This is a genomic window from Micromonospora sp. NPDC049081 (assembly GCF_040648835.1).
Classification (GTDB): Bacteria; Actinomycetota; Actinomycetes; order Mycobacteriales; family Micromonosporaceae; genus Micromonospora; species Micromonospora antibiotica.
In genome coordinates this window covers 1-42,435 of the sequence record NZ_JBEZEK010000039.1, presented here as the reverse complement: position 1 = coordinate 42,435, position 42,435 = coordinate 1, and the positions used below count along the sequence as shown (strand labels likewise).

Here is a 42,435-nt window from a genome sequence, read left to right as displayed (position 1 = left end):
GGGGGTGCGCTGCTGGGGGGTGCGCTGCTGGGGGGTGCGCTGCTGGGGGGTGCGCTGCTGGGGGGTGCGCTGCTGGGGGGTGCGCTGCTGGGGGGGCCGGGGGAGGGTGGTCGCGGTGGGTCGGTGGGCTGCCGGTGGGCGCTGGCCGGTCCGGGTGGGCTCTGCTCCTCCCGGACCGGTCGTTGCCCGGGGTCAGGCGGCGGTGGACCAGATGGCGCGGAAGGCGGCGGCCTCGCCGGCCAACCACTGCTCCACCTGTGCCGACTTGACGTGCTCGGGCGTCCGGTGCGCCACCCCCCGCCGCACGTCGACCAGGACCGGCTCGGCGTGCGGTAGCACCGCGTCCATGTGCCGGGCCATCAGGTGCAGGGTGGCCAACGCCGCCTCCTCGCTCGGCGGGGTCTCGTCGAAGTGCAGCCGGACCGCCTCGGCGTGACCGTCGGCGTACCGGATGCCGAAGTGGGGGTTGATCTTGACGGGTAGGTCGCCGAGTATCGCGAGGGCGTCGCGGGTCTGCGCCAGGTCGATGCCGGCCGGCTCGCCCAGCGACTCCAGCCAGGCCGTCGCGCCGGGCACCAGTGCCTGGTAGAGCGGACGCCAGCGCGGCTTGACCACGTCGGCCACGCCGGCCAGGTGGGTGCCGCCGGTGTGGAAGGCGATGTCGGCCTTGAGCGCCTTGACGAACTGGCCGTGCGGGTTGAAGCCGTGCCGGCTGGCTCGCTGCTTGCGCAGCCCGCCGACGAAGCTTGCCTTGGTGGGCCCGGTGCGGTCGACGTACCGGGTGAAGCCGAGGAGGGTGGCGTACGGCGTGAGGGGGGCGTTGACGGGCGCGGTCACGAGCGTCCTCCCAGGTCAGGAACTCGATTAGTACATACATTCTAATCGACGGGGGTGACATCTCCCAGGGTTCGGAGCGGGTTCCTCTCCCGCGGTGCAGGCTCTTTCTCCCGCCCTCCACGTCACCCCTGGTCGCGCCGCACCGGACTGTCGCGCCCGGGCTTCGACCGTGCCCGGGCTTCGGCCGTGCCCGGGCTTCGGCCGTGCCCGGGCTTCGGCCGTGCCCGGGCTTCGGCCGTGCCCGGGCTTCGGCCGTGCCCGGGCTTCGACCGTGCCCGGGCTTCGGCTGCGCCCAGGCTCCGGCCGTGCCCGGGCTGACGCGGCCGGGAGGGCTGCTCCGTGCCGACCGGAAGCCCCGGAGTGGGGGCGCGTGGCCCAGCCCCGTGTGGTCGACCCCCGGGCGGGGCTGTCACCTGGCACAACGTACGTGCCCGGTTCCGTTGCACCGTTTTCTCGAATGCCTACTCCCGACAGTCGCCCACAATTTCAGTGCTTTCGCTTGACCCGCACTGCCGCCGGTGGCAACCATTGATTGTCGACATACATCCAGGATCGGGGCGTCGAATCGCCGACGTCGCCGCAGCTCAGATCCGGCGAGAATTGCACCCAACGGCATTGTCTCCGCAATGCGCGTCAAATTCTGGCCGTCCATCCGAAATGCGGTACGGGTGTCGAGAAACTGTCTGTCCACCACACCTCGGGGGAGCATCGTGGACCCAATCATGTACTGGAACGAGGTCGCTCTGGAAGCGGACCGGGTCACCCACACGACGGGTGATCCCACCGAGGCGGGGGCGCGGGGCCCGCTCGGCAGTTCGCGGGCGCTGGCCATCACCCACCTCGCCATGCACGACGCGTTCTTCGGCATCGTCGGCGGGCAGGAGCCGTACCTCGGCAACCGGCTGCCGACGCCGCCGACCGGGGGCGACGTGGCCGCCGCCGTCGCGGGCGCGGCCCGGACGACGCTGAGCGCGCTCTACCCGGCGCAGCGGGACCACTTCGCGGCGCGGCACCTCGCGGCCGGGCTGGTCGACGGCAAACACGCCGCCGAGAGCCACGACTACGGGCGGCGGGTGGCCGGGGAACTTCTGGCGCTGCGCCGGGGCGACCCTGGTCACGGCGACGAGGGCTACGTGCCCTCGCTCGCCCCGGAACACCACCGGGAGGACCCGGACAGCCCCGGGCAGGGTTTCTACGCGCCCTTCCACGGTGCCCGCTCAGCCTGCTTCGCGGTCAGCGTCCGCCACGGTCTGGACGGTCCGCCACGCCCCGGCGACCGGGCCTACCGGCGGGCCCTGCGGCAGGTCCGCGGCAAGGGCATCGCCGCGCATCTCACCGGTACGGTGCCCGACCGGTTCCCGCAGCGGACGCCCACCGAAACCGGCATCGGGTTGTTCTGGGCCTACGACGGTGCCAAGGGCCTCGGCACGCCACCACGGCTGTTCAACCAGATCGTCCGCCGGGTCGCCCGGGCGCGGGACAACGACCCGGCTGCCAACGCCAGACTGTTCGCACTGGTCAACACCGCGATGGCGGACGGCGGGATTCTCTGCTGGACCGAGAAGTACCGCCACGACCTGTGGCGTCCGGTGGTCGGGATCCGGGAGCACGACAGTGCGCTGGGGCCGACCGGACAGGGCGGTACGGAACTGGATCCGGACACCGACATCGAGTGGCTGCCGTCGGGTGCGCCGAACACCAACAACGTCGGGCAGAAGAACCGCACCCCGAACTTCCCCGCCTACCCGTCGGGTCACGCGACGTTCGGCGCGGCGGCACTGCAGACGGTGCGCCAGTTCTATGGCCGGGGCGGCCACGGCCCGGACGACCTCGCCGACGGGCTGGAGTTCGTGTCCGACGAACTGAACGGCACCAGCGTGGACAACACCGGCACGGTACGTCCACGCCTGGCACGCCGGTTCCCCGGTGGGCTGTGGCAGATGATCGAGGAGAACGGTCGTAGCCGGGTCTACCTCGGGGTGCACTGGGTGTTCGACGCGTTCGCCGTGGACGACGAGGACCGGATCGATCTCGGCCCCAACGTCGGCGGTGTGCGGCTCGGGCTGGCCGTGGCCGACGATCTCGCGGCGCACGGTCTGCACGCCGCCACGGCGGCGGGACCGGCCGAGGAACCCGTCGGGCCCTGACCGACCGGTCCGCCGGGCGGTGCGGACGCACGTGGGCGAGGTGGCGGTGTCACCACCAGGTGATGCCGCCGCCTCGTCGCCGCGCTAGAGCTGCCCGACGTCCGTCACCCGGACCACGGCGGCCCCCACCTCGTCCGAGGCGGCCAGGTCGACCTCGGCGCTGATCCCCCAGTCGTGGTCGCCCTCCGGGTCGTCCAGGATCTGCCGGACGGCCCACTTCTCCCGCCCCTGCTCGATCATGAGCAGCGCCGGGCCGCGCGCGTCCGGCCCCACCCCGATCCCGTCGTACGCCTCGAAGTACGGCTCCAGCGCCTCCGCCCAGGCGTCGGCGTCCCAGCCCGATGCGCCGTCCAGCTCGCCGAGGTCCCACCAGCGGCGCAGGGCGGCCAGCTCGACCCGGCGGAACAACGCGTTGCGCACCAGCACCCGGAAGGCGCGGGCGTTGCGGGTGACCGCCGGCACCCGCTCCTCCAGCGACGCGTGCGCCAGGGCGGCGTCGGCGACGTCGGAGGGGTTGCGCAGCCGCTCCCACTCGTCGATCAGGCTGGAGTCGACCTGGCGGACCAGCTCGCCCAGCCACTCGATGAGGTCGATCAGCTCCTCGGTCTTGGCGTCCTCGGGGACGGTCTGTCGCAGCGTCTTGTACGCGTCGGCGAGGTAGCGCAGGACGAGGCCCTCGGAGCGGGTCAGCCCGTAGAACTGCACGTACTCGCCGAAGGTCATCGCGCGTTCGTACATGTCCCGCACGACGGACTTGGGGGAGAGCTGATGGTCGGCCACCCAGGGGTGCCCCTGCCGGTACATCTCGTACGCGGCGTGCAGCAGCTCCGCCAGCGGCTTCGGCCAGGTCACCTCGTCGAGCAGCTCCATGCGGGCCTCGTACTCGATGCCGTCGGCCTTCATCGCGGCGACCGCCTCGCCGCGCGCCTTGAACTGCTGCGCGGAGAGCACCTGGCGTGGGTCGTCGAGGATCGACTCGATCACGCTCAACACGTCCAGGGCGTACGACGGGGATTCGACGTCGAGCAGTTCGATGGCGGCCAGCGCCAGCGGCGACAGCGGCTGGTTGAGCGCGAAGTCGAGCTGGAGGTCGACGGTGAGCCGGACCCGCCGGCCGGTCTCGTCGGGCGTGTCGAGCTGCTCGACCACCCCACCGGCACGCAACGCCCGGTAGATGGCGATCGCCCGACGGATGTGCCGGCGCTGGGCGGCGGCGTCCTCGTGGTTGTCGGTGAGCAGATGCCGCATCGAGGCGAACGCGTCACCCGGCCGGCCGATCACGTTGAGCAGCATCGAGTGGCTGACCTGGAAGCTGGAGGTGAGCGGCTCCGGCTCGGCCTCGACCAGGCGCTGGAAGGTCGGCTCGCCCCAGCCGATCGAGCCCTCCGGTGGTTTCTTCTTCACCACCTTGCGGCGTTTCTTGGGGTCGTCGCCGGCCTTGGCCAGCGCTTTCTCGTTGTCGATGACGTGTTCGGGGGCCTGCACCACGACCCGCCCGATGGTGTCGAAGCCGGCCCGGCCGGCCCGACCGGCGATCTGGTGGAACTCGCGGGCCTTGAGCAGCCGGGTGCGTACCCCGTCGTACTTGCTCAGGCCGGTGAACAGCACGGTGCGGATCGGCACGTTGATGCCCACGCCCAACGTGTCGGTGCCGCAGATGACCTTCAGCAGGCCGGCCTGGGCCAGGGTCTCCACGAGCCGGCGGTACTTGGGCAGCATCCCGGCGTGGTGCACGCCGATGCCGTGGCGCACCAGCCTCGACAGCGTCTTGCCGAAGCCGGAGGTGAACCGGAAGTTCCCGATCGCGGTGGCGATCATGTCTTTCTCGGCCCGGGAGCAGACGTTGACGCTCATCAGCGCCTGGGCGCGTTCCAGCGCCGCGGCCTGGGTGAAGTGCACCACGTACACCGGGGCCTGCTTGGTCTCCAGCAGCTCTTCGAGCGTTTCGTGCAGCGGCGTCATCGCGTACGAGAAGATCAGCGGGACCGGCCGCTCGGCCGACCGGACGACGGCGGTGGACCGGCCGGTACGCCGGGTCAGGTCGTCGACGAATCGGGTGGTGTCCCCCAGGGTGGCCGACATCAGCACGAACTGCGCCTGCGGCAGCTCGATGATCGGCACCTGCCAGGCCCAGCCCCGGTCGGGCTCGGCATAGAAGTGGAACTCGTCCATCACCACCTGGCCGACGTCGGCCCGTGCCCCCTCGCGCAGCGCCAGGTTGGCCAGGATCTCGGCGGTGCAGCAGATGATCGGGGCGTCGGCGTTGACGCTGGCGTCGCCGGTGAGCATGCCGACGTTCTCCGCGCCGAACACCTCGCACAGCGCGAAGAACTTCTCCGACACCAGGGCCTTGATCGGGGCGGTGTAGAAGCTCGTCCGGTCGTCGGCCAGGGCGGTGAAGTGCGCCGCGATCGCAACCAGGCTCTTGCCCGAACCGGTCGGCGTATTCATGATCACGTTGGCGCCGGAGACGATCTCGATGACCGCCTCCTCCTGGTGGGGGTAGAGGTTCAGCCCACGCTCGGACGCCCAGCCGGCGAACGCGTCGAAGAGGGTGTCGGGGTCGGCGCTTCGAGGCAGCGCGGCAGTCAGCGTCATAGCGTCCCCATCGTGCCCGCACCACCACCCCGCCCGCCAACCGGGCCACCCCGCCCGCCCCGATCGGTCCCCGCCGCCCGCCCGGTTTTTCGGATGGCCGAGGAGACGGTGTCACCGGCGGTCGGATGCCGCCCGGGACGTGCCGGCCGACCGGCGGCGCGGCGGGGAGCTGCGGGTGCTGCTCGGCCCGCGTACCGCCGGGTGGGCGGTCCGACGGGCTCAGGGGCGGCGGCGGTGGATCAGGTCGAAGACGGGACGCCCGGCGGTCAGCGCGCGGCGTTCGAACTTGGTCACCGGACGGTGGTCGGGGCGGGGCGCGTAGCCGGCGTACCCGTCGACCAGCTCCGGGTCGGCGGTCAGCGTCGAGCGCATCGACTCGGCGTACTCGGCCCAGTCGGTGGCGCAGTGCAGCGTCCCGCCGCCGGCCAGCCGGGACCGCAGCAACGCCACGTGCTCCGGCTGGATGATGCGCCGCTTGTGGTGCCGCGACTTGGGCCACGGGTCGGGAAAGAACACGTGCACCGCGTCCAGACAGCGCTCCGGCATGGCCCGGACCAGGTCCAGCGCGTCACCCTGGGCGACCCGGACGTTGCCCAGGCCGTGCCGCTGCACCAGGTCGAGCAGGTGGGCGATGCCCGGGGTGTGCACCTCGACCGCGAGGTAGTCCCGGTCCGGGTCGGCGGCGGCCATCGCCGCGGTGGCGTCACCCATCCCGGAGCCGATCTCCAGCACCACCGGCGCACCCCGACCGAAGAAACCGGCCGGATCGACCGGCCCGTCGAGGTCGGCGATCTCGATCCCGTACGCCGGCCAGAGCCGGGCCAGCGCGTCGGTCTGCCGACTGCTCATCCGGCCCCGACGGGGATGGAAGGTGCGGATCCGGGTGGCCGACGGGGCCACCGGGACGGCGGGGTTCTGGTCGATGGAGGTCACAGCGACCCGAGCGTACGCGACGGTTCCGCCGTATCGGATGTGCCGTCGGTCGGGGGGTGAGACGATTCATCCCGTACGGCAGGTCGGCGTCCGGGTCGTCCGGCGCTGCCCTGGGCGCCGGGAGGGGGACATGGTGGCGATCGCGCTGTACCGCACCGCGCTGGCGGTCGCCGTCGGTGCCCTCGCCCCCGCGCTCTGGCACGCCGCCCCGGTCTCCGCTGCCCCGCCCATCTCGGCCGTCCCGGTCTCCGCTGTCCCGGTCTCCGCTGTCCCGGTCTCCGCTGTCCCGGTCTCCGCTGTTCCGCCGGTTTCGGCCGTCCCGGTCTCGGCTGTCCCGCCGGCTGTGCCGTTGCTCGCTGGCCCGCCCCTGCTGTTCGCCGGGCCGGTCGTCGGCCCGGCGGTCGCTGCTGCGGCCCCCGGCCCGGGGCAACCCGCGCCGGACCAGGGCGGAGATCCGCAACCACCGCCCGGCGTGGTCTTCGTCGAGGTGACCCCGGGCACCGTCGAGCCTGGCTACCTGGTCGGCATCGAGGCGAGCTGTCACGACAACTCGATCCCGGCGACAGTCGTCTCGGACGCCTTCGGCCGGGTCCAGGTGCAGCCGCAGCACGGACGGCTCACCGCCGCCCCGATGGTCAGGGACCGGGTCCGGCCCGGCAACTACCGGATCAAGCTGGAATGTCCCGACGGGGCGACCGCCTCGACGGCGCTCCAGGTGGTCAAGAAGGTCAAGCCCAGCCCCGGTCCGCACACCGGCTTCGGCGGCGCGGCGGACGGCGGGTTGCCCGGCGGACTGCTGGTGCCCGGCGGGTTGGCGCTGACCATCGCCGGGGCTGTCGTCGGGATCGTGGCGGCCCGCCGGCCGCGTGGCGTCGCCGGGAGCTGACCATGCCCCCACCGCCCGTCCCCTCAGGCCCCCGTAGCGGCCCGTCGCCCGTCCCCTCAGGCCCCCGTAGCGGCCCGTTCCGACCGTCCGCCGGCCCGAACCCGCAGCACCACGACCCGGTCCGGCTACCCGGTGGCCAGGCGTCGCCCGGCGGCCCGGTGCCACCCCGCAGCGGTCCGTTCCCGCCACCCGGTGGGCTGATCCCGCCGGGTGTCTCTGCGTTCCCGCCGAGTGATGGCCCGTTCCCACCGCCCGGTGGGCCGACGGCGCAGCCGGGCGTCCCCGGGCCGGCGGCGTCGCCCGGGGGCCCGGCGTCGACCCGCAGTCCCTGGTCGGTGCCGCTGGCCGTGCTGCTGGTGCTGCTGGGTGTCTTCGCCACCGGGGCCGGGCTGGGTCGTACGGTCGGCCCACTGGACCGGACCGACACGACGGCGCAGCGGCCGGCGGCCGGTGCCCGGCAGAGCCCCACGCCGGGTAGCTTGCCGGCCAGCCGACCGGTCCGGCTCACCGTTCCGACGATCAAGGTGGCCGCCCCGGTGGCCCCGGTCGGTCAGGCCCGGGACGGGTCGATCGACGTCCCGCCGCTGGACCGGCACCAGGAGACCGGCTGGTACGACCGTGGTCCGACCCCCGGCGAGCCGGGCCGGGCGATCATCGTCGGCCACGTCGACTCGAAGGACGGGCCGTCGGTCTTCTATGACCTGCGCAAACTCAAGCCAGGTGATCGGATCGAGGTGACCCGCGACGACCGCCGGGTGGTGGTGTTCCGGGTCGACTCGGTGGAGTTCTTCGACAAGTCGGCCCTGCCTGCCGACCGGGTCTACGGTGACAGCGGAGCGCCGGCCCTGCGGTTGATCACCTGTGGTGGCCAGTGGATCGGCGGGCGTACCGGCTACGCCGACAACGTCATCGCCTTCGCCTCGCTGGCCGAGACCCGCTCACCCTGACCCCCGCTCACCCTGACCCCCGCTCACCCTGACCCCCGCTCACCCTGACCCCCGCGCCCCGCCGCGCCGGCCGGGTCCGCCGCCTGACCGGGGCACGGCCGGGACCGCCCGCCCTGACCGGTCTCGACCGGGGCCGAGCCCGTCCTGACCGGGTCATGGCCGGGACCGCCCACCCTGACCGGTCGTGGCCGGGGTGTGCGCCCGATATTGCGGGGACGCCGTCGGGCGGCGGTGGCAGGATCGGCGCGGTGACGGCGGACGTGGTGCGGCAGGCGTTCAGGTGGATCGAGTCGGTGGCGGTGCCCGCCGAGGGTGGTCTGGGGTGGCAGGAGGCGGGTGAACGCTTCGACGACCTCTATGCCGGGACCGCCGGGGTGCTGCTCGGCTGCGCCGAGGCCACTGCCACCGGCCGCCACCCGGCCGATGGGCCCGTCGTCACCACGACCGACGGCGGCGTCGCCACCGCAGCGGGGTCGGCGCTCGGCCGGGTCGCGGCCGGGGCCCGGGGTCGGCTGGTGCATCTTGCCCGGCACGAGCCGGACGCCGCGACGATGCCCGACGACGGGCTGTTCGGCGGCTGGGCCGGGGTGGCGGTCGCGTTGCGCGCCTGGGGCCGGGTCTCCGGCGACCGGGTGGCCCTCGACACCGCCGCGTCGGTGACGGTACGGATTGCCGAGCGGCTGCTGCGCCGTCCGGTGGACCCGGGCCGGTGTTCCGATGTCATCTCCGGCGACGCCGGCATCCTGCTGGCCCTCCTCGACGCCCTCGACGATGATGCCGATCCGCTGGTGGCGCAGGCGGCCCACGTCCTCGCCGACGGGCTGGTGGGGCTGGCCGAGGACCGGCCCGACGGGCTGCACTGGCGGATGCGGGCGGGCGACGAGCGCCTCATGCCCGGCTTCTCCCACGGCACGGCCGGCGTCGCCTACGTCCTGGCCACAGCCGGCGACTCCCTGCGTCGCGACGATCTGCGCGACATCGCCGTGCGCGCCGCCGACGGACTGCTGGCCCTGGGGCGCCGCCCCGGCGGGTGGGCGCTGCCGCTGCTGGTTCCGTCCCGCCCGGACCGTCCGGCGGTCACCTTCGGCTGGTGCCACGGCCCGACCGGCACGGTACGACTCTTCGCCCTCCTCGACGCCGTCGACCCGCAGCCCCGCTGGCGGCTGGCCGTCGAGGAATGCCTGGGGGCGCTGCGCGACAGCCGTCTCCCGCAGCGGCTCTACCCGGGGTACTGGGACAATCTCGCCCGCTGCTGCGGCACCGCCGGGGTCGGGCAGATGCTGGTCGACCGCTTCCAGGATGCCGGCGACCCCGCCCTGCTCACCTGGGCCGACACGCTCGCCGAGGACGTCCTCGCCCGCACCGTGTCCACCCCGGCGGGCGTCACCTGGTCGAACACCGAGCACACCAGGACCCCGCCGCAGCTGCCGCCGGAGCCCGGCTTCATGCAGGGTGCCGCCGGGATCGCCGGCTGGCTCGCCCGGCTGGCCGCCCCCGCCACCGCCCCCGTCCTGCCCTGGATCTGAGCCGCCCGCCGGCGACCGCCGTGGGCGGTATCGCCGGTCAGCCCTTGCCGGTCACCTGCTGGACCACCTCGAACTCCAGCAGCGTCGCACCGGAGGCGACCGGCCGCCGCTGCTCGCCGCCCTCGCCGGCATGTGCGGCCCGGGACGATCCGGCGACCCATGCCTGGTACGCCTCCTCCGTCTCCCACCGGGTGTAGACGAAGTAGCGGCTCTCCCCGGCGACCGGGCGCAGCAGCTCGAAGCCGAGGAAACCCGGGGAGTTCTCCACCGCGCCGGCCCGAGCGGCGAACCGCTTCTCCAACTCCTCGCCGGCACCGGGCGGGACGTCGATCGCGTTGATCTTCACGACTGCCATCCCACCACCCTATCCCTGCCCCTGCGACCGCCCCTGTCCCTGCGCCCGAGCCCCTGACCGGCCGGTGCCCCCGCGCGATGCCGCCGTGCGGTGCGAGGCGCTGTGGCGCGGGGCGGGCAGCAGTGCGGTGCGGTGCGCTGTGGTGCGGAGCGGGCAGCAGTGCGGTGCGCTGTGGTGCGGTGCGGTGCGGTGCGGGGCGGGCAGCGGTGCGGTGCGGGATGCGGTGGGTGGGGATCGAGGCGAGCGCGCCGAGCTGATTGTGGAGAGTTCTTGTCGCCAGGTGCGCAATAAATCTCCACAATCAGCTGCCTGCCCCTTCGGGTCGTGCCCGAACGTCCCCGGCTGCGCCGCCCGCCCTCGCCGACCTGTTCCGATCTTGATCTCCGCAGGCGGTAGCGGGCAGCCGCCGGCAGGGTAGCCGGGGTGCAGTGCGTCCGGTGCGGAGGTTCAGCCGTCGGGCGGGTATGCCCAGCGCAGGAAGCGGTTGGTCAGGTCGGTTCGGCGACCGCTGTCGAGTTGCGTCAGGTGGGTGCTCGCCTCCACCGACAACCGGGAGAGCAGGATCAACAGACCCGGCCGGTCGCCGTCGTACCTCGTGAGGAGCGCGAGTTTCGCCTCGCCGCACGGCCAGGGCCGCGCGTCGACCCGGCACAGCCAGAGCGGGCGTACCGGCGTGTGTGGACCAGGCAGCGGTGCGGTCACCGCGCCACCGCCGACCGGCGTGCCGGTGCCGGGCCTGGCCGGGTGCCGCGCGCTGCGGTCGCCGCCCCGCGCGGTGCCCCGGCCGCCCCCGGCCGGCCGGCGGATCGCCCCGGCTGCGGGGTGGGCCGGCGGGCACCCGCCGGCATCAGGAACAGGGTCCGCCGCCGGACCGCTTCGCCGACGGCATCCAGTTGGTACGCGTCGATCCACACCCACCCGTCGTACGTGTGCCAGTCGGTCAGCACCCGGATGACCCGGACCGTGATCGGCCGGCTGAACTGCACGCTCGCCTCCCTGGTCAGGTGCAGCAGGTCACCGGCCCCGACCGCCGTCCCCCTCACTGTGGACCCCGGTTTCGCCCGCCCGTCCAGCGGTGCCCCGGCACGATGCGGGTGATCCGGCCCGGCCCCCGGTAGGGCGGGACGAACGGCCCGATCGGCCCGGGGACGATCGGGCGCGCGGGTGGTGGAGCCGGTGGGAATGGCGGGCCCGGTGCGGGCGTGGGCTGTCTCGGCTGCTCCTCAGGCATGGCGGTCCCTTATGTCCGTTGGTTGTGGAGGAGGGGCCGTCCGGTCCCCTCCTACCGGGCGGCCCCTCGGGCAGACGCGACCGGTGGGATCTCACCCAGACCGGTGGCGTCGCTCTGCTACGAACCTTTGCAGCGAGTGACGGACGAATTAACCGCCCGTATGCGACCATCGAGGGACGTCTAGGAAAGGTCCCCTCCAGTGCCGAGAAACGATTTCCTGCGGGAGGCGCTGACCACTGCCGGGCTGACGGTCAGCCAGCTCGCTGAGAAGTGCGATGTCGATGCGAAGACGGTGGAACGGTGGGTCAGCCGGGGGCGACTGCCGCATCCGCGCTCGCGTGTGCGGGTGGCCAGCGTTCTGGGTAAGGATGTGGACGTGCTGTGGCCTGAAGCTGTGCGTCGCGCGGTCAAGTTGGGTGCCGACCGTGAGTTGGTGGGCGTCTACGCGCGCCGCTCCGAACTGCCCCGAACGCTCTTCCGAGAGTTGATCGAGGGGGCACGGTCCCGCCTCCTGTTCGGTGGCTACACCAGCTATTTCGTCTGGCTGGAAGTGCCGAACGCCGCCGAGACCATCGGAGCGAAAGCCCAGGCCGGCGCGGACGTACGTTTCCTGCTGGGTGATCCGGCGAGCCCGGTCACCACCAGCCGGGACCGGATCGAGGCGACGCCGCTCAACCTCGCTACGCGGATCGCCATGACACGAGCCGAGATCAGCAAGTCGGCCTCACCGTTGGCCGTCCGGCTGTCCGACCGGCATGTCGGGATGTCGGTGTGGGTGTTCGACAACGACGCCATCGTCGCCACCCATATCGGCGGCGCACTGGGCCAGGACTCCGTCACGCTTCATTTTCGCCGACGGGAGAGCGGCGGGCCGTTCAGCAGGTACCTCGAGCACTTTGACGCACTGTGGGCCGACGCGGCGGCAGAGTGAAGCTGACTGTGCGGCTGGCGGGGTCGGTCCGCAGGTGATGGGCTGATGTCGGCAGCAGGACGCGGGTGGCGCATGTGGATGGTCAGGTGCGGGCGCAGATCATCGACCAGCGTCAGGATATCGCTACCTTGGAGCAGCGGTGGGCGCGCATAGTGGGGGAGGCCCTGCCCCGGGCCCAGTCCCTGGATCTCATTCGGAAGGTGGCGGCGACATGGACGTGACCGGTGCGCGGTGGCGCAAGAGCACCAGGAGCGGCAACAACGGCGGCAACTGCGTCGAGGTGGCGGACAACCTGCCCGGCGTCGTCCTGGTGCGGGACACGAAGGACCGCGACGGCGGGACGCTGACGTTCACGCCGGGAGCGTGGCGTGGCTTCGTCGACCGCGCCAAGACATCCCACCCCCGATAGACAGGGGCACCCCTGCGATAAGGCCGGGGACCCCCGCGATACCCGAACTGCAGGGACGGCCACCCCCTCCGCGACAAGTGTGGGGGCGTCCGGCGATAGGGCACCCGCGACAGGCGGCGGCGCATCCCCGATAGGAGGTGACGCCCCCGCAGGGCAGGAGCCGGAACCGTTGGCGGCGTTGTCCCGGGGCGGGTCAGGGTGCGTCGACAGCCGGTGGGTCGGTGTCGACCACGATCGGGGCGTGGTCGGAGGGGCCCTTGCCCTTGCGGGCCTCCCGGTCCACGTACGCGGTGCGGACCGTCGCGGCCAGCGGCGCGGAGGCGTACACCAGGTCGATGCGCATGCCCTTGTTCTGGTGGAACATGCCGGCCCGGTAGTCCCAGTAGGTGTACGGGTGCGGGCCCTTCATCGGGGTGGGCACCACGTCGCTGAGTCCGAGGTCGCGCAGGGCGGCCAGGGCGGCCCGCTCGGCGGGGGTGACATGCGTGGAGGTGGCGAAGAGCGCCGGGTCCCAGACGTCGGCGTCGGTCGGGGCGACGTTGAAGTCCCCGCAGACGGCTACCGGCCCACCGGCGGCCACCTCCGGTTCCAGGGCGTCCCGCAGCGCCGCGAACCAGGCCAGCTTGTAGGCGTAGTGCGGGTCGTCGACCGCCCGGCCGTTCGGGACGTACACCGACCAGATCCGGACCCCGGCGCAGGTGGCGGAGATGGCGCGGGCCTCGGGCTGCGGGAAGCCCGGTTCGCCGGGGAAGCCGACGGTGACGTCGGTCAGGCCGACGCGGGACAGGATCGCCACCCCGTTCCACCGGCCGTCGCTGTGGCTGGCCACCTCGTAGCCCAGCTCACCGACCTCGGCGACCGGGAACGCCCCGTCGGGGCACTTGGTCTCCTGGAGGCAGACCACGTCGGGGGTGGTGCCGGCCAGCCAGTCCAGCAGCCGGGGGAGGCGGGCCTTCACCGAGTTCACGTTCCAGGTCGCCAGGCGCATGTGCCCAGCCTGCCGCATCCCGGCCCGCCCCGCCGGGCAGCCCGCCGGGCCTGGCGGCGCACCGGCTCGCCGGGCCTGGTGGCACGCCGGTGCGCCGGGCCGCCCCGGCGTGCCGGTGCCTCAGGGATGACCGGGCGGCGGCGTCCCGGGTCGGGTCGCCGCCGCCGTGGTACGGGTGGGTCAGGTGCCCGGGGTGTCGCCCGGTCGGGTCTGCTCGGCGAGGAAGCGTTCCAGTTCGGCGCCCAGCTCGTCGGCGGTGGGCAGCGGGCCGGTCTCGGCGGCCAGCAGGTTCTTCTCGCCCCGTCCCCGGGCGAACGCGTCGTACTGCTCCTCCAGGGCGGTGACCAGCGCGGCGGCCTCGTCGGTCTGGGCGACCTGCCGGTCGATCTCGACCCGGACCACCTCGGCGGCGGAGCGGAGGCTGTCGTTGGGCAGCAGCAGGCCGGTGCTGCGCGACACCGAGGAGAGCAGCACCTCGGCGGCGGCCGGGTACTCGGTCTGGGCGACGTAGTGCGGCACGTGGGCGGAGAAGCCGAGGGCGTCCCGGCCGGCCTGGCCGAGCCGGTATTCCAGCAGGTGCCCGACGCTGCCCGGGACCTGCACCCGCTGCAACCACGGCTCGTAGCCGGAGATCAGTTCCCGGCGGGTGGCGTGTGCGGTGACCCCGGTGGGCCGGGTGTGCGGCACGGCCATCGGGATCGAGTTGAGCCCGACGGTGAGCCGGACGTCGAGCCGGGCGGCCACCGCGCTGACCGCCGCCACGAAACGCTCCCACTGCAGGTCCGGCTCCGGGCCGGTGAGCAGGAGGAACGGCGTCTCGTCGTCGTCGTGCAGCAGGTGCAGGGCAAGCTCGGGGGCGTCGTAGTCCTCCCAGTGGTCCTCGACGAAGGTCATCACCGGGCGGCGGGACCGGTAGTCGAAGAGCTGGTCGACGTCGAAGGTGGCGATCGTGCGGGCGTCCAGCGAGGTGAGCAGCTGCTCGCGGGCCAGCCGACTGGCGTTGCCGGCGTCGACGAAGCCGGTGAGCGCCTGGATCAGCACCGGCTGGCCGAGGTCGGGCAGATCGTCGGTGAGCTCGTAGAGCTCGTGTGGGTCGAGCACCGGTCGGACCTCCTGAGGAAACACGCGCGTACGGGCGACCGTGCGCGGACGGCACCCGGTTCGGGGAACGTACCTGTCGGCGTCATCCATTCCAGCACTGGGCGTGTCGTGACCGATCCGGCTATCAAACCCGGAGGAAGCCACCAATTCGCCGATAGTGCCGGGACGACTCGGTCGGATGGTTCCGGCCTGTCATCCGAAAGGCGGACATAGTGGATCATGCGGCCGGCTGCGGCGCTCTGGGCGGTTGACCACGCGGGACGACGTCGCCCGGATTTCCTGACCGTAATGCCTGTTGCGGGAGGTCTGTCACCCTGGCCGCGCGTCCATGACGGGTGTCCCACCCGCAGGTGCGCGATTGTGATGAGGGCCACCCTGTGACGGTGGGTCACCGGATGGGAGCGTGTCTAGCCTCGGCGGATGCGTGACGACGACACCATCGACGACCAGGTCGCCCCCAAGGGCATGACTGGCCGTTCGGACGACGCCCCCTCGTCCGTTCAGGTCGGCGTTCTCGATGAACCCCGCTCCTTCCGTACCCGCCTCGGCGGGCTCCTTAACCTCCGACGCCGCCCGGTGCGTACCCGGGTGGCCCTCGCCGCCGGGGTGCTCTGCTGCCTCGGCGCGACCGCCGTCGCCGGCGCACAGGCCCTGCCGGACGAGCCGACCGCCGACCGGGCCGGCACCGAGGCGGCGCTCGCCGAACGCAGCCGGCAGGCCGCCTCCCGCGCCGAGATCCGTACCCCGGTCACCATCGTTCCCGGCACCCCCACCGCCAGCCCGACCGTCGCCAGCCCGACGGCCGCCGCCCCGACGCCGACCGCGACCAGGACCACCAGGCCCAAGCCCCGCCCCAAGCCCACGCCGAAGCCGAAACCGAAGCGGATCGTCCCGGTGGCCGGTCTCGACCAGGCCCAGATGGACAACGCCAAGGAGATCGTCAAGGCCGGGCGGGCGATGGGTGTGCCCCGCCGGGCCCTGATCATCGCGGTGGCCACCGCGATGCAGGAGAGCAACCTCTACAACTACGCCAGCGGCGTGCTGCCCGAGTCGCAGAACTACCCGCACCAGGCGATCGGCTGGGACCACGACTCGGTCGGGCTGTTCCAGCAGCGGCCCAGCAGCGGCTGGGGCGAGGTCGGTCAGCTGATGGACCCGGCGTTCGCCACCCGGGCGTTCCTCACCGCGCTGCTGGCGATTCCCGGCTGGGAGGACCTGCCGTTGACCGTCGCCGCGCAGGCCGTGCAGATCTCGGCCTACCCGGACCTCTACGCCCAGCACGAGTGGCGGGCCACCGAGGTGGTCGGCGCCATCCTGGTCTGAATCACCGCCTGTCCGGCCGGAGCGGCATCCGCCCCGGTGACCCGGCCCGCCCGAGCCCCGCTCGGGCGGGCCGGTCCCGTTCGTCCCGTCCTGCGGGCCCGGGCCGTGCGGGGCGGTCGGGTCCGTTCGGGGCGAAACCGGTCGGTGGATATCCTCGACCGGACACAGTGGACGGTTGGCGGTTGCTCGAATCGGGTACACATGACGTAGGACACCCGATCGGAGGACGACATGTCAGCACTGATGCAGCGGATCAGCGCCTTCCTGCGCTCCCCCAAGGGGCAGCAGTTGGTCGACCGGGGTCGGCGCGAGCTGGCCAAGCCGGAGAACCAGGCGCGGCTCAAGCAGGCAGCCAGCAAGCTGTCGGGCCGCCGCCGCTGACCGCCCCTGAACCGATTCCACCCCCGGGAGCCTTTGTGACCGACGCCGTGCCTGTCGACGACGAACCGACCGTCCCCACGCCGCCGGTCCGGGCCGACACACCGACGGTCCCCGCGACGCAGTCGCCCGTCGTCCCGACGGCCGCGCCACCACCGGCGGCCCCGGGAACGGCTGTCGCAGCGGTGCCGGGGGTGGCGGTCACGCCGGTGCCGGGAGCACCGGCCGGTGACCCGGGTGACGCCCCCGAGGCGCCGCCGGCCCGGCTCTGGGACCGGATGCGGGAAGATCCGCAGTACGCCCCGGAGCACCTGGCCCTGGAGGCGGTCCGCCGGCTCGGCCCGGAGGCGGCGCAGTGGCTCGCCAAGGCGCGGGCGGAACGACCCGACGCGACCGCCGACCAGTTGGCCGAGCAGGCGATCCGGCGCTTCGTCAACCGGGCCCGGCTCTCCGGGGCGGTCTCCGGCGCGGCGGGGCTACCGGGTGCCGTCATCGACGTCGGGGTGCTGGCCTGGACCCAGGCCCGCCTGGTGTTGCACGTCGCCGCCGCGTACGGGGCGGACCCTGAGCACCCGGACCGGGCCACCGACCTGCTCGTCCTGCAGAAGGTGCACAAGGCGGCCGAGACGGCCCGGCTGGCGCTGGGCGTCGCGGCCGGTCGGGAGCGGGCCGGTGCGCTGTTCGGCCACGCGGCCCAGAATCCGCTGGGGCGGGTGATGCTGCAACTGGGCGTCCGGCTGGCCCGGATGGCCGGGGTGCGGGCGGCGAAACGGGTCTTCGCCAAGGTCGTCCCCGGGGCCGCGATCATCCTCGGCACCTGGGCCAACTCGTCGGCCACCAAGGATCTCGCCGAGCGCGCCCAGACGCTCTACCGGGAACACCGGGGCGGGGTGCCCCAACCGCGTCGCCCCTGATCAGTGGGCACGCCGGATCCGGCCCGGCGGCTGCCCGGGTGGCTCACAGCCGCCAGCCGGCCGCCGGGAAGGTCGCGTCGGCGAGCCGGTTCTGCCCGGCGACGTTGGGGTGGAACCAGTCCAGCGCGTTGACCTCGTCCAGGCTGAACCGCACCCGGTGCACCGCGCCGCCGTCGTAGCGGCACCGCGACCCGTACGCCCGGCAGGCCGCCTTGAGTTGGCTGTTGTACGCGTCGATCCGTTCGGCGAAGCGGGCCCGGCGGTCCCGGTCGGCCTTGGCGTCCGAGGTGGGGTGGGCCAGCAGGGCCGGGCAGATGCCGGTCTTCCAGATCCGCACCGCGCGGGACTCGGTGTGCCCGATCTCCCACAGCCGGTTCAGGTCGGGGACACTGGCCACCAGCACCCGGGCCTTGGGGCGGCCCTCGCGCAGCACCCGCAGCGCCCGGTCGACCTGGCTGCGGAAGGTGGCCGTCGAGGTCATCGCGTCGATGTCGGCGCGGCAGGCGTCGTTCGCGCCGATCAGCACCGTGACGTAGTCGGCCTTGTCCTTGACGGCGGCACCGGCCTGCCCGGCGAGGGCCTCGGCGCGGGCCCCCGGCACGGCGTGGTTGCGGGCCCGGTTGCGGATCGGCGCGTCGGCGTCGAGCAGCCGCCGGTAGTGGCTCTCCACCCGGATGCCGTCCCCGGTGGACCAGGAGTTGCGTTGGCACGAGGTGAGCACCAGGCAGGAGCCGAAACCGGTGGTGATCGAGTCGCCGAGGGCGGCCATCGTGGTGGGCAGGCCGGTCGGTGTCGACCCGCTCTTCGTCGGGCGGGGCGACGCCCCGCCACCCTCCTCGCAGGCGAGCGCGACCAGCGCGAACAGGCAGGCCACGGCGGCGACCCAGCGTCGAGGCATGCGTCTTCCCCCGGTCAGACGGCGCAGAGCGACAGCCCGGTCACTCTACGGGCCAGGTGCGGTGCTACGGCCCGGTCGTGTCGACTTCCGGGCAGATTAAATACCTGGAAACATGAATCTGGTACGAGTGTGTAAGACACCCGTCGTGATCCGGGCGTCGGGGCCGGTTAACGGTGTCCGTGCCGGGGTAGCCCCAGACGATGACGAGATCGCAGCCCCGGCGTGCCCGTGGCACGGTCGGCCACGCCTACAGCGCGTTGAACCTCCGCCTGACGCTTGCCCTGTTCGGCCTGGTGAGCATGACCGTCTTCGCGGTCGGCGCGTTCTGGGCCGGGCTGGCCTGGCTGGGTGTGCTCTGCGCGCTGTTCGCCGTCGTGGCGGTCGTCGACCTGGTCGTCATCCAGCGCCGCCGTGCCGCCCGCCGCCATGAGCAGCCGGGCGCGCGGCACTCACTCTTCGAGTGACAGGAGTACGAGATGCCCATCGCCACCACCAACCCCGCCACCGGTCAGGTGCTCAAGTCGTACGAGCCGATGTCGACCGAGCAGATCGACGCCGCCATCGACCGGGCCGACCTGGCGTTCCGGGACCTGCGCCGCACCACGGTCGCCCAGCGGGCGCAGTGGATGAACGCCGCCGCGGACCTGCTCGACGCCGAACGCGACGACACCGCCCGGCTGATGACCACCGAGATGGGCAAGACCTACACGGCAGCGAAGGCCGAGGTCACCAAGTGCGCGACCGCCTGCCGGTTCTATGCCGCGCACGCGGAGCGGATGCTCGCCGACGAGCCCGCCGACGCCGCCGCCGTGAAGGCCAAGCGGGCCTTCGTCCGCTACCAGCCGATCGGGGCGGTGCTCGCGGTGATGCCGTGGAACTTCCCGCTCTGGCAGGTGCTGCGGTTCGCCGCGCCGGCCCTGATGGCCGGGAACACCGGCCTGCTCAAACACGCCTCCAACGTGCCGCAGACCGCGCTCTACCTGGAGGACGTGTTCCGCCGGGCCGGCTTCCCCGAGGGCGCGTTCACCACCCTGCTGGTCGGCTCCGACGCCGTCGACCGGATCCTCGCCGACCCCCGGGTCCGGGCCGCCACGCTGACCGGCAGCGAGGGCGCGGGCCGCTCCATCGCCCAGATCGCCGGCCGGGAGCTGAAGAAGACGGTGCTGGAGCTGGGCGGCAGCGACCCGTTCGTGGTGATGCCCTCGGCCGACCTGGACCGGGCCGCCGAGGTGGCCACCACCGCCCGCTGCCAGAACAACGGCCAGTCCTGCATCGCCGCCAAGCGGTTCATCGTGCACACCGACGTCTTCGACGCCTTCGCCGGGAAGTTCGCCGCGAACATGGCCGCGCTGCGGGTCGGCGACCCGATGGACGCCGACACCGACGTCGGCCCGCTGGCCAGCGAGAGCGGCCGGGACGAGATCCACGCCCAGGTGCAGGACGCGGTGGAGCACGGCGCGACGGTGCTCTGCGGCGGCGAGAAGCCGACCGGCGACGGTTGGTTCTATCCGCCGACCGTGGTCACCGACCTGAACCCGCAGATGCGGATGTGGGCCGAGGAGGTCTTCGGGCCGGTCGCCGGGCTCTACCGGGTGTCGTCGTACGACGAGGCGATCGAGGTGGCCAACGGCACGCCCTTCGGGTTGGGCGCGAACGCCTGGACCACCGACCCGGCGGAGCAGGAGCGGTTCGCCACCGACCTGGACGCCGGCAACGTCTTCGTCAACGGCATGACCACCTCGTACCCGGAGCTGCCCTTCGGCGGGGTGAAGAACTCCGGCTACGGCCGGGAGCTGTCGGCGCTGGGGATGCGGGAGTTCTGCAACACCAAGACCGTCTGGGTGGGGGAGGGTGCCGCCACCGCCGGGGCCGGCGCGCACGCCGAGTGACCCCGCGTCGCCGCCACCCGGGCCGGGCGGCGGACGACCCCGCCGGCCAAGTCGGCGCGGGCGAGCTTTAACCGGACACCGTCATGGGTACGGAAGGACGCCATGACGGTGTTCGGCTTCCACGCCTCCCACGAGCAGATCCATCCGAGTCGCCTGCTGGAGGCGGTGGTGCACGCCGAACGCGCCGGCTTCGACGCCGCGATGTCATCGGACCACTTCTCGCCGTGGAGCACCCGGCAGGGCCAGTCCGGGTTCGCCTGGTCCTGGCTGGGGGCCGCGCTGCAGGCCACCGGGCTGCCGTTCGGGGTGGTCAACGCCCCCGGCCAGCGCTACCACCCGGCGATCATCGCGCAGGCCATCGGCACCCTCGGCGCGATGTACCCGGGCCGGTTCTGGGCGGCGTTGGGCACCGGCGAGGCGAGCAACGAACACATCACCGGCGACGGCTGGCCGCGTAAGGACGTGCGTACCGCCCGGCTGCGGGAGTGCGTCGAGGTGATCCGGGCGCTGCTGGCCGGCGAGGAGGTCAGCCACGACGGCCTGGTCCGGGTGGACCGCGCGAAGCTGTGGACCCGGCCCGAGGAACCCCCGGCGCTGATCGGGGCGGCGGTCAGCGTGGCCACCGCCCGGTGGTGCGCCGAGTGGGCGGACGGGCTGATCACCGTGAACGCGCCGACCGCGCACCTGCGCGAGATGATCGACGCCTACCGGGACGCCGGTGGGCGGGGACCGGTGCACCTGCAGGTGCACGTGAGCTGGGCGCCGGAGCAGGCCGAGGCGGAGGCGATCGCGTACGAGCAGTGGCGCAGCAACATCTTCCCGCCGCCGGTCTGCTGGGACCTGGACACCGCCGAGCACTTCGACGCGGTCAGCGAGCGGGTGCCGCTGGAGCAGGTCACCGAGGTGGTGAACGTGTCGTCGGATCTGGGCCGGCACGTGGGCTGGCTCGAGGAGTACCTGTCGCTGGGCGTCGACCAGATCGCCCTGCACCACGTCGGGCAGGAGCAGCGCGCCTTCATCGACACGTTCGGCGCGGAGGTGCTGCCGAAACTGCGCGCCGCCGGGTGATCACCCCGGCCGGGTCGTACCCCTAGGCTCGTACCCCATGGAAGCTCTGTTCGAGGTCGTGGTCTTCCTGGCCATCGCGACCTTCGGTGCCGCGCTGGCCCGCAAGCTGGGCCTGCTCGCGCCGATCCTGCTGGTGGTGCTGGGCCTCGGCCTGTCCTTCCTGCCGGGGTTCCCGCACGTCCGACTCGATCCCGACCTGGTGCTGGTGGGCATCCTGCCGCCGCTGCTCTACGTGGCGGCGTTGGGTACGTCGGTGCCGGCGTTCCGGCTCAACCTGCGGCCGATCCTGCTGCTCGCGGTGGGTCTGGTCATCTTCACCGCCTTCGTGGTGGGCACCGTGGTGCACCTGTTCCTGCCCGACCTGCCGTACGCGATCTGTGTGGCGTTGGGTGCGGTGGTGGCCCCGCCGGACGCGATCGCCGCGACCGCGGTGGCCCGGCGGGTGGGCCTGCCCCGGCGGGTGGTGACCATCCTGGAGGGGGAGAGCCTGGTCAACGACGCCACCGCGCTGGTGCTGCTGCGGGTGGCGATCGTCGCGGCCACCGCCAGCGCCGGCTCGGTGAGCTTCGGGTACGTCGCGCAGGAGGTGGTGGTCGCCACCGGTGGCGGGGTGCTGGTCGGGTTGCTGGGCGTGGTGGTCTTCGGTTACCTGCACAAGCGGACCACCGACCCGCTGCTGGACAACGCGCTGTCGCTGATCGTGCCGTTCGCGGTGGTCTTCGCCGCCGAGGAGATCCACGCCTCCGGGGTGGTGGCGGTGGTGGTCACCGGATTGGGTATCGGCCACAAGATGCCGCTGCTGCTGTCGGCCGCCTCCCGGTTGCAGACCGGCGCGTTCTGGCGGCTGGTGCAGTTCCTGTTGGAGGGGCTGGTCTTCCTGCTGGTCGGCCTGCAACTGCCCGAGGTGCTGCGGGATCTCGACGAGCCGACCGGGCGGCTGGTGGGGATCACCGCGGCGGTGCTGGCGACGGTCTTCCTGACCCGGTTCGTCTGGGTCTTCCCCGCCACCTACCTGGCCCGGCTGGTGCCCCGGGTCCGGCAGCGCGACCCGGGCCCGCCGGTGCAGTTCCCGATCGTCATCGGCTGGGCCGGGATGCGCGGGGTGGTGACCCTGGCCGCCGCGCTGGGTCTGCCGCTGACCCTGGCCGGGGAACAGCCCTACCAGCGGGCGCTGTTCATCTGGCTGGCCTTCGCGGTGATCATGGCGACCCTGCTCGGCCAGGGCGCGACCCTGCCGTGGCTGGCCCGCCGGTTGAAACTGCCCCCGGACGACCCGGTGGCCGACGCGCTCTCCGCCGCGACGGTGCAGCAGCAGGCCGGGCGGGCGGCCCGGGAGAAGCTGGACGCGCTGGCCGACGGTGCGCCGCCGGCCGTGGTGGAGCGGTTGCGCGGGCTGGTGCAGAGCCGCACCAACCTGGCCTGGGAACGGCTCGGCGGCAGCGACCGGGAGACCCCGTCGCAGGCGTACGGTCGGCTGCGGCAGGAGATGATCGACGCCGAGCGGGAGGTCTTCCGGGCCGCCCGCGACGAGGGACGGATTCCCGAGGAGGTGCTGGTGCGGGCCTACCGTGACCTTGACCTGGAGGAGTCGTTGTTGCGACGGGAGAGCGACTGATGAGCTGTGCGCACCTGACCGGGGCGGGGACCGCCGAGCCGACCGTCACCGACGCCTGCCCGGAGTGCGTGGCCGTCGGCAACGACGACTGGGTGCACCTGCGGTCGTGTGTGGAGTGTGGGCAGGTGGGGTGCTGTGACTCGTCGCCGTACCAGCACGCGACCAAGCACTTCGAGTCGAGCGGGCACCCGGTGATGCGCTCGATCCAGCCGGGGGAGTCCTGGCGCTGGTGCTTCCTCGACGAGGAGATCGGCTGACCGGGTGGCTGAGGCGGGAGTGGCCGGGCGGGCGGTCGCGGCGGGAGCGGCCGGGCGGGCGGTCGCGGCGGGAGTGGCCGGGCGGGCGGTCGCGGCGGTATGACGTAACCGCTATTCGACCCGGGTCCGACCGACCACATAACATCGGTAAACTTCTATCGATGGAGGTCGGATGATTCGACGACGACAGTTCTCGCGTACCGCCGGGACCCTGTTGGCGCTGGTGCTCGCGGCGACCGGCGCGGTCACCTCGGCCGGCACCACCGCGTCGGCGGCCGCCCGGACGGTCTACTACGACGCGAGCCGGGCCGGCGAGTTCCGCACCAACTTCGACCAGGCCGCGACGATCTGGAACAGCTCGGTGGGCAATGTTCGGCTGGTCGCCCGCACGCCCGGCAACATCACCATCTACGTCGACACGGGCTGGCCCCGGGCGCAGACCACCAGCCTGGGCAACGGCCGGGTCTGGATGGGCACCCAGGCCGTCGACCAGGGCTACGACCGGACCAGGATCGCCACCCACGAGATCGGCCACATCCTCGGCCTGCCGGACAACCGGACCGGCCTGTGCACCGACCTCATGTCGGGCAGCAGCGCCCCGGTCTCCTGCCGCAACGCCAAGCCCAGCGCCGCCGAGGCGTCCCGGGTCAACTCGCTGTTCGCCGGAGGATTCGCCGCACCGGACGTGGACGCCAGCTACGTCTGGACCGGCGGCGACGTCGCCGTGCCCGCCGCCGTCAGCGGCCTGCCCGGCTGAGTCCGGCCGGGTTCGAGCGCCCGCCTGTCGTGCCGTGACAGCGGGCGCTCGGCCCTGCTCCCGTTTCTGGCCTGCCCTTGCGCGGTCCTGCCCTTGCGCGGTCCTGCCCTGCTTCGGTCCTGCTTTTGCGCAGCTCAGAACTGCTCGGCCTTGCTCGGCCCTGCTCAGTTCAGTCGGCGCGGCACTGCGCGGCTCGGCCCGGTTCGGCTCGCTCGTGTCACGCGTTCGTGTCACGCGTTCGTGCCAGGCGGGCGTGGGACGAGGTGGCCGCGCTGCTCAAGTGGGACCTCCGGCTCCCTGGTCCGCTCTCACCCTGCCGGCTGGGACTGCTGGTCGCGGTCATCGACAAGACGGCGCCGCCCACCCCATGCCTTGTAGTGATCGTCACTTTGCGTTAGCGGCAGATAGATATGACTGTCCTGGAACAGGTATGACTGTCCGTCATATTAATGCCCAGCAGGCATACAGGTCTCGGGCAATGGTGTGGGTAGACAGACGATCTCCCCGAGCCCGAGCCCGAGCCCGAGCCGCGGGTCGTCAGGTCTCGGTGACCGCGCTGCCTGTGCTGCTGGCACTGCCTGCGCCGCCGGTTCCGCTCGTGCCGCCGGCTCGGCTCGCGCCGCTCGTCTGCTCGCATCGTCCGTGCTGCTGGCCCTGCCGCGCCATCGCCACCGGCCCCCATCCGTACCGTCCGTACTGCTGGCATCGCGCGCGCCGCCGCCAACCCTGCGCCTCCGTTGCCCGCGCCGCTCCACCGCCGATCAGGCGGGAGCGCGGAGGGCGGGGTCCGGGTCGGGTAGGGCGCGAAGGGCGGTCAGGGGGCGGGATGGTGACGCAGGGCGGCGATGAACCAGTCCAGGACGGGGGTCAGGGTGGGGGGCGGGGTCCAGCCGTTGACCGTGGCGAGGAGTTGGAAGTAGCGCTCGGTCCGGGGGTCGTTCGCGACTTCCAGGCGGGCCAGTAGCGCGCTGCGGTAACCGGCGTCGTCGACCCGGTCGAAGACCTCGCCGTACGCGGCGACCAGCGCGGCCACCACGTGGCTGGCGCGGGGCGACTCGGGGGTGATGCCGGCGGCGCGGGCCAGTTCGACGGTGTCGCGGACCCGGAACGTGAGGTCACGGACCATCGCCACGACCTCGGGGTGGGCGTCGCCGACGGTCTCGTCAACGAACTCGTGGACGATGCGCCGACGTTCGGCGTCGGAGATCCTGGTCAGCTCGGGCATGGAACTCGTCTCCACTACTGGACCGGACAGGACGTGCCGGTCGGTCGGGTCGGGTTCGGCGGGCCGATCGGACTGGCGGGCTGGCCGTGCCGGTTGGTCGGGCTGGGCGTGGGCGGTCGGCGAGCCGGGTGGTGGGCGTGCCGGGTGGCGGCGGTGGGCGGTGGGGCCTGCCGGGTGGTGGGGTGCCGGGTGGTGGGGTGCCGGGTGGTGGTGTCGGGGGTGTGGGGCCTGGTGGGGGAGCGCCGGACGGTCGGGGGACGACCGTCCGGCGCGCTCGGGCCCCGGGTGGCAGCCCGGGGCCCGAGGGTGGGAGTGCCGGTCAGGACACCGTGCAGGCGACGCCGTTGACGGTGATCAGGTCCGGCGACGGGTTGGCCAGCGTGCCGGTCTTGGCGAGCAGACCGAAGGTGATGCTGGCGCCCGGCGCGATCTTCGCGTTGTACGACTCGTTCTTCGCCGTCACGGTGGCCCCGGACTGGGTCACCTTGGCCGTCCACGCCTGGGTGACCTTCTGGTCGCCGTTGTAGGCGTACCGCAGCGTCCAGCCGTTGATCGCGGTGTCACCGGTGTTACGCAGGACGACCTGGGTGTTGGAGCCGTCCGGCCAGGTGCCGTGCACCTGGTAGCTGACCGCGCAGGTGCGCGGGGCCACGGCCTTGGCCTCCCCCTGGTCGGCGAGGAACGACGCGAGCCAGGCCAGCGCCGAGTTCCAGTTGATCGCCACCTCGTTGGTCGAGTACGAGTTGATGTCGTCGACATAGCAGAACATCGGCGCGCAGTCCTTGAGCAGCTGGGCGACGAACGGGTCCTGCAGGGCGGCGTTCGGGCCACCGGCGAGCGAGCCGACCGGCGGGTTCGGCATGGCCGGGTTGAGCTGGTTGCCGAAGATCCGGCTGTGCTGGTTGCGCGCGTTCTGCTCGCCCCAGCCGGTCACGTACGACATGTTCAGCGCGTTGCGGCCGAGCAGGTAGTCGGTCGCCTGCACGGCGCCGTCCCGGTACTTCGCGTCCCGGGTCAGGTCGAACGCGGTGGCCAGCACGACCATGTTGTTGATGATGTTGCTGTTGCTGCCCCAGACGTAGCTTGCCGCCTCGCCCGGCACCGGCAGGCCGTACGCCTGGGCGTGCAGGGTGGTCAGGTAGTTGTCGGCGGCGGCGGTCACCGAGGCGCGGACCCGGGTCTTGTCGGCGGCCGGCAGGCCGTTCGGCACGGTGGCCAGGTCGAGCCGGCCGACCGCGCCCACGCTCTGCCAGCTGAACGCGCCGCCCGTGGCGAACACGTCGCCGGCGTGCTGGGGCGAGGCGGTCAGGTCGTCCAGGTACGCCTTCTTGCCGGTGGTCAGGTACAGCTCCACGGCCGCCCAGTAGAACTCGTCGGTGACGTTGGTGTCGTCGTACGCGCCGCCGCCGATGCCGTCGTTCGGGTCGGCGTAGACCGCCGGGTGCGCCTTCGCGGCGGCGTACGCGCTCGACGCGGCGGCGCCGCAGCGGGCGGCGAACGCCGCGTCGTACGGGGCGAACAGGCGCTGGCACTGCGCGGCGACGGCAGCCAGGTTCAGGGTGGCGGCGGTCGTCGGCGGGTGCAGCTCACGCGGCTGGGCGTCGTCCTGCGGGGCGAGCGGCAGGCCGGTCCACGCCTTGTCGTGGATCTTGTGGTGGACCATCCCGGCCAGCGGCTTGCCGTCCGGCACCTGCATCCGGAGCAGGAACTCGATCTCCCAGCGGGCCTCGTCGAGGATGTCCGGCACCGCGTTGCCCCGCTCGGGCACCCGCAGCGTCGAGTCACCCAGTGCGGCGCCACCGGCGGCGGTCTCCGCCGTCTTGGTCCGCTCGAAGGCGCTCAGCAACTGGTAGGCGGCGATACCGCCGTTGACCACGTACTTGCCGTGGTCGCCCGCGTCGTACCAGCCACCGCGCACGTCCAACGAGTAGTCGCAGACGCCGGGCTGGCAGGGCACCTGCGTGTCGCCCTGGTTGGGGGCCACGCCGAGGTGACCGGCCGGGCGGGCGTACTCCTCGCCGATCAGGTCACCGTCGATCTCGATGCCGCTGCGCTGGGCGTAGAAGAACTGCATCGCGTCGGCCCGCAGCCGGTCGTAGAGGTCGCCGGAGATGTCGAACGGGTGACTGGTCTCGCCGTCGGCGACCAGCGTGTAGCCGGTGCCGGGCGTACGGAAGGACGAGAAGTCGACGGTCTGCACGTTCTGCCCGGAGGCGGCGTCGACCCCGCGCGGGGTGCTCTGGCCGCTGGCGACGACCGTGCCGGCGGCCGACTTGAGCTGCCAGGGCAGCGCCCCGGTCGACTCGGTCACCACGGTGGCGTTCTTCGGGCCGCCGGGCAGGTAGCCGACCTGGTTGACCCGGACCCGGGGGCCGGTGTCCGGCACGTACGGCGGGGCGGCCTCGCCACCGCGCAGCGAGACGTTGTCCAGGCAGATCCGCTGCTCGGCGGCGGCCCCGCCGACCTGGAAGATGAGCTGGGCGTTGGGGTTGTCGTCCGGGACGGTGAACGTCTGCTCGACCCGCTTGCTCGTCGGGGCGGCCACCGCCGGCACGCTCGCGTACGACGTGTAGGGGGCGCTGCCGAGCTGGAGCACGGCGTTGACGCTCAACCCGGGGGTGGCGGAGATGTCGAAGCTGAGCTTGTATTCGGCCCCGGCGTTGAGCCGGACCCCGTCGTGGCCGATGCCGGCGTCCCACGGGTTGGCCAGGCCGGCGGGGACGGTGACGCAGAGCCGGCCGTCGACGACGTCGAGCGGGCCGGTGCCGTAGGAGAACCAGGGCGAGACGCCCTCGCTGAAGTCGCCGTTGCTGATCTGCTCGGGCGCGTCCGGCGGGACCTCGGCGTGGGCCACGCCGGTGCCGGCGCCGGTGAGGATCAGGGTCGTCGCTGCCAATACCGCGAGATGCCGCCGACGTCGTCGGGTCAGGATCACGGGATTCCTTTCCGGGCGGAAGGACAGTGGTGGGGTGTGCCGTAGATGCTCATCGCTGGGAGCGCTCCCAGCTATCAGCCAGATGTTTCCAGCGCGTCTCGTCCCTGTCAATCGATTCGACTGGATGACCTTCGGGCTGGTCGCAGCCGCCCGGATCGACGCCTGCGGTAGTGAGATTCGCCGCGCCACGCGCAGTCGTCCTGATCTCCTAGAGACAACAACGCCCTCCGCCTGGCAGGCTGCCACCCATGACCCTGAAGCTTCGTTCCGTCGGGACGAGCGACCGTGGGCTGATCCGCAGCGGAAACCAGGACGCCCTGCACTCCGGTGCCTGGCTCGTCGCCGTCGCCGACGGCATGGGCGGGATGGCGGCCGGCGACCTGGCCAGCCGGATCGCCATCGACGCGGTCGCCCCACTGGACGTGGAGACCCCCGAGGACGCCCTGGTGGCGGCGTTGCAGACCGGCATCGAGCTGGCCACCGCGCGGATCCACCAGGCGGTCGAGGAGGACCGGGAGCGGCAGGGCATGGGCACCACACTGACCGCCCTGCTCTTCTCCCGCACGGGCAGCTGCCTGGCGCTCGCGCACGTCGGTGACTCCCGGGCCTACCTGTTCCGCGAGGGCACCCTCAAGCAGGTCACCCGGGACGACACCTTCGTCCAGATGCTGGTCGACCAGGGCGTGATCAGCCCCGAGGAGGCGTCCAGCCACCCCCGGCGGGCCGTGGTCACCCAGGCATTGCAGGGCGAGCAGGTCTCCCCGTCGTACGCGACGATGGTGCCCCGGGCCGGCGACCGCTGGCTGCTGTGCAGCGACGGCCTCTCCAACGTCGTCCGCCTGGAGACCCTCACCGAGGTGCTCCGGGAGACCCCCGACCGGGAGGCATGCGCCCGTCGCCTGATCGACCTGGCGCTGCGGGCCGGCGGCCCCGACAACATCACCGTGCTCATCGCCGACGTCGTCGACGAGTGACAGCTCCGCCGCCCTGCGGCGTCGGCCCGGCGTCGTCCGGCGGTGCGTCGGCTCAGCGTCGGCGGTGCGTGGTGTGCCGGGTCGGGGTGGCCGTGGTCGGGTCCTCCGGCCAGGGATGGCGCGGATAGCGCCCGCGTAGTTCCCCGCGCACCTGCGGGTAGCCGGTGCGCCAGAACGACGCCAGGTCGGCGGTGACCGCGACCGGCCGGCCCGCGGGGGAGAGCAGGTGCAGCAGCACCGGCACCCTACCGTCGGCCAGCCGGGGCGCGTCCGCCCAGCCGAACGTCTCCTGGAGTTTCACCGCCAGCACCGGCGCCGCCGGATCGGCGTAGTCGACCCGGACCCGGGAGCCGCTGGGCACCTCGATGCGTTCCGGGGCCAGCTCGTCCAGCCGGCCCGCCTGCGGCCAGGGCAGCAGCCGACGCAGCGCCCCGGTCACGTCGATCCGGGCCAGGTCGGCACGGCGACGGGCGGCGGCCAGCTCCGGCCCGAGCCACCGGTCGGCGGCGGCGAGCAGCGCGGCGTCGGAGACCTCCGGCCAGTCCGCCCCCAACGCCTGCCGGCAGAACGCCAGCCGCTGGCGCAGCGTCCGGGCCGCCGGGGTCCAGGTCAGCAGGTCCAGGCCCACCTGGCGCAGCCCGTCGGCGAGGGCGGCGGCCAGCAGCTCCGACGCCGGCCGGGCCAGTGGGCGGCTGACCAGCTCGATCGCCCCGAGCCGGGTCACCTGCCGGGCCAGCACGTCGCCGTCGACCCAGCCGACCTCGCGTACCTCGGTCAGCAGCGGACCGCCGACCTCCCGGGCGGTCGCCTCGTCGACCGGCGCGGCCAACCGGACCCGGGCGGTCGGTGCGCCCGGCGACCGGTCGGCGACGGCGACGGCCAGCCAGCCCGTCCCGGCCAGCGCCGACCCGGCCGCCAGCTCCGCCCCGGTCCCACCCGCCATCAGGTACGACGTCCCGCCGGCCCGGCGCAGCCGGGCCAGCCGCTCCGGATAGGCCAGCCCCACCAGCAGCCCCGCCGCCAGATCGTCCGGCAGCCGTGCGCCGACGCCGCCCCGCTCGGTGGTGGCGGGCAGGGCGGCGCGCAGCCGGCGTACCTCCGCACGCCAGCGGGCGGTGGCACCGGGATCGGTGTCGTCGCGCAGCCGCCGCCACCCGGCGGTGAGGTCGTCGTGCCGCCCGGCCAGACCGTCCTCGGCGAGCAGGGCGACCAGTTCGGCGGCCCGGTCCCCGCCGACCCGGGCGGCGCCGTCGAGCAGGGCGCGACCCAGCCGGGGGTGGGTGCCGGTGGCGGCGATGGCCCGTCCCCGGGCCGTCACCCGACCCTCGGCGTCGATCGCGCCGAGGCTGGTCAACGTCTCCCGGGCGACGGTCAGCGCGGCGGGCGGCGGTGCGTCGGGCAGTGCCAGGCCGACGCCGTCGGGGCTGCCCCAGGCGGCCAGGTCCAGGGCGAAGCCGGTCAGGTCGGCGGTGGCGATCTCCGGCTCGGGCTGGGCGGCGAGCCGGCCGTGGACGGCCTCGGACCAGCAACGGTAGACCACCCCCGGGGCCTGCCTGCCGGCCCGCCCGGCCCGCTGGGTCGCCGCGGCCCGGGACACCGCCACGGTGACCAGTGCGCCCAGCCCCCGGGACAGGTCGGTGCGGGCCACCCGGGCCAGGCCCGCGTCGACCACCACCCGGACCCCGGGCACGGTCAGGCTGCTCTCCGCGACGGAGGTGGCGAGCACCACCCGACGTCGTGCGGCCGGGCGCAACGCGGCGTCCTGTGCGGCGGCGGGTAGCCGCCCGTGCAGTGGCAGGACGGCCACCCGGTCGGTCAGGTCGGCCAACCGGCGGGCCACCGCCCCGATCTCGCCCGCCCCGGGCAGGAAGACCAGCAGGTCGCCGTCCTGCTCGTGCAGGGCCCGCCGGACGGTGGCGGCGACGTGGTCGAGCAGCAGCGGATCGACCCGTCCCGCGCCCGGCGGCGCGACCGGGCGCGGCGGCGGCGTCCAGACCCGGGCGACCGGGTGCAGGGCGGCCTCGGCGCGGACCACCGGGGCCGGCGTGTCGCCGCCGAGCAACGCGGCGAACCGGTCCGCCTCCGGGGTCGCCGACATGGCCACCAGCCACAGCTCGGGCCGCAGCGCCGCGCGGGCCTCCACGGTGAAGGCCAACGCGAGATCCGCGTCGAGCTGCCGCTCGTGACACTCGTCGAGCAGCACCGCGTCGACCCCGGGCAGCTCGGGGTCGCGCAGCAACCGGCGGACCAGCAGGCCGGTGGTGACCACCTCGATCCGGGTGGCCGGGCCGACCCGGCGGTCGCCGCGCACGGCGTACCCGACCCGGTCGCCGACCCGCTCGCCGAGCAGGTCGGCGATCCGTCGGGCCGCCGCGCGGGCGGCCACCCGGCGGGGCTGGGCGACCAGCACCCGACCGGGCACCCCGTCGGCCACCGCGAGCGGCGCGAGGGTGGTCTTGCCGGTGCCGGGCGGGGCCACCAGGACCGCGCTGCCGGTGCCGGTCAGCGCCCGCAGCAGCGGTGGCAGCGCCGGCCGGACCGGCAGGTCGAGTGGTACGTCACGGAGCACGGCTGCCACTGTGGCACGCCGGGGGTCAGCCCGGTCGTACCGCCTCCATGCCGGTGACGAAGGCTGTCCAGGCGTGGGCGGAGAAGACCAGCGCGGGACCGCACCGGTCCTTGCTGTCGCGCACCGCGATCCGGTCGTCGGTGGTGGCGATCTCCACACAGTTGCCGTTGCCGCTGCTGCGGCTGCTGGTCCGCCAGTCCATCATGGACAGAGGCAGCGCCTGCATTCCCATACCTTCCGTTCCCCCCGGGCGTGCCGCAATGCGATCACGCAAAGTGACGAGCAGCCTCCTCCAGGCGGGCCAAAGACGCCGCCGGATCCAGTGCCATCCGGCACAGCTCCTCGTGCACAAGGGTATACCCGCGCACGTGTCCCGCTTCCTCCAGCGCCAGACCCAGCGTGAGATTGTCCAGGTAAACCACGGAATTGTCGGCCGCGTCGGCAAACGTGATGATCACGTACGGAGTGCTCATCGCCGGGTGCCCGCCGGACGCGAACGGAAGTACGTGGCATGTCACGTTCGGTGACTGGGCGATCCGGGCCATGTGGGTCAGCTGCTCCGCCATGACGGCCGGTCCGCCCACCGGGCGCAACAGCACCGCCTCGTTGAGCACCACCGACAGCTCGACCGGGGGAGACTCCCGGTGGAGCACCTCCTGCCGGCGCAGCCGGGCGGCCACCTTCCGTTCCAACCCCTCCTCGCCGGCCGTACGGCGGAACATCTCCCGGGCGTACGCCTCGGTCTGCAACAGGCCGGGGACGGACTCCGCCTCGTAGGTGCGCAGGCTCTCCGCCTCCGCCTCGAGGCCGACGTAGAACTCGAACCACTCCGGCAGCACGTCGCTGTAGTTCTGCCACCAGCCGCGCTGCTGCGCGCCCCGGGCGATCTCGATGAGCGCCTCAGCGTCGACGCCGGTCACCTCGTAGAGGGCCAGGGCGGCGCGGACGTCACGGGGTTTGATCCCGATCTGCGCGTTCTCGATCCGGGACAGGTTGCTCTTGGACATGTCGAGTTGGCGGGCGGCCACGTCGAGCGTCATGCCCGCGCGTTCCCGCAGTTGGCGGAGTTCACGGGCGATGCGGCGGCGGCGAACGGTGGGGCTGGCAGTCACCCTCCGAGTCTGTCACGACAAGATCCGCAGGTCGCATGAGTACGGAGTGCAACCATCGAATCTGGGAGTTGCAAAGCTGGAGGTCTGGGGGCATCCTGTCACCCGGCGTGGATCACCTGTGGACAATGCGTTGGAGGCTCGTTTGCTGATCGCCGACGAGTTTTTTCTGATTGCGCACAACGACAGCCGGGGCAAGGCCAAGCTGCATCCGAGCGCCACCGGCCTCGGTCTCGCCGCCGGTCTGCTGGCCGAGTTGATCCTCTTCGGACAGATCACCGTCTCGGGTGGACTGGTCAGCGTGATCGACCGGCGTCCCCCGGCCGACGCACTGGCCCACACCGTGCTCGACCAACTGATCGGTGAGTCGCAGCACCAGGCGGTGCGCACCTGGCTCGCCTTCCTGGCCCAGTCGTCCACCACCTCGGTAGGGGAGCGGCTGGCCCGTGCCGGGGTGCTGCGCCGGCAGGAGAACCGCCGGCTGCTGCGGACCACGGTCAGCTACCTGCCGATCGACCTCAACGCCGCAGCCTGGCCGGCGACCCGGCTGCGGGCCCTGGTCGAGCGGCCGGAGCAGCCCCTGGTGTCGGACACCACGCTGCTCGGGCTGGTGGCCGCCGCCGGGCTGACCCGCGAGGTGCTGTGGAGCGCCGGCCCGCGCGCCCACCACCGACTGGCCACCCTCGTCCAGTCGCTGCCTCCGCCGCTGAAGGAACTCGTCGTGCACACCGAGGCCGCGGTCGGCGCTGCGGTGCTGCGCGGCATCCCCTGATCTCGCCGCGCCACCACCTTCCCCCTCATCTCCCCCTCTTCCGGAGCAGCCCCATGCCCCCCCATCCGACAGTCGTACGACCAAGCAACGTCAGTGACGCCCTGGCCCGTGGCCGCCTCGGCGTGCCGTCGGTCATCTTCTTCGTGCTCTCCGCCGCCGCCCCGCTGACCGTGGTGGCCGGCGTGGTCACCACCGGCTACGCGGTCACCGGCATCACCGGGATGCCGCTGGCCTTCCTCGCCGTCGGCGCCGTGCTGGCGCTCTTCTCCGTCGGCTACGTGGCGATGGCCCGCCGGGTGGAGAACGCCGGCGCGTTCTACGCCTACGTCGCGCGTGGCATCGGCCGGCCGGCCGGCGTCGGCGCGGCCTGGGTCGCCCTCATCGCGTACAACGCGCTCCAGGTCGGTCTGTACGGCGCCATCGGCGCCGCCGCCGCGCCGGTGCTCGGCACCCTCTTCGGCGTCGAGCCGCACTGGGCCGTGGTGGCCCTGGTGGCCTGGGCGCTGGTCGCCTTCCTCGGCCTGCTGCGGGTGGACGTCAACGGCAAGGTCTTGGCGGTGCTGCTGATCGCCGAGATCGTGCTGATCGTCGTGTTCGACCTGGGTCAGCTCAGTAACCCGGCGGGCGGCACGACCAGCTTCGCCGCGCTGGCCCCGTCCAACCTGCTGGTGCCGGGGGCGGGTGCGCTGCTGGTGCTCGCCATGACCGGCTTCGTGGGGTTCGAGTCCTCGGTGGTGTTCAGCGAGGAGAGCAAGGACCCCAAGCGGACGGTGCCGCTGGCGACGTACCTCTCGGTGGCGATCATCGCTGGGCTCTACGCCCTCTCCTCCTGGTCGATGACCGTGGCCGTGGGGCCGGAGAACATCTCCGCCGCCGCCGGTGAGCAGAGCATCGAACTGATCTTCAACCTGGCCGCCGCGCACCTCGGCGACACCGCCGTCACCATCGGCCAGGCGCTCTTCATGACCTCGGTGCTGGCCGCGATGATCTCGTTCCACAACACCACCGCCCGGTACGCCTTCGCGCTGGGCCGGGAGCGGGTGCTGCCGGCCGCCTTCGGGCAGACCTCGCCCCGAACCGGGGCACCCCGGGTGGCGTCGCTGGCGCAGAGCCTGCTCGGCCTGCTGGTGATCGTGCTGTACGCGGTCAACGGCTGGGACCCGGTGGTGCAGCTCTTCTACTACGCCGGCACCGGCGGTGGCTTCGGTGTACTGCTGCTGATCGCCACCACCAGCGTCGCCGTGATCGTCTACTTCGCCCGGTCCGACACCTCGGAGTCGCTGTGGCGGCGGGCGATCGCCCCGGCACTGGCCACCGTCGCGCTGGCGGCCGTCGTCGCGGTGGCGGTGACGAACTTCGCCACCCTGCTCGGCGTCGCGCCGGACTCGCCGCTGCGCTGGATCATCCCGGGGGTGTACCCGGTGGCCGCGCTGATCGGCTTCCTCTGGGGCATGGTGCTGCGGTCCAACCGTCCCGATGTCTACGCCCGGATCGGGCGCGGCGCGGAGAGCGCGGCGACCTCACTGTTCGACCCGCCGGTGGACGGCCCGGTGCCGGTGGAGGCCCGGCGGTGAACACGGTCACCGTCGAGCGACTCGACGCCGCCGACACCCGGCTCGTCGCCGAGCGGATCGCCGAGGCGTTCCTGGTGCTCCCGGCGACCCGGTGGCTGGTGCCGGACGAGGCGAAGCGGGAGGCCGTCTTCGCCGACAACTTCGAGATCCTGGTCGACCACGCGATGCGGCACGGCCTGGTCTTCGGCACCGCGGACCGGGACGGGGTGGCGGTCTGGCTGTCGCAGGTCGGTGGCGATTCGCCGGCCCCGGTGGACTACGACGACCGGCTGGCCGCCGCCTGTGGTGAGTGGACCCCCCGGTTCCAGCACCTCGACGAGCTGTTCGCGGCCAACCATCCGCATCCCGACCACCACCACCTGGCGCTGCTGGCCGTCCGGCCGGGACGGCAGGGCCAGGGGCTGGGTACCGCGCTGCTACGGCACCACCACGCCTGGCTGGACGCCCACGGGGTGCCCGGCTACCTGGAGGCGAGCAGCGAGGCCGGGCGGGACCTCTACGCCCGGCACGGCTACCGGTTGCGGGAGGTCTTCCGACTGCCGGACGGCACGCCGTTCTATCCGATGTGGCGGGACCCGGCGGCCGGCTGACCGGACCGACGAGACCGTGGCCCCGACGCACGCGCGTCGGGGCCACGGCTTTTCCGCTGCGGCGCCACGCCGTGCGGAGTCGGGCGCGGCACTTCCTACGTCGGGTACGGCGGTTGCGGGGGCGGGCCACGGGGTTGCGGGTCGGGCCAGGGCGGTTGCGGGGTCGGGCACGGGGTTGTGGAGCCGGGCGCGGCGGTTGCGGGGTCGGGCCACGGCGGTTGTGGAGCCGGGCGCGGCGGCTTCGGACATGGGGAAGGCCCGGCCGGCGAACCGCCGGCCGGGCCTCGTGGTCGTGGCCGTCACCGACCCGCCGGGTCGGTGACCGCCGCCACCCCCTAGTAGGTGCCGTCGAGCTGACCGCGCAGCTTGGTCAGGGCCCGGGCGAGCAGCCGCGACACGTGCATCTGCGAGACGCCGATCTGGTCGGCGATCTGCGACTGGGTCAGGTTGCCGTAGAAGCGCAGGGTGAGGATCTTCTGCTCGCGCTCGTCGAGGGTGGCCAGCGCGGGGCCGAGGGCCACCCGCAGCTCGGCCAGCTCGAACTCGTTGTCCTCGCCGCCGAGCATGTCGCCCAGTTCGGTGGCCCGGTCGCCGTCGCCGGTCGGGGTGGACAGCGACACCGCGTTGTAGGCGCGGGCACCCTCCAGGCCCTCCAGGACCTCCTCCTCGGTGATCTTGAGGTGGGCGGCGATGTCGGCGACCGTCGGCGAGCGGCCGAGGGTCTGCAGCAGCGAGCTGTTGGCGTCGGAGATGGCCAGCCGGAGCTCCTGGAGCCGACGGGGCACCCGGATGTCCCAGGTGCGGTCGCGGAAGTGCCGCTTCAGCTCACCGATGATGGTCGGGATGGCGTAGCCGGCGAAGTCGACACCGCGCGTCGGGTCGAACTTGTCGATCGCCTTGATCAGGCCGACGGCGGCGGTCTGGGCCAGGTCGTCGGTGGGCTCGCCCCGGCCGCTGTAGCGGTGGGCCAGGTGGTTGGCCAGCGGCAGCCAGGCCTCGATCGCCCGGTCCCGCAGCGCGGCCCGCGACGGGTGGTTGGCGGGCAGTGCGGCCATCGCGTTCAGCAGGTCGGCGGCGCTGTCGGTGAGGGCGCGGGGGTCGAGCTTCTCGGTGGTGGTCGGCGTGGTGGTCGCCTGCTCGCTCATGGTTGACGCGGTCATTGGTGGTCCTCCCTGCACCTCGTCCGCGGAAAAAGGCGTGACGCTTTGGTTTAGCTTCAGATGGGCCGTTCGGAAGCCACCATAGCCTGATCGGTGAGGGGAAATCTAGCCGAAAGGCTGATGTACTTAAGTGATTTTGCTTCACTAAAGCCCCGAAACGGTCATAGATTACCGATGGCGGTGACCCTCACCACGCAGCGTCGTCCGATCCGGGGACCGGAGCCGGTACGGCCCCGCCGGGTCGCCCCGCCCGGCCCACCGGCGGACCGGTCCGTCGGCCGGGAGCCCGACACCACGGTGCCGTGTCGGGTTTCCGTCCTTGTCCCGCCGCCGAGCCCGCCCGTACCGTCGCGGGGACCACCCCGTACGGAGGAAGCACCGTGCTCGACCCCGCGGACCCGCAGCTCGTCGTCGACAGCCGGACGCTGCACTTCAGCTGGCTGCCGGCCGACCCGGACGCGGTCGCCGCCCTGGTCCCCCCGGGCCTGCGCCCCCGGCCCGACCGCCAGGTCTTCATGAACCAACAGGTCGTCGAGGACACCGCCCAGACCTCCGGCTTCGGCGCTTACACGCTCACCTGCCTTGGGGTGGCCCTCGCCGGCGTCGACGCGCCCGACGGGGTGACCCCCGGCGGCTGGTGGACCCACTACGTCACCTGCAGCCCCCGGGTGCGCGACTACGCCGCCGCCCGGGGCGCCCCCGCCGTGCTGGGACGCACCACCCTGCGGGTACGCGGTGACGTGCTGGTCGCCGACACCGAGATCGGCGGCGCCCCGTTGATCCGGACCCGGGCCCGGGTCGGCCAGACCGGCCACGAGATACGCGCCGGACACCACCGCTACTTCACCCTCCGCGACGGCGACCTGGTCAGCGGCGTCTACCCGTACGTGTCGGAGCCGGTCAGCCCCTTCGAGATCGAGTCGGTCGAGTTCTTCGACCCGGTGCACCCGAGCTACGCGCTGCGCCCGGAGAACCCCCTGCTCATCTTCGGGGGCTGCTACGCCCCGCGGGCCTCCTTCGCTCACCCGGGCGGACTGACCAGGTATCCCGCGCCGCCCCCGCCGTCACCGGCCACCGCGCCGACGCCGACCGGGGCGCCGGCTCACCAGGTGCCCTTGCGCCGGGCGTGCAGCGGCCTGCCGTCGGGGTCGTAGACCAACCGGTAGGCCGGCAACGCCCAGAGCCGGGTGTACCAGGGCAACCGCTCGGGCCGGTGCGGACGCAACCGGCCCGGTGGCCGGGGACCCTGCCGACCGGTGTCGTACCACCGTTGCAGGGCGTCGGCGGTCGAGGTGATCGCCGCCACCGCGTCGGCCGGATCCAGCAGGTCGGCGTCGTCGGCCCCGTCCGGATCGCGGTCCAGGTGCTCACGCCACAACCGCAGCCGCAGGTCCCGGGCGAACACCCGGGCACCGTCACCCTGACCCGCCGGGTCGGCGGGGGACCTCGGGTCGCGGGTGTCGTCGAGCACCGCGCAGGACAGCTCGCTGTCGTGCGTCCAGGACCGGCGGTTGAAGTTGTCGCTGCCCACGCTCGCCCAGACGTCGTCGACCACGCAGATCTTGGCGTGCACGTAGACCGGCTCGCCCGCCCGGTTCTCCACGTCGAAGACGTGCACCCGCTCCGGGGCGGCCCGCTCACACAGCGACAACGCCTGCTCCCGACCCACCATGTTCGGCGGCAGCGCCAACGCGCCGTCGACGTCCGGATGACGCGGCACCACGGCGACCAGGTGCAGGTCCGGATTGGCCCGCAGCGCCTCGGCGAACAGCTCCGCCACCTCGGTCGACCAGAGGTACTGGTCCTCCAGGTAGATCAGCCGGCGGGCCCGGCGTACCGCCTTGGTGTAGCCGCGGGCCACCGTGCGCTCGCCGTCCGGGGCGAACGCGTAGCGGGGGCGGACCGCCGGATAGGTGCGCAGCACCTGGATGCGGTGCGGCCCGCAGGGCGGCGGGTCGGCCGGCTGGGCGGGCAGCGGGTCGGGGCGGAGGTCGGAGCCGCGCAGCCGGTCCCGCAGGTAGGCCAGCGGGTTCTCCGAGTCCAACGGCATCGGGTCGGTCCACCGCTCGCGGAACGTGGTGTCCAACGCACCGACCACCGGCCCCCGGACGGCGAGCTGCACGTCGTGCCAGGGCGGGCGCGGGCCGTACCGGGGTGACATGGCCAACGGCTGCGGGTCGCCGTGGTGGTCGGCGTCGTCGCGGCGGCTGTGGCACAGGTCGATCCCGCCGGCGAAGGCGACGTCCCGTTCCGGCGCGTCGGGGTGGCGCAGCACCACCAGCTTCTGGTGGTGCGACCCGCCCCGCCTCACCCGCTGGTCGAGCAGCACCTCACCGCCGGCGGCGTTGACCGTCTCGCTCAGGTCCCGGTTCTCCGCCTCGCTGTAGGACAGCGCGTCGAGGTGGGAGCGCCAGAGCAGCCCCTTGACCACCACGCCACGTTGGGCGGCCTGCGCGAAGAGCTGGGCCACCGTCGGGCCGTCCGGGCGCATCCGTTCGTCCGGGTCGCCCCGCCAGTCGGTGAAGAAGAGGTGGTCACCCGCGCCGAGGGCCTCCACCGCGCTGACCAGGCGGTCGAAGTACGCCGCACCGTGAATCAGTGGCTCGGCGAGGTTTCCGGTCGTCCAGACGGGTATCCCCGACACCGGGTTGGCGCGTTCCTCAGCGGTCAGGAACCAGTCCTCGATCGCCACGCTCCACCTCCCGAGGTCGACGACGTCCTCACGGTAGGACCCCCGCCGCGAATGCGCATTCCGGGTGGCACGACAGACGCCCGGACGGTGGCCTACCGCACCCCGTAGAGCCGCGAACGCCGAGGAGGCACCGCAATGCCCGCCGAGACGACGAATTCCGCGACCGAGGACCGTACGCAGGCGGTCGAGAGCGAACGCGGCGCGATCCTGGCGGTGCTGCTCATGGTGATTCTCGGGGTGGCCGGGATCTTCGCGGTCTCCTGACGGCCGCCACCCACCTGCCACCACCGCCCGCCCCGGTCCACCGGAACGGACACCTCGGCGCACGGGGGCCTCCCCTTCGCGCCGGTCACCGCGCCCGAAACGGGCGCCCCGGGATATCCCGGGACGCCCGTGGACGGGTCACCGGCTCCAGGCCGGCGTACGCCCGGTCAGGGCCGGTCGCCCTGGCCGCCGGTGTGCGGCAGCCGCTGGGCGGGCACGACGCCCAGCTTGCCGGCCTGGAAGTCCTCGAAGGCCTGCATCAGCTCGGCGCGGGTGTTCATCACGAACGGCCCGTAGTGCGCCACCGGCTCCCGGATGGGCTTTCCGCCCATGATGTAGAGATCCAGGCCCGGGGTGTTGCCGTCCTGCTTGCCGGCGGCGGTCACCCGCAGCGCGTCGCCCGGACCGTGCACGGCCAACTGGCCGCCCTGCAACGGTCGCCGGTCGGTGCCGACCGTGCCGCGACCGGAGAGCGCGTAGACCAGCGCGTTGAAGTCGGCCCGCCAGGGCAGGTCCAACTCGGCACCGGGCTCCAGCGTGACGTGGGCGATGGTGATCGGCGTGTGGGTCGACCCCGGCCCCTGGTGCCCGGCGATCTCACCGGCGATGATCCGGATCAGCGCCCCGCCGTCCGGCGTGGTCAGCAGGGCCGCCTCCCGACCCCGGATGTCCTGGTAGCGCGGCGGCATCATCTTGGCCACCCGGGGCAGGTTGACCCAGAGCTGGAGGCCGTGGAAGAGGCCACCGCTGGCGACCAGGTGCTCCGGTGGGGCCTCGATGTGCAGCAGGCCGCTGCCGGCGGTCATCCACTGGGTGTCGCCGTCGGTGATGGTGCCGCCACCACCCTGCGAGTCCTGGTGGTCCATGATCCCGTCGATCATGTAGGTGACCGTCTCGAAGCCCCGGTGCGGGTGCCACGGGGTGCCCTTCGGCTCGCCCGGCGCGTAGTCCACCTCGCCCATCTGGTCGAGGTGGATGAACGGGTCGAGATCCTGCATCGGCACCCCGGCGAAGGCCCGGCGGACCGGGAACCCCTCACCCTCGTAGCCGCTCGGGGCGGTGGTCAGCCGGCGGACCGGCCGGTAGCTGGTGGTCTCGTCGAGCCGGGGCAGGCGGGGCAGGACGAGGACGTCGTCGACGGTGATCGCGGGCATCTCGGCTCTCCTCAGGTGTCGCGGTGGGTGGACGACGCGTCCCGGTCGGCGCGCAGCCGCCGGCCGAGCCGATCGAAGACCCGGGTCAGGGTGGTGACCTCGGCGTCGTCGAGGTCGTCCATCAGGTGCCGGCGGACCGAGGCGAGGTGCCCCGGCGCGGCCTCGCGCAGGGTCAGCAACCCGGCGGCGGTGAGCACCGCCTCACTGCCCCGACGGTCCCCGGGGCAGGACTGCCTGGAGACCAGGCCCCGCCGCTGCATGGTGGAGATCTGGTAGGTGAGCCGGCTGGGGGAGAAGACCAGCCGGCCGGCCAGCTCACCCATCCGGAGCCGCTGGCCCGGCGCCTCGGAGAGCAGGACCAGCACGTGGTAGTCGGCGAAGCTCAGCTCCCCGTCGGCGCGCAGGTCGTCCTCCAGCCGGGTGAACAGCCGCTGGCTGGCCTCGATGTAGGCACGCCAGCAAGCCATCCGCTCGCTGTCCAGGCTCTCCGTCATGCCCGAACAATATCACTCTTTCAAATTTAAAAAAGCTCGCTGTGATGCGTGTGAGCAGGGCGACACCATCGCTTGAGAGGTGGAATTTCAGAATTCGAAGGATAAGCCACAAGGGTGGGCCGCCGACCACGGCGAGCTGGCAGACTGCCGTGGTGGAACCCGTGGAGATCACCGCCCCCGGCCTGCTGCTGCGTCCCTGGCGGGCGGCGGACGCACCGGCCGTGCTGGCCGCCCTGGTCGACCCCGAGATCGTCCGGTGGAACGGGCAGGGGGTGGGCGACCTGACACAGGCCGCCACGTGGATCGCCCGCCGCGCCGACTGGAGCGACGGCAGCCACGCCTCCCTCGCGGTGACCGGGGACACCGACGGAACGCTGCTCGGTGCGGTCTCCGTACACCAGATCCGGGACGGCAACGCCGCCGTCGGCTACTGGACCGCCGCCCCGGCCCGGGGCCACGGGGTAGCCGGCCGGGCGTTGGACGCGCTCACCAGATGGGCCTTCACCCGGCTCGGCCTGCACCGGATCGAGCTGTGCCACGCCGTGGACAACCCTGCCTCCTGCCGGGTCGCCGCACGGGCCGGATACCGGCTGGAGGGGACCCTGCGCGAATCCCACCGCTACGGCGACGGCCACCGACACGACGAACACCTCCACGCCCGCCTCACCACCGACCCCTGACCCACCCCCCACCCACCCGCCGCTCCGCCCGCCCCGTCCCGCCCTCCTCCCGCCCCCTGCTCGCTCCGCTCCCGCCCCCTGCCCGCTCCGCTCCCGCCCCCTGCCCGCTCCGCTCCCGCCCTGCCCCCGGTGATCAAGAGCTTCGCGTCAATTTCAGGCCGGCGGTTTCTAGGCTTCAGTGCAACTGATCTTGGGTTGGGTTGGAGGTCCTGGTGGCGAAGCCGGGTGTGTTGACGTTCGGGCATCGGCAGGTGT

39 protein-coding genes and 3 pseudogenes are annotated in these 42,435 nt (G+C 72.9%); 24 read left to right on the top strand and 18 right to left on the bottom strand.

What is annotated here, in order from left to right:
- Positions 1–192: 192 nt before the first annotated feature.
- The gene (locus tag AB0B63_RS31095; RefSeq protein WP_357025326.1) at positions 193–837 is read right to left on the bottom strand and encodes a hypothetical protein; all 645 of its coding nucleotides are present in this window, start codon (positions 835–837) and stop codon (positions 193–195) included.
- A 710-nt stretch (positions 838–1,547) separates the two neighbouring features.
- Here AB0B63_RS31095 and AB0B63_RS31090 point away from each other — a divergent pair.
- Complete coding sequence (locus tag AB0B63_RS31090) at positions 1,548–2,984, top strand: hypothetical protein (protein ID WP_357025323.1); 1,437 nt, start codon at positions 1,548–1,550, stop codon at positions 2,982–2,984.
- 84 nt (positions 2,985–3,068) lie between these two features.
- Here AB0B63_RS31090 and AB0B63_RS31085 read toward each other — a convergent pair whose 3' ends face one another.
- Positions 3,069–5,582, bottom strand: a complete 2,514-nt coding sequence (locus AB0B63_RS31085) for a DEAD/DEAH box helicase (protein ID WP_208568981.1) — start codon at positions 5,580–5,582, stop codon at positions 3,069–3,071.
- 139 nt (positions 5,583–5,721) lie between these two features.
- Between AB0B63_RS31085 and AB0B63_RS31080 the strand changes: the two are divergent.
- Positions 5,722–5,784: pseudogene (locus tag AB0B63_RS31080) on the top strand (cupin domain-containing protein); the annotation flags it as partial.
- A 17-nt stretch (positions 5,785–5,801) separates the two neighbouring features.
- Here AB0B63_RS31080 and trmB read toward each other — a convergent pair.
- Entirely contained in the window at positions 5,802–6,431 is a 630-nt protein-coding gene (gene trmB, locus AB0B63_RS31075; RefSeq protein ID WP_357025343.1) for a tRNA (guanosine(46)-N7)-methyltransferase TrmB, read from the bottom strand.
- Positions 6,432–6,744: 313 nt separating this feature from the next.
- On the opposite strand from trmB, the gene AB0B63_RS31070 reads away from it, so the two are divergent.
- The 3 genes from AB0B63_RS31070 (at position 6,745) to AB0B63_RS31060 (ending at position 9,874) form a co-directional block, all read left to right on the top strand.
- Positions 6,745–7,401 (top strand): hypothetical protein, encoded by a 657-nt coding sequence (locus AB0B63_RS31070; protein WP_357025340.1) that lies wholly within the window; start codon positions 6,745–6,747, stop codon positions 7,399–7,401.
- Positions 7,402–7,736: 335 nt separating this feature from the next.
- Positions 7,737–8,348 carry a class F sortase gene (locus AB0B63_RS31065; protein WP_357025320.1) on the top strand — a complete coding sequence of 204 codons (612 nt, stop codon included), beginning with the start codon at positions 7,737–7,739 and terminating at the stop codon, positions 8,346–8,348.
- A 248-nt stretch (positions 8,349–8,596) separates the two neighbouring features.
- Positions 8,597–9,874 (top strand): lanthionine synthetase LanC family protein, encoded by a 1,278-nt coding sequence (locus AB0B63_RS31060; RefSeq protein ID WP_357025316.1) that lies wholly within the window; start codon positions 8,597–8,599, stop codon positions 9,872–9,874.
- Between the two features lie 37 nt (positions 9,875–9,911).
- Here the strand turns inward: AB0B63_RS31060 and AB0B63_RS31055 are convergent, their stop codons facing one another.
- The 3 genes from AB0B63_RS31055 to AB0B63_RS31045 all read right to left on the bottom strand — a co-directional run bounded on the left by AB0B63_RS31055 (position 9,912) and on the right by AB0B63_RS31045 (position 11,272).
- Positions 9,912–10,229 (bottom strand): antibiotic biosynthesis monooxygenase, encoded by a 318-nt coding sequence (locus AB0B63_RS31055; protein ID WP_208568977.1) that lies wholly within the window; start codon positions 10,227–10,229, stop codon positions 9,912–9,914.
- Positions 10,230–10,676: 447 nt separating this feature from the next.
- Complete coding sequence (locus AB0B63_RS31050; protein ID WP_357025312.1) at positions 10,677–10,931, bottom strand: flavin reductase; 255 nt, start codon at positions 10,929–10,931, stop codon at positions 10,677–10,679.
- A complete protein-coding gene (locus AB0B63_RS31045; RefSeq protein WP_357025309.1) occupies positions 10,928–11,272 on the bottom strand; it encodes a hypothetical protein in 345 nt (114 codons plus the stop codon). Before AB0B63_RS31045 ends, AB0B63_RS31050 begins: the two co-directional genes overlap by 4 nt.
- Positions 11,273–11,659: 387 nt before the next feature.
- Here AB0B63_RS31045 and AB0B63_RS31040 point away from each other — a divergent pair, with 387 nt between their 5' ends.
- The 3 genes and pseudogenes from AB0B63_RS31040 to AB0B63_RS31030 all read left to right on the top strand — a co-directional run bounded on the left by AB0B63_RS31040 (position 11,660) and on the right by AB0B63_RS31030 (position 12,800).
- Entirely contained in the window at positions 11,660–12,391 is a 732-nt protein-coding gene (locus AB0B63_RS31040) for a helix-turn-helix transcriptional regulator (protein WP_357025306.1), read from the top strand.
- A gap of 65 nt (positions 12,392–12,456) precedes the next feature.
- Positions 12,457–12,612, top strand: a pseudogene (locus AB0B63_RS31035) (Scr1 family TA system antitoxin-like transcriptional regulator); the annotation flags it as partial.
- Positions 12,609–12,800, top strand: coding sequence for a DUF397 domain-containing protein (locus AB0B63_RS31030; protein WP_357025337.1), 192 nt, complete (start codon positions 12,609–12,611; stop codon positions 12,798–12,800). The pseudogene AB0B63_RS31035 and the gene AB0B63_RS31030, both read left to right, overlap by 4 nt.
- A gap of 193 nt (positions 12,801–12,993) precedes the next feature.
- Here AB0B63_RS31030 and AB0B63_RS31025 read toward each other — a convergent pair whose 3' ends face one another.
- Together AB0B63_RS31025 and AB0B63_RS31020 are read right to left on the bottom strand one after the other, a co-directional pair.
- Positions 12,994–13,788: an exodeoxyribonuclease III gene (locus AB0B63_RS31025; protein WP_357025302.1), complete on the bottom strand. Its 795-nt coding sequence runs from the start codon at positions 13,786–13,788 to the stop codon at positions 12,994–12,996.
- Positions 13,789–13,968: 180 nt separating this feature from the next.
- The gene (locus AB0B63_RS31020) at positions 13,969–14,889 is read right to left on the bottom strand and encodes a PAC2 family protein (RefSeq protein ID WP_208568975.1); all 921 of its coding nucleotides are present in this window, start codon (positions 14,887–14,889) and stop codon (positions 13,969–13,971) included.
- 420 nt (positions 14,890–15,309) lie between these two features.
- On the opposite strand from AB0B63_RS31020, the gene AB0B63_RS31015 reads away from it, so the two are divergent.
- The 3 genes from AB0B63_RS31015 to AB0B63_RS31005 all read left to right on the top strand — a co-directional run bounded on the left by AB0B63_RS31015 (position 15,310) and on the right by AB0B63_RS31005 (position 17,504).
- Positions 15,310–16,212, top strand: coding sequence for a peptidase M23 (locus AB0B63_RS31015; RefSeq protein WP_357025298.1), 903 nt, complete (start codon positions 15,310–15,312; stop codon positions 16,210–16,212).
- Positions 16,213–16,443: 231 nt separating this feature from the next.
- Positions 16,444–16,593, top strand: a complete 150-nt coding sequence (locus tag AB0B63_RS31010; protein ID WP_172898379.1) for a hypothetical protein — start codon at positions 16,444–16,446, stop codon at positions 16,591–16,593.
- A gap of 191 nt (positions 16,594–16,784) precedes the next feature.
- A complete protein-coding gene (locus AB0B63_RS31005) occupies positions 16,785–17,504 on the top strand; it encodes an EcsC family protein (protein ID WP_357025333.1) in 720 nt (239 codons plus the stop codon).
- Between the two features lie 43 nt (positions 17,505–17,547).
- Here the strand turns inward: AB0B63_RS31005 and AB0B63_RS31000 are convergent, their stop codons facing one another.
- Positions 17,548–18,402 carry a GDSL-type esterase/lipase family protein gene (locus AB0B63_RS31000; protein WP_357025294.1) on the bottom strand — a complete coding sequence of 285 codons (855 nt, stop codon included), beginning with the start codon at positions 18,400–18,402 and terminating at the stop codon, positions 17,548–17,550.
- 200 nt (positions 18,403–18,602) lie between these two features.
- On the opposite strand from AB0B63_RS31000, the gene AB0B63_RS30995 reads away from it, so the two are divergent.
- The 6 genes and pseudogenes from AB0B63_RS30995 to AB0B63_RS30970 form a co-directional block, all read left to right on the top strand.
- Positions 18,603–18,866 (top strand): DUF6343 family protein, encoded by a 264-nt coding sequence (locus tag AB0B63_RS30995; protein WP_208568972.1) that lies wholly within the window; start codon positions 18,603–18,605, stop codon positions 18,864–18,866.
- Positions 18,867–18,878: 12 nt separating this feature from the next.
- Positions 18,879–20,291 (top strand): NADP-dependent succinic semialdehyde dehydrogenase, encoded by a 1,413-nt coding sequence (locus AB0B63_RS30990; RefSeq protein WP_208568971.1) that lies wholly within the window; start codon positions 18,879–18,881, stop codon positions 20,289–20,291.
- A gap of 102 nt (positions 20,292–20,393) precedes the next feature.
- Positions 20,394–21,359: a TIGR03885 family FMN-dependent LLM class oxidoreductase gene (locus tag AB0B63_RS30985; RefSeq protein WP_219469416.1), complete on the top strand. Its 966-nt coding sequence runs from the start codon at positions 20,394–20,396 to the stop codon at positions 21,357–21,359.
- A 37-nt stretch (positions 21,360–21,396) separates the two neighbouring features.
- Positions 21,397–22,974 (top strand): Na+/H+ antiporter, encoded by a 1,578-nt coding sequence (locus AB0B63_RS30980; RefSeq protein ID WP_357025289.1) that lies wholly within the window; start codon positions 21,397–21,399, stop codon positions 22,972–22,974.
- Complete coding sequence (locus AB0B63_RS30975) at positions 22,974–23,231, top strand: UBP-type zinc finger domain-containing protein (RefSeq protein ID WP_208568969.1); 258 nt, start codon at positions 22,974–22,976, stop codon at positions 23,229–23,231. The genes AB0B63_RS30980 and AB0B63_RS30975 overlap by 1 nt, the downstream gene beginning before the upstream one ends.
- Positions 23,232–23,406: 175 nt before the next feature.
- Positions 23,407–23,898 (top strand): annotated as a pseudogene (locus AB0B63_RS30970) (snapalysin family zinc-dependent metalloprotease); the annotation flags it as partial.
- Between the two features lie 904 nt (positions 23,899–24,802).
- On the opposite strand, the gene AB0B63_RS30965 reads toward AB0B63_RS30970, so the two are convergent.
- The gene (locus AB0B63_RS30965) at positions 24,803–25,228 is read right to left on the bottom strand and encodes a hypothetical protein (protein ID WP_357025286.1); all 426 of its coding nucleotides are present in this window, start codon (positions 25,226–25,228) and stop codon (positions 24,803–24,805) included.
- Between the two features lie 304 nt (positions 25,229–25,532).
- On the bottom strand, positions 25,533–28,142 hold the full coding sequence (locus AB0B63_RS30960; protein WP_357025330.1) for a glycoside hydrolase family 9 protein: 2,610 nt from the start codon (positions 28,140–28,142) through the stop codon (positions 25,533–25,535).
- Between the two features lie 254 nt (positions 28,143–28,396).
- Here AB0B63_RS30960 and AB0B63_RS30955 point away from each other — a divergent pair, with 254 nt between their 5' ends.
- Complete coding sequence (locus tag AB0B63_RS30955; RefSeq protein WP_208568967.1) at positions 28,397–29,122, top strand: protein phosphatase 2C domain-containing protein; 726 nt, start codon at positions 28,397–28,399, stop codon at positions 29,120–29,122.
- 52 nt (positions 29,123–29,174) lie between these two features.
- Here AB0B63_RS30955 and hrpB read toward each other — a convergent pair whose 3' ends face one another.
- From hrpB to AB0B63_RS30940, 3 genes are read right to left on the bottom strand one after another with little or no spacing between them, the layout of a single operon-like run.
- On the bottom strand, positions 29,175–31,691 hold the full coding sequence (gene hrpB / locus AB0B63_RS30950) for an ATP-dependent helicase HrpB (protein ID WP_357025283.1): 2,517 nt from the start codon (positions 31,689–31,691) through the stop codon (positions 29,175–29,177).
- 25 nt (positions 31,692–31,716) lie between these two features.
- Positions 31,717–31,917, bottom strand: a complete 201-nt coding sequence (locus AB0B63_RS30945; protein WP_208568965.1) for a DUF397 domain-containing protein — start codon at positions 31,915–31,917, stop codon at positions 31,717–31,719.
- 40 nt (positions 31,918–31,957) lie between these two features.
- Positions 31,958–32,803: a helix-turn-helix transcriptional regulator gene (locus AB0B63_RS30940; protein ID WP_208568964.1), complete on the bottom strand. Its 846-nt coding sequence runs from the start codon at positions 32,801–32,803 to the stop codon at positions 31,958–31,960.
- Between the two features lie 142 nt (positions 32,804–32,945).
- On the opposite strand from AB0B63_RS30940, the gene AB0B63_RS30935 reads away from it, so the two are divergent.
- From AB0B63_RS30935 to AB0B63_RS30925, 3 genes are read left to right on the top strand one after another with little or no spacing between them, the layout of a single operon-like run.
- Positions 32,946–33,572 (top strand): GPP34 family phosphoprotein, encoded by a 627-nt coding sequence (locus AB0B63_RS30935; RefSeq protein ID WP_208569071.1) that lies wholly within the window; start codon positions 32,946–32,948, stop codon positions 33,570–33,572.
- A 53-nt stretch (positions 33,573–33,625) separates the two neighbouring features.
- Positions 33,626–35,146 carry an APC family permease gene (locus tag AB0B63_RS30930; RefSeq protein ID WP_208568963.1) on the top strand — a complete coding sequence of 507 codons (1,521 nt, stop codon included), beginning with the start codon at positions 33,626–33,628 and terminating at the stop codon, positions 35,144–35,146.
- Positions 35,143–35,736, top strand: a complete 594-nt coding sequence (locus AB0B63_RS30925) for a GNAT family N-acetyltransferase (RefSeq protein ID WP_357025278.1) — start codon at positions 35,143–35,145, stop codon at positions 35,734–35,736. The genes AB0B63_RS30930 and AB0B63_RS30925 overlap by 4 nt, the downstream gene beginning before the upstream one ends.
- Positions 35,737–36,071: 335 nt before the next feature.
- On the opposite strand, the gene AB0B63_RS30920 is transcribed toward AB0B63_RS30925, so the two are convergent.
- Complete coding sequence (locus AB0B63_RS30920; protein ID WP_208568961.1) at positions 36,072–36,896, bottom strand: SigB/SigF/SigG family RNA polymerase sigma factor; 825 nt, start codon at positions 36,894–36,896, stop codon at positions 36,072–36,074.
- A 380-nt stretch (positions 36,897–37,276) separates the two neighbouring features.
- On the opposite strand from AB0B63_RS30920, the gene AB0B63_RS30915 reads away from it, so the two are divergent.
- Positions 37,277–38,050 (top strand): hypothetical protein, encoded by a 774-nt coding sequence (locus AB0B63_RS30915; protein WP_357025273.1) that lies wholly within the window; start codon positions 37,277–37,279, stop codon positions 38,048–38,050.
- Here the strand turns inward: AB0B63_RS30915 and AB0B63_RS30910 are convergent.
- On the bottom strand, positions 37,999–39,588 hold the full coding sequence (locus tag AB0B63_RS30910; RefSeq protein WP_357025270.1) for a phospholipase D-like domain-containing protein: 1,590 nt from the start codon (positions 39,586–39,588) through the stop codon (positions 37,999–38,001). The two genes, AB0B63_RS30915 and AB0B63_RS30910, sit on opposite strands and share 52 nt — an antisense overlap.
- 135 nt (positions 39,589–39,723) lie before the next feature.
- On the opposite strand from AB0B63_RS30910, the gene AB0B63_RS30905 reads away from it, so the two are divergent.
- On the top strand, positions 39,724–39,852 hold the full coding sequence (locus AB0B63_RS30905; protein WP_255597954.1) for a hypothetical protein: 129 nt from the start codon (positions 39,724–39,726) through the stop codon (positions 39,850–39,852).
- A gap of 167 nt (positions 39,853–40,019) precedes the next feature.
- On the opposite strand, the gene AB0B63_RS30900 is transcribed toward AB0B63_RS30905, so the two are convergent.
- Both AB0B63_RS30900 and AB0B63_RS30895 read right to left on the bottom strand, forming a co-directional pair.
- On the bottom strand, positions 40,020–41,006 hold the full coding sequence (locus tag AB0B63_RS30900; protein ID WP_357025267.1) for a pirin family protein: 987 nt from the start codon (positions 41,004–41,006) through the stop codon (positions 40,020–40,022).
- 11 nt (positions 41,007–41,017) lie between these two features.
- Positions 41,018–41,500, bottom strand: coding sequence for a MarR family transcriptional regulator (locus AB0B63_RS30895; RefSeq protein WP_208568957.1), 483 nt, complete (start codon positions 41,498–41,500; stop codon positions 41,018–41,020).
- Positions 41,501–41,652: 152 nt separating this feature from the next.
- On the opposite strand from AB0B63_RS30895, the gene AB0B63_RS30890 reads away from it, so the two are divergent.
- Entirely contained in the window at positions 41,653–42,180 is a 528-nt protein-coding gene (locus tag AB0B63_RS30890; RefSeq protein WP_357025263.1) for a GNAT family protein, read from the top strand.
- Positions 42,181–42,435 lie beyond the last annotated feature (255 nt).

What these genes read in the sequence shown, in the direction of transcription:
- AB0B63_RS31085 (WP_208568981.1), bottom strand. Translation starts at nt 5,582, where the DNA reads ATGACGCTGACTGCCGCGCTGCCTCGAAGCGCCGACCCCGACACCCTC.
- trmB (WP_357025343.1), bottom strand. Translation starts at nt 6,431, where the DNA reads ATGAGCAGTCGGCAGACCGACGCGCTGGCCCGGCTCTGGCCGGCGTAC.
- AB0B63_RS31055 (WP_208568977.1), bottom strand. Translation starts at nt 10,229, where the DNA reads ATGGCAGTCGTGAAGATCAACGCGATCGACGTCCCGCCCGGTGCCGGC.
- AB0B63_RS31025 (WP_357025302.1), bottom strand. Translation starts at nt 13,788, where the DNA reads ATGCGCCTGGCGACCTGGAACGTGAACTCGGTGAAGGCCCGCCTCCCC.
- AB0B63_RS31015 (WP_357025298.1), top strand. Translation starts at nt 15,310, where the DNA reads ATGCGTGACGACGACACCATCGACGACCAGGTCGCCCCCAAGGGCATG.
- AB0B63_RS31010 (WP_172898379.1), top strand. Translation starts at nt 16,444, where the DNA reads ATGTCAGCACTGATGCAGCGGATCAGCGCCTTCCTGCGCTCCCCCAAG.
- AB0B63_RS31000 (WP_357025294.1), bottom strand. Translation starts at nt 18,402, where the DNA reads ATGCCTCGACGCTGGGTCGCCGCCGTGGCCTGCCTGTTCGCGCTGGTC.
- AB0B63_RS30995 (WP_208568972.1), top strand. Translation starts at nt 18,603, where the DNA reads ATGACGAGATCGCAGCCCCGGCGTGCCCGTGGCACGGTCGGCCACGCC.
- AB0B63_RS30990 (WP_208568971.1), top strand. Translation starts at nt 18,879, where the DNA reads ATGCCCATCGCCACCACCAACCCCGCCACCGGTCAGGTGCTCAAGTCG.
- AB0B63_RS30985 (WP_219469416.1), top strand. Translation starts at nt 20,394, where the DNA reads ATGACGGTGTTCGGCTTCCACGCCTCCCACGAGCAGATCCATCCGAGT.
- AB0B63_RS30980 (WP_357025289.1), top strand. Translation starts at nt 21,397, where the DNA reads ATGGAAGCTCTGTTCGAGGTCGTGGTCTTCCTGGCCATCGCGACCTTC.
- AB0B63_RS30975 (WP_208568969.1), top strand. Translation starts at nt 22,974, where the DNA reads ATGAGCTGTGCGCACCTGACCGGGGCGGGGACCGCCGAGCCGACCGTC.
- AB0B63_RS30955 (WP_208568967.1), top strand. Translation starts at nt 28,397, where the DNA reads ATGACCCTGAAGCTTCGTTCCGTCGGGACGAGCGACCGTGGGCTGATC.
- AB0B63_RS30945 (WP_208568965.1), bottom strand. Translation starts at nt 31,917, where the DNA reads ATGCAGGCGCTGCCTCTGTCCATGATGGACTGGCGGACCAGCAGCCGC.
- AB0B63_RS30930 (WP_208568963.1), top strand. Translation starts at nt 33,626, where the DNA reads ATGCCCCCCCATCCGACAGTCGTACGACCAAGCAACGTCAGTGACGCC.
- AB0B63_RS30920 (WP_208568961.1), bottom strand. Translation starts at nt 36,896, where the DNA reads ATGACCGCGTCAACCATGAGCGAGCAGGCGACCACCACGCCGACCACC.
- AB0B63_RS30905 (WP_255597954.1), top strand. Translation starts at nt 39,724, where the DNA reads ATGCCCGCCGAGACGACGAATTCCGCGACCGAGGACCGTACGCAGGCG.
- AB0B63_RS30900 (WP_357025267.1), bottom strand. Translation starts at nt 41,006, where the DNA reads ATGCCCGCGATCACCGTCGACGACGTCCTCGTCCTGCCCCGCCTGCCC.
- AB0B63_RS30895 (WP_208568957.1), bottom strand. Translation starts at nt 41,500, where the DNA reads ATGACGGAGAGCCTGGACAGCGAGCGGATGGCTTGCTGGCGTGCCTAC.